Origin of the sequence: Clostridium senegalense JC122, from assembly GCF_000285575.1 — a bacterium.
GTDB classification, from domain to species: Bacteria; Bacillota; Clostridia; order Clostridiales; family Clostridiaceae; genus Clostridium_J; species Clostridium_J senegalense.
On sequence record NZ_HE611053.1, the window covers coordinates 87518 to 145188 of the forward strand.

The 57671-nt window shown below is 26.8% G+C and carries 52 protein-coding genes (1 of these 52 cut by a window edge); 46 read left to right on the plus strand and 6 right to left on the minus strand.

All coding sequences use genetic code 11. The annotated features are described in order from the left end of the window. Nucleotides 1-312 precede the first annotated feature (312 nt). The 4 genes from CSGHG_RS14465 (at nt 313) to CSGHG_RS14480 (ending at nt 3630) form a co-directional block, all read left to right on the plus strand. Nucleotides 313-870 (plus strand): UBA domain-containing protein, encoded by a 558-nt coding sequence (locus CSGHG_RS14465; protein ID WP_010296745.1) that lies wholly within the window; start codon nt 313-315, stop codon nt 868-870. A 307-nt stretch (nt 871-1177) separates the two neighbouring features. Further along, nucleotides 1178-1717, plus strand: a complete 540-nt coding sequence (locus CSGHG_RS14470; protein ID WP_010296747.1) for a UBA domain-containing protein — start codon at nt 1178-1180, stop codon at nt 1715-1717. Then, nucleotides 1710-2390, plus strand: a complete 681-nt coding sequence (locus CSGHG_RS14475) for a response regulator transcription factor (RefSeq protein WP_010296748.1) — start codon at nt 1710-1712, stop codon at nt 2388-2390. The genes CSGHG_RS14470 and CSGHG_RS14475 overlap by 8 nt, the downstream gene beginning before the upstream one ends. Beyond that, on the plus strand, nt 2383-3630 hold the full coding sequence (locus tag CSGHG_RS14480) for a sensor histidine kinase (protein ID WP_010296750.1): 1248 nt from the start codon (nt 2383-2385) through the stop codon (nt 3628-3630). Before CSGHG_RS14475 ends, CSGHG_RS14480 begins: the two co-directional genes overlap by 8 nt. Nucleotides 3631-3775: 145 nt before the next feature. Here the strand turns inward: CSGHG_RS14480 and CSGHG_RS14485 are convergent, their stop codons facing one another. Continuing rightward, nucleotides 3776-3970, minus strand: a complete 195-nt coding sequence (locus CSGHG_RS14485) for a DUF4177 domain-containing protein (RefSeq protein WP_010296755.1) — start codon at nt 3968-3970, stop codon at nt 3776-3778. Between the two features lie 271 nt (nt 3971-4241). Continuing rightward, nucleotides 4242-4793, minus strand: a complete 552-nt coding sequence (locus CSGHG_RS14490) for a helix-turn-helix domain-containing protein (protein WP_010296757.1) — start codon at nt 4791-4793, stop codon at nt 4242-4244. Nucleotides 4794-4954: 161 nt separating this feature from the next. On the opposite strand from CSGHG_RS14490, the gene CSGHG_RS14495 reads away from it, so the two are divergent. After that, nucleotides 4955-5545, plus strand: a complete 591-nt coding sequence (locus CSGHG_RS14495) for an HDIG domain-containing metalloprotein (protein WP_010296759.1) — start codon at nt 4955-4957, stop codon at nt 5543-5545. 635 nt (nt 5546-6180) lie between these two features. After that, a complete protein-coding gene (locus CSGHG_RS14500; protein ID WP_010296761.1) occupies nt 6181-7797 on the plus strand; it encodes a beta-N-acetylhexosaminidase in 1617 nt (538 codons plus the stop codon). 63 nt (nt 7798-7860) lie between these two features. On the opposite strand, the gene CSGHG_RS14505 is transcribed toward CSGHG_RS14500, so the two are convergent. Together CSGHG_RS14505 and CSGHG_RS20980 are read right to left on the minus strand one after the other, a co-directional pair. Beyond that, nucleotides 7861-8424 (minus strand): DUF6143 family protein, encoded by a 564-nt coding sequence (locus CSGHG_RS14505; protein ID WP_010296763.1) that lies wholly within the window; start codon nt 8422-8424, stop codon nt 7861-7863. A 217-nt stretch (nt 8425-8641) separates the two neighbouring features. Next, a complete protein-coding gene (locus tag CSGHG_RS20980) occupies nt 8642-12073 on the minus strand; it encodes a putative mucin/carbohydrate-binding domain-containing protein (protein ID WP_010296765.1) in 3432 nt (1143 codons plus the stop codon). A 468-nt stretch (nt 12074-12541) separates the two neighbouring features. Between CSGHG_RS20980 and CSGHG_RS14515 the strand changes: the two genes are divergently transcribed. The 31 genes from CSGHG_RS14515 to CSGHG_RS14665 all read left to right on the plus strand — a co-directional run bounded on the left by CSGHG_RS14515 (nt 12542) and on the right by CSGHG_RS14665 (nt 43392). Then, entirely contained in the window at nt 12542-13240 is a 699-nt protein-coding gene (locus tag CSGHG_RS14515) for a response regulator transcription factor (RefSeq protein ID WP_026022376.1), read from the plus strand. Beyond that, the gene (locus CSGHG_RS14520) at nt 13230-14345 is read left to right on the plus strand and encodes a sensor histidine kinase (RefSeq protein WP_010296769.1); all 1116 of its coding nucleotides are present in this window, start codon (nt 13230-13232) and stop codon (nt 14343-14345) included. Before CSGHG_RS14515 ends, CSGHG_RS14520 begins: the two co-directional genes overlap by 11 nt. 98 nt (nt 14346-14443) lie before the next feature. Next, complete coding sequence (locus CSGHG_RS14525; protein WP_010296772.1) at nt 14444-15310, plus strand: ATP-binding cassette domain-containing protein; 867 nt, start codon at nt 14444-14446, stop codon at nt 15308-15310. Beyond that, nucleotides 15310-16548 (plus strand): ABC transporter permease subunit, encoded by a 1239-nt coding sequence (locus CSGHG_RS14530; protein ID WP_010296775.1) that lies wholly within the window; start codon nt 15310-15312, stop codon nt 16546-16548. The genes CSGHG_RS14525 and CSGHG_RS14530 overlap by 1 nt, the downstream gene beginning before the upstream one ends. Further along, on the plus strand, nt 16530-17645 hold the full coding sequence (locus CSGHG_RS14535; RefSeq protein ID WP_010296779.1) for a hypothetical protein: 1116 nt from the start codon (nt 16530-16532) through the stop codon (nt 17643-17645). Before CSGHG_RS14530 ends, CSGHG_RS14535 begins: the two co-directional genes overlap by 19 nt. 2 nt (nt 17646-17647) lie before the next feature. After that, nucleotides 17648-18088, plus strand: a complete 441-nt coding sequence (locus CSGHG_RS20985) for a VanZ family protein (RefSeq protein WP_010296781.1) — start codon at nt 17648-17650, stop codon at nt 18086-18088. Nucleotides 18089-18471: 383 nt separating this feature from the next. Further along, entirely contained in the window at nt 18472-19086 is a 615-nt protein-coding gene (locus CSGHG_RS14545; protein WP_010296783.1) for a DUF3267 domain-containing protein, read from the plus strand. 272 nt (nt 19087-19358) lie between these two features. Further along, nucleotides 19359-19886: a hypothetical protein gene (locus CSGHG_RS14550; protein ID WP_010296785.1), complete on the plus strand. Its 528-nt coding sequence runs from the start codon at nt 19359-19361 to the stop codon at nt 19884-19886. Nucleotides 19887-19960: 74 nt separating this feature from the next. After that, the gene (locus CSGHG_RS14555; protein ID WP_010296789.1) at nt 19961-20551 is read left to right on the plus strand and encodes a zeta toxin family protein; all 591 of its coding nucleotides are present in this window, start codon (nt 19961-19963) and stop codon (nt 20549-20551) included. 167 nt (nt 20552-20718) lie between these two features. Then, complete coding sequence (locus tag CSGHG_RS14560; protein WP_010296792.1) at nt 20719-21411, plus strand: response regulator transcription factor; 693 nt, start codon at nt 20719-20721, stop codon at nt 21409-21411. 1 nt (nt 21412) lies between these two features. Then, nucleotides 21413-22348 (plus strand): sensor histidine kinase, encoded by a 936-nt coding sequence (locus CSGHG_RS14565; RefSeq protein ID WP_010296795.1) that lies wholly within the window; start codon nt 21413-21415, stop codon nt 22346-22348. 209 nt (nt 22349-22557) lie between these two features. After that, nucleotides 22558-23481 carry an ABC transporter ATP-binding protein gene (locus CSGHG_RS14570; RefSeq protein WP_010296797.1) on the plus strand — a complete coding sequence of 308 codons (924 nt, stop codon included), beginning with the start codon at nt 22558-22560 and terminating at the stop codon, nt 23479-23481. Further along, nucleotides 23474-23650, plus strand: a complete 177-nt coding sequence (locus CSGHG_RS24375) for a hypothetical protein (protein WP_235700158.1) — start codon at nt 23474-23476, stop codon at nt 23648-23650. The genes CSGHG_RS14570 and CSGHG_RS24375 overlap by 8 nt, the downstream gene beginning before the upstream one ends. After that, nucleotides 23647-24165 (plus strand): ABC transporter permease, encoded by a 519-nt coding sequence (locus CSGHG_RS20990; RefSeq protein ID WP_235700159.1) that lies wholly within the window; start codon nt 23647-23649, stop codon nt 24163-24165. Before CSGHG_RS24375 ends, CSGHG_RS20990 begins: the two co-directional genes overlap by 4 nt. A 182-nt stretch (nt 24166-24347) precedes the next feature. Then, complete coding sequence (locus CSGHG_RS14580; RefSeq protein ID WP_010296801.1) at nt 24348-26066, plus strand: oleate hydratase; 1719 nt, start codon at nt 24348-24350, stop codon at nt 26064-26066. A gap of 308 nt (nt 26067-26374) precedes the next feature. Then, nucleotides 26375-27181, plus strand: a complete 807-nt coding sequence (locus CSGHG_RS14585; RefSeq protein WP_010296803.1) for a flavodoxin family protein — start codon at nt 26375-26377, stop codon at nt 27179-27181. Between the two features lie 192 nt (nt 27182-27373). Then, nucleotides 27374-28120: an alpha/beta family hydrolase gene (locus CSGHG_RS14590; protein WP_010296805.1), complete on the plus strand. Its 747-nt coding sequence runs from the start codon at nt 27374-27376 to the stop codon at nt 28118-28120. 161 nt (nt 28121-28281) lie between these two features. Further along, nucleotides 28282-28806, plus strand: a complete 525-nt coding sequence (locus CSGHG_RS14595) for a dihydrofolate reductase family protein (protein WP_010296807.1) — start codon at nt 28282-28284, stop codon at nt 28804-28806. Between the two features lie 308 nt (nt 28807-29114). Beyond that, nucleotides 29115-30347 carry a sodium/glutamate symporter gene (gene gltS, locus CSGHG_RS14600; protein ID WP_010296809.1) on the plus strand — a complete coding sequence of 411 codons (1233 nt, stop codon included), beginning with the start codon at nt 29115-29117 and terminating at the stop codon, nt 30345-30347. Nucleotides 30348-30619: 272 nt separating this feature from the next. Next, entirely contained in the window at nt 30620-31291 is a 672-nt protein-coding gene (locus tag CSGHG_RS14605) for a hypothetical protein (RefSeq protein WP_010296811.1), read from the plus strand. A 329-nt stretch (nt 31292-31620) separates the two neighbouring features. Further along, on the plus strand, nt 31621-32508 hold the full coding sequence (locus CSGHG_RS14610) for an AraC family transcriptional regulator (RefSeq protein ID WP_010296814.1): 888 nt from the start codon (nt 31621-31623) through the stop codon (nt 32506-32508). A 255-nt stretch (nt 32509-32763) separates the two neighbouring features. Then, the gene (locus CSGHG_RS20995; protein WP_010296817.1) at nt 32764-34026 is read left to right on the plus strand and encodes an MATE family efflux transporter; all 1263 of its coding nucleotides are present in this window, start codon (nt 32764-32766) and stop codon (nt 34024-34026) included. A 32-nt stretch (nt 34027-34058) separates the two neighbouring features. Then, nucleotides 34059-34346 carry a metal-sensing transcriptional repressor gene (locus CSGHG_RS14620; protein WP_026022378.1) on the plus strand — a complete coding sequence of 96 codons (288 nt, stop codon included), beginning with the start codon at nt 34059-34061 and terminating at the stop codon, nt 34344-34346. 491 nt (nt 34347-34837) lie between these two features. Then, complete coding sequence (locus tag CSGHG_RS14625; RefSeq protein WP_010296821.1) at nt 34838-35575, plus strand: D-Ala-D-Ala carboxypeptidase VanY; 738 nt, start codon at nt 34838-34840, stop codon at nt 35573-35575. After that, the gene (locus tag CSGHG_RS14630; RefSeq protein ID WP_010296823.1) at nt 35568-36260 is read left to right on the plus strand and encodes a response regulator transcription factor; all 693 of its coding nucleotides are present in this window, start codon (nt 35568-35570) and stop codon (nt 36258-36260) included. Before CSGHG_RS14625 ends, CSGHG_RS14630 begins: the two co-directional genes overlap by 8 nt. Then, the gene (locus CSGHG_RS14635) at nt 36250-37368 is read left to right on the plus strand and encodes a sensor histidine kinase (protein WP_010296825.1); all 1119 of its coding nucleotides are present in this window, start codon (nt 36250-36252) and stop codon (nt 37366-37368) included. The genes CSGHG_RS14630 and CSGHG_RS14635 overlap by 11 nt, the downstream gene beginning before the upstream one ends. 760 nt (nt 37369-38128) lie before the next feature. Next, entirely contained in the window at nt 38129-39199 is a 1071-nt protein-coding gene (locus tag CSGHG_RS14645; RefSeq protein ID WP_010296829.1) for an NAD(P)H-dependent flavin oxidoreductase, read from the plus strand. Nucleotides 39200-39448: 249 nt separating this feature from the next. Then, nucleotides 39449-40162 carry an ABC transporter ATP-binding protein gene (locus CSGHG_RS14650; RefSeq protein ID WP_010296831.1) on the plus strand — a complete coding sequence of 238 codons (714 nt, stop codon included), beginning with the start codon at nt 39449-39451 and terminating at the stop codon, nt 40160-40162. Further along, complete coding sequence (locus CSGHG_RS14655; protein WP_026022379.1) at nt 40155-40508, plus strand: hypothetical protein; 354 nt, start codon at nt 40155-40157, stop codon at nt 40506-40508. Before CSGHG_RS14650 ends, CSGHG_RS14655 begins: the two co-directional genes overlap by 8 nt. Continuing rightward, a complete protein-coding gene (locus CSGHG_RS14660) occupies nt 40456-41754 on the plus strand; it encodes an ABC transporter permease (protein WP_147582249.1) in 1299 nt (432 codons plus the stop codon). Before CSGHG_RS14655 ends, CSGHG_RS14660 begins: the two co-directional genes overlap by 53 nt. A gap of 204 nt (nt 41755-41958) precedes the next feature. Next, the gene (locus tag CSGHG_RS14665; RefSeq protein ID WP_026022381.1) at nt 41959-43392 is read left to right on the plus strand and encodes a DEAD/DEAH box helicase; all 1434 of its coding nucleotides are present in this window, start codon (nt 41959-41961) and stop codon (nt 43390-43392) included. A 102-nt stretch (nt 43393-43494) separates the two neighbouring features. Here CSGHG_RS14665 and CSGHG_RS14670 read toward each other — a convergent pair whose 3' ends face one another. Both CSGHG_RS14670 and CSGHG_RS14675 read right to left on the minus strand, forming a co-directional pair. After that, nucleotides 43495-43725, minus strand: coding sequence for a hypothetical protein (locus CSGHG_RS14670; protein ID WP_010296834.1), 231 nt, complete (start codon nt 43723-43725; stop codon nt 43495-43497). 205 nt (nt 43726-43930) lie between these two features. After that, a complete protein-coding gene (locus CSGHG_RS14675; protein WP_010296835.1) occupies nt 43931-44485 on the minus strand; it encodes a hypothetical protein in 555 nt (184 codons plus the stop codon). A gap of 688 nt (nt 44486-45173) precedes the next feature. On the opposite strand from CSGHG_RS14675, the gene CSGHG_RS14680 reads away from it, so the two are divergent. The 9 genes from CSGHG_RS14680 to allD all read left to right on the plus strand — a co-directional run. Further along, complete coding sequence (locus CSGHG_RS14680) at nt 45174-47375, plus strand: DNA topoisomerase III (protein ID WP_010296837.1); 2202 nt, start codon at nt 45174-45176, stop codon at nt 47373-47375. A 229-nt stretch (nt 47376-47604) separates the two neighbouring features. Continuing rightward, entirely contained in the window at nt 47605-48831 is a 1227-nt protein-coding gene (locus CSGHG_RS14685) for an MFS transporter (RefSeq protein ID WP_010296839.1), read from the plus strand. Nucleotides 48832-49443: 612 nt separating this feature from the next. Beyond that, on the plus strand, nt 49444-50703 hold the full coding sequence (locus CSGHG_RS14690; protein WP_010296840.1) for an MFS transporter: 1260 nt from the start codon (nt 49444-49446) through the stop codon (nt 50701-50703). Nucleotides 50704-50805: 102 nt separating this feature from the next. Continuing rightward, on the plus strand, nt 50806-52038 hold the full coding sequence (gene allC / locus CSGHG_RS14695) for an allantoate deiminase (protein ID WP_010296841.1): 1233 nt from the start codon (nt 50806-50808) through the stop codon (nt 52036-52038). A 105-nt stretch (nt 52039-52143) separates the two neighbouring features. Beyond that, nucleotides 52144-53868: an acyl-CoA synthetase FdrA gene (fdrA, locus tag CSGHG_RS24380; RefSeq protein ID WP_026022383.1), complete on the plus strand. Its 1725-nt coding sequence runs from the start codon at nt 52144-52146 to the stop codon at nt 53866-53868. A 20-nt stretch (nt 53869-53888) separates the two neighbouring features. Then, the gene (locus CSGHG_RS24385) at nt 53889-55151 is read left to right on the plus strand and encodes a YlbE family protein (RefSeq protein ID WP_026022384.1); all 1263 of its coding nucleotides are present in this window, start codon (nt 53889-53891) and stop codon (nt 55149-55151) included. Nucleotides 55152-55159: 8 nt separating this feature from the next. Continuing rightward, on the plus strand, nt 55160-56092 hold the full coding sequence (locus tag CSGHG_RS14710; protein WP_010296844.1) for an oxamate carbamoyltransferase subunit AllH family protein: 933 nt from the start codon (nt 55160-55162) through the stop codon (nt 56090-56092). A gap of 1 nt (nt 56093) precedes the next feature. After that, a complete protein-coding gene (gene allE / locus CSGHG_RS14715) occupies nt 56094-56855 on the plus strand; it encodes a (S)-ureidoglycine aminohydrolase (protein WP_010296845.1) in 762 nt (253 codons plus the stop codon). A 41-nt stretch (nt 56856-56896) separates the two neighbouring features. Then, on the plus strand, nt 56897-57671 hold the 5' portion of the coding sequence (allD, locus tag CSGHG_RS14720; protein WP_010296847.1) for an ureidoglycolate dehydrogenase. It continues 278 nt past the right edge of the window; only the first 775 of its 1053 coding nucleotides appear in the window; it begins with the start codon at nt 56897-56899; the stop codon falls past the right edge of the window.

The following is a 57671-nucleotide window of genomic DNA, read 5'->3' on the forward strand; positions in this document are numbered from 1 at the left end:
TACCGTACCATATGATTAATTTTAATAAGTATTATATTCACCCCTGAGATTTACAATATAGCAGGTAAAGTTATACCTACTTATGTATTAGTCATTTTGATATCTTTGTTAGTTTTTATAATATCAACTATTTATACAATGGCTATATCAAATATGAAGCTATCAAGTAAGTTAAAGTAGTAACAAAACTACTAAATTATAATTAATTTTAATTTTTAATCTAATTTTAATCTTTCTTATATTTTAGATTAATCTTCTAAACGTATTATATAACCATGATGAATGATTAATAAATACACGGAGGTAAGTCAAATGGAAAAAAACGAAATGATTGAAATTATAATTAAAAAGGCTAATGTAACTCGTGAAGAGGCGACAGAAGCATTAGAAAAATGTAACTGGGATGTTATAGATTCTATTATATATTTAGAGAAAAACGGAAAAATAAAAAGCAATACAATTGAAAATGCTACAATAATTGAAGTTAAGGAAGAAGAGCAAGAAGATCACAGAGAAGATAAAAAGAAAAATAGAAAAAAACATGAAGAAAGATATGGTGGAATTGGAGAGGTTGTTGGTAGAGTGTTTAAGTTTATAAGTAAATTTATAAAAAAAGGAAATGAGAACTGTTTTGAGGTAAAAAAAGAAAATGAAAAACCAATAAGAATATCATTAACAATATCAATACTTTTACTAATATTCTTATCTGTACCAACTATAATATTATTACTAATCGGATTGTTCTGTGGATATAAATATTCATTGTCTGGTGCTCATAATAATTATAATAGTGTAAATAATGTTTTTGAAAAAGCATCAGAGTCAGCAGATAATATTAAAAATGACTTTAAAAAAGGTTATGCAAAATAATATATTATAGTAAAGAGATTTTGAATATTTTCAAAGTCTCTTTATTTTTAGGATTATATAAAATTAAATGGTATAATTTAATATCTAAGGATATAATTATATAGGGAAACAATCTCTAACTTAAATTTATACATCAAATTTTTGTTATCAGTAACTGTTCACTCTTAACTTTTAACTAAAATAATCTGTTAGTTATTGATAAAATATTAATTTGAGTTTTATAATTTGATAAATGAATAAGTTGAAAATTTAATTTGGAACCCTATAATAAACAATTGTATTTGTGCCATAGATATGGAGGTTATTTATGGATAAACTTAAATTAATAGATAAATTGAGGGAAAAAACAAATGTAAGCTATGAAGAAGCTAAAATAGCTTTAGAAAATAGTGGTTGGGATATTTTAGACGCATTATTATATTTGGAAGAGAAGGGAAGGGTAAAAAGACCTTCTGTAAATATATTTTATACTAATGAAACAAGGTATAGTGAAAAAAAGGAAGAGAATAAGAAAAACAAAGAAAATAGATATGAATCAAATAATAATTTCCAAGGAATTTTTGAAGCTATATGTAAGTGTATAGATACATGCAATAATATTTTTTTACAAATAAAAAAGAAAGATAGGATATTTTTAAAGATACCACTTACTGTAATTATTATTCTTTTATTTTTTGCTTTTTGGATGATTATACCTTTAACAATTATTTTATTATTTTTAGACATAGAGTTATATATATATTCAAAAACTATTAATGCAGATAAAGCTAATAGAATATTAAAGAATATTTCAGATAATGTAAAAATTATAAAAGAAAAATTTAAAAAGGCGGATAGAAATGGTTAAGATTTTAATAGTTGAAGATGAAGAGAAATTATCAAGGTTTATTGAGCTTGAGTTAAGACACGAAGGTTATGAAGTAATAAAAGCTAATAATGGCAGAACAGGTCTTGAAATTGCAGAAAAAGGTGAAGTGGATTTAATTCTCCTTGATATAATGCTTCCAGAAATAAATGGTCTTGAAGTATTAAGAAGGATTAGAAGAACTTCTGATATTCCCATTATAATGCTTACTGCAAGAGATGCAGTTATGGATAAAGTATCAGGGCTTGATGCAGGAGCAGATGATTATATAACTAAACCATTTGCAATAGAAGAATTACTTGCGAGGATAAGAACAGCACTTAAAAAAAGAATAGTAACAGTGAAAAAGGATGAAGATATAATAAGCTGTGGTCTACTATCATTAGATAAAATGAGACATAAAGTAATGTATGATGAAAATGAGATAGAACTAACCAATAGAGAGTTTAATTTATTACAAATATTATTGGAAAACAAGAATATAGTGTTAACTAGAAATATACTTATGGAAAAGTTATGTGGTTATGATTATCTTGGAGAAACTAATGTTATTGATGTTTATATAAGATTTTTGAGAACAAAAATAGATGATGCTTTTAACATTAAAATAATAACTACAGTTCGTGGTGTGGGATACGTAATTAAAGATGAGTAGAAAAAATAAAACAAAAAATGTTATATCTATTGCAATAAAATTAAACTCTGTTTTTGTAAGAAATTTATTTTTAAAGTTTCTTATTATTGATATATGTATAATCGCTGGATTTATTGGAGTTTGGTGCATTGAAAATGAAATTAATTTTTATGGCGAGATTGTAAGAAATGCTCAAAGATCATTTGAATTTTATCCTATAGAAACAGCAACTTATAAAGTTATTTGGGATAATGGAAAAGTAATGATAAAAGAGGCTAGTACTTTTTTAAACCTTCTTATAAGAGTAATTAGTACTATTGGGATTGTAGAAGGAATTATGTTATTAACACAAATGATATTTGGTACTGCAAAAAATAGAAGGATTTTAAAACCACTTAATGAAATAGCAGAAGCTGCGAGCAGACTTAGTGATATGGCTTTTGATGAGCAAAAATTTCATAGTCTTGAGGATGCTATATCTAAGATAAGCCCTACCATATCTGATGAAAGAATTCATATTGGCGATAGTGAACTTCAAGGGTTAGAAGAAGCAATCAATAATTTATTAGATAGAATGAGGGATTCTTATAGGCAACAAGCACGATTTGTTTCAGATGCATCTCATGAACTTAGAACTCCTATATCTGTAATTCAAGGGTATGCTAATATGTTAGATCGTTGGGGAAAAGATGATGAAGAAGTATTAGAAGAATCTATTGTAGCTATAAAAAGTGAATCGGAAAATATGAAAAACTTAATAGAACAGCTATTATTTTTAGCAAGAGGTATTAACGGTAAAACACAGCTTAATATTATAGAATTTTCACTTAATGATATGATGAAAGAGGTTTTAGAAGAATCTAAGATGATAGATAAAGAACATGCATATGAATATATATATTCAGATAATGTAAGTGTTTATGGTGATATATCATTACTTAAACAAACAGCTAGGATATTAATAGAAAATGCAGCAAAGTATACAGATAAAGGTGAAGATATAATATTAAGAACGGGAAAAAATAATAAAGATGAACCGTATTTTTCTATTCAAGATAATGGAATAGGTATGGATGAAAATGATGTATTACACATGTTTGAACGTTTTTTCAGAGCTGATACTGCAAGAGTTAGAAAAGGTGGTACAGGGCTAGGACTTTCAATTGCTAAATGGATTATTGATAGTCACAAAGGATACTTTAGTGTTTTAAGCAGGAAAGATATAGGTACAAGAATAACTGTATTTTTACCTAAAAGATAGTAAAATATATTAAGAAATTAGAAGTAAAGAGCTATAGTTGAAACTAAACAGTTAGTTTTAAAAAAATATGTTTTAATATAATTGATATTTTTAATAATTTTAAGGGAAGTCTATTTGACTTCCCTTAAAATTATTAAAAATAATGTTAGTTACTTTTTTCAAGAATAATTGTTGCTTCATTACCATCTACAGAAGTAAATAATACTCCACCGTTTCCTTTTATATTAGATATGATATTGAATATTTTCCAACCTTCTTTACCATAATCATTTAAAGTTTTTTCCAAATCTTCTGCACTATTTAAATCAAATCTCCATTTAAAAACTTTATATTCGTACATTATTGTGCCTCCCCTTTAATTGTCATTCATTACAATATATTTACAGAATAATTATAACATTGAATCATATTAAATGTATACAATTAAAGAAATATTTGCATGTATACGTTAAAAATGTATTATCTTTTAGAGCGTATTATATATTATATTAATTATAAAGTTTTTTAGCTTTAATTTGAGATTATATCTTATATTATTAATTTAAAATATTGTTTCACTTGTATTTAAATTATATTTAAGTAATAAATTAAATGATAATATAATTATAATATTAAACAGGATAAAAATTTGTTATTGTAGCTTTTAAAGTTCCTTTTCCACTGTTAATATATACATGCTCATGTGATGCTAAAAAACTTATTGAATCATTAGGAGTTAGTTTATAAGTAGCACTATTTACTTCTAAAGTTAATTCACCTTCTAACACCATAATATATTCCTCTGATTTTTCAGAGTGACCTACAGATTTATAAGTACAATTTTCATCTAGTTCAATTTGAAAAAGTTCAAAATTACGATAAGGTGTATTAGTATAGTAACAATATACTCTGTAATGTCCTTCCTCGCTAAGTTGAATATCAGTATCATTCTTTTTTATAATTTGAGTATCATGTTCTTTTTGCTCAAGTAATGAAGTATAAGGAACTTTTAATCCATTAGCTATTTTCCATAAAGTATTTATAGTGGGATTAGTATCTCCTTTTTCTATTTGAGATAACATAACTTTGCTTACATTGCATAAGCCAGCAAGTTGACTTAAACTTAAATTTCGCTCAGTTCTAAGATTTTTTAAGTTTTCTGCAATAATAAAATTTATATTCATTAAAGAAACCTCCAATAATCGTATTGACAATTATAATTAACATAAGTAAAATAGAATAAATGTTAAATATATTTAACATTCGTAAAGTATTATATATCAAAGAGTTAAAAGAATCAACAAAAATTAAATATTATATTTTAAATTTAAGAGGAGGAGTTATTATGATAACAAGAGAAGAATCATGGGAACTACTTACTAAATACAATAAAGAGGTATTTCATATTCAACATGCTTTAACAGTTGAAGGAACTATGAAATATTTTGCAAAAGAATTAGGGTATGAAGAAGAAGCGGACTTTTGGTCAATAGTTGGTTTACTTCATGATTTAGATTTTGAAATGTATCCAGAAAATCATTGTAGTAAAACACAAGAGATTATGAGAGATTATGGTCTTGATGAAAAACTAATAAGAGCTGTAGCAAGTCACGGTTACGGTCTTTGTGCAGAAGAACAACCAAAACCAGAGCATGAGATGGAAAAAGTATTGTTTGCAGTAGATGAACTTACAGGATTAATAGGTGCAGCAGCAAGAATGCGTCCATCAAAAAGTGTTATGGATATGGAACTTTCAAGTCTTAAGAAAAAATTTAAGGATAAAAAATTTGCAGCAGGATGTTCACGTGATGTAATTAAACAAGGTGCAGAAATGCTTGGATGGGAACTAAATAAACTGCTTGAAGAAACAATTATGGCTATGCGCTTTTGTGAAGCTGATATTAATAAAAAAATGGAAGAATATATGAATAATTAATATATAATATATAGTTATTAAAAGGGGCTGTTGCAAAACTAACTAGAGGTTAGAGGAGTGATATGGCCCCATTTTGCTTGTAATTGCTAACTAGTAACCATTTTAGGGACTGGCTAGCTTTTCTTACTTATGGTAGCTAGAGTTAAATAGTTGGTTTTTATTTTATAGAGCTACACTATTCGTGCCTGTCCCATTTGTTACGGTGCCACACATTGAACATATTACATATCTTTGATTAAAAGTTAAAAGTGACTAGTTATTACTAGTAACTTTTTTACTAGTAATGATGAACATGCTTTTCTAGGACCGGCTTTGTTTTATATAGATTTTATTACTGAACTTACGATTTAACTGAAAAATAATTTATGGAGAATATATTTTGTATAGAAATTCAGTTAATTTTATATGTGAAACTTAAGGTTTAATGTTTTTAGCTAAAAGAAACTGACTATTCGGTTTCATCAATTTGATATATAACTAAAAATCAAAATATTATATACATATTATTTTATTAGTAAATTATAGTATATACTATGATATTTAGGTGCAAAATAAGAGAGAAGGTTTCAAAATAATTAATGAATAATACATTATAAATTAAACATTGATTTTTAAAATGTAAGGACGGTGAGCTAATGAAGAATATATATACAAAGCACTTAAAAACTGTATATATACTAATAGTATTTTTAGTGTTAGTAGCAGTTTCTTCTATAATAATTTTAGATAAAAACAATAAAGTGGAGCCAACTTTTGCTGTGCAAAGTAATATTGTAAATAATATTATTCCTAAGCCTTTAAACTATGAAAGTGGTGAAGGAGCATTTACTCTTACAAAAAATAGTTCCATATATGTAAAAGGAAATACTGAAGAAGAAACAGAAGAAATTGTTAAAATCGCAGAGTTTTTAAAAGAAAAATTAAAACCTTCAACAGGTTTTGATTTGAAAATTGTTAAGGGCAATAATGTTCCATCAGGAAGTATATATTTAACCACTGTAGGTGCAAATAAAGATAAGGGAAATGAAGGTTATGAAGTAATAACTACCCCTGAAAACGTTAAAATTATAGGATACAAGCCAGAAGGTATTTTTAGAGGAGTTCAAACTCTAAGACAATTATTACCGGCAGATATTGAAAAAAATACTGTGGCTGCTGATGTAAAGTGGACTATTCCAGTTTCAACTATAAAGGATAAACCAGAGTATGAATATAGAGGTGTAATGATTGATGTAGCTAGACATTTTTTTACTGTTGATGAAATTAAGCGTCAAATAGATCTTGCAGCTCAATATAAAATAAATAAGATACATTTACATCTTAGTGATGACCAAGGATGGCGTTTAGAAATTAAAAAATGGCCAGATTTGACTAATATAGGTGGAAGTACACAAGTAGGAGGAGGACCAGGAGGATATTACACTCAAGAACAATTTAAAGATTTAGTTAAGTATGCAGCAGAAAGATATATAGAAATAGTTCCTGAATTTGATATGCCAGGTCATACTAATGCAGCACTAGCTTCTTATGGATTTTTAAATAAAGATGGGAAAAAGAAACCTTTATATACAGATACAAAAGTAGGATTTAGTTCGTTAATGACTGATGATGAAAAAACATATGAGTTTATTGAAGATATAATAAGAGAAGTTTCTGAAATATCACCTTCTAAGTATATACATATAGGAGGAGATGAAGCAGATAGTACTAAAAAAGAAGATTATGATTATTTTGTAGGAAGAGTATCTAAAATAGTTGAAAAGTATGGGAGAACCGCAATAGGCTGGGATCCAATTGATACATCATCAAAGATAAACTCAAGTGTGATATTACAAAATTGGAAAGATTCTAATGAAGCAGCTAGAGCAAAAAATATGAAAATGATTATTTCAATTGCAGAAAAAGCATATTTAGATATGAAGTATAACGAAAATACTCCATATGGATTAGATTGGGCAGGATATATTCCAGTTGAAACTGCATATAAATGGGATCCTACAGATTATGCTCCAAAAGAATTAGTTTTAGGTGTGGAAGCACCATTGTGGACAGAAACAATCTTAAATACAGAAGCTATGGATTATATGATATATCCAAGATTATTAGGTTATTCTGAAATAGGGTGGACACCTAAAAGTGCTAGAAATTGGGATGAGTATAAAAATCGATTGAAAAGTCAAGGAGAAAGAATGAATAATCAAGGAATAAATTATTATAAAGATGAGAATATATGGACAGTAGAGAAAAAGTAAATAAAATTTTTTATATAAAAAAGACAGGTTTTTATGGCCTGTCTTTTAATATTAAAAACACTATTAGATTTTTTCTTCCCACCATCCAAAGGAAACCGTCCCTTTAGCAGGTTCATTTGGGTTTTCTAGATTTGATAGAAACACAATAAATGAGCCGCCAGGTGGGAAAATAAATTTTCCATCTTCTTCAGCTACGATTGTAGTATCAGGCGGTGCTGTTCTAATATAGGCATTAACACCTTCAATAGGTTTGTCTATAACATCAGTTGCTTGAAGCAGATCTACTCTTGGACTAGGCAATGGACAAAGAGCTGTATTTGATGGGGTAACAAACTCTGATACATATGGTGAACCAGGTAGATTTGAATTAAACCATATTTGTACATTTATTGGATATTTACCTGAATTAGTAACTGTCCATACATAAACATGAAGATTAACTCCTGAACAACTAGGATTTATTAAACCTGCCCATGCACTAGTATTATTGCCAAAATCTAGTTCATCTGAATGTCCTACAAAATACTTACCTTGAAGGGAAAGATATAAAGGATAAGGCATACTAGCAACTTGAGTTATTGGATTAGGCAGTAAAATAGAATTATTACAATTATTTATATATTTCATCACGTTTATAACTCCTATTAAAATATTACAAGTAAATAGATTTTAAAAGTTATTAAATAAACTTAAATTGGAGCTTGTTTCTCTATATATACCTGTATATTTAGTATATGGAATCAAATTTGTAAGGGTTACCACGAAAAACTTTAATTTAAATAATTTTAAGCTAGATAAAAGCCTAGTAAATACAACTTACTAAGCTTTTATCTAAAATTTTTTATTAATTAATTTTTTTCAATCCACCATCTACAACCTGGTAAGTAACAGAGTTACTTTTTGGAAGAGAAAACTGGGTTTCTTTATTAATTATTTCTAGTCTATTAGATGATTCTAAATGTGTAAGAGTGATTAAAGATCCTTCTTCAAGATTTACTGTTTCACTATTTTTAGAATAGTTATTAGTTCCAATAAAGTTCTTAGAATATACAGTTTCTTTTTTGCTGTTTTGAATCAAAATTGAAGTATAAATGTCTGAAAAATAGCTATGAACAATACCATCTGATATGTTTATTGTTGCTTGATTTTCAGTTAAATTCATGTTCATTTCAGCAAAAGCTCTATCAGCATATCCTTTAAAAACTGTATTAAACTCATTACCATAATATATTGGATTAGATGGGATTGGAATTTCATCTTCTGAAGATTTAACTAATCCAGTATCAGTTATTTTATAAGTTATAATTGTATCTTTATCTAATTCTAGCTTATTAATTGTATTAGTAATTATTAAGCGGTTATTTGGCTCTTTATGCTTTATTGCTAAATAATAGCCTGTTTTTAGAGGAATATCTTTTACAAGAGCATCATTTCCCTTATTACCAATAAAGTCTTTTGTATAAACATCATTTCCTTCAGCATCTTTAATTGCAACTGAAGTATAACTATCTGTAAAATAAACATGTGGTTCACCTTTTTTTATATCAATATTAGCTTGTTTAGATGCTAAATCTAAATTTAATTCTGCAAAAATCCAATCGCCTAAGCCTTTAAAAGTAATATTAAATTTTTCACCTAAGTAAGGATTTTTACTAGGATTTGGTATATCACTTTCATTAATTGATTCTAATTTATTTTTCATAATTTTATATGAATTAACAGCATTTTTATTAAGTGATATATTTTTGGTATCATTATTTACAAAAAGTCTATTTGAATGTTCTCTATGTTTTATAGTGATATAATATCCTTCTTGTAAAGGTATATCTTCAACTGAGTTATTATTTGTTTCGCTTCCTATAAAATCTCTAGAGAAAATAGTTGAACCATTTTTGTCTTGAATTAATATAGATGCATAACTATCTTTAAAGTAATAGTGTGGCATTATATTTTCCACTGTAAGTTTACCATTTAGATTTTCTAAATCTAAATTAAGCTTGGCAAACAATCTATCACTATAACCTTTAAAATCAAATGAGAATGCAGAGCCTTCGCTTTCGTCTTCATTAGTTGTTGGATTCTCTTTTAAAAGCTCTTTATATTTAGTTAACATTTGTGTTTTTAGAGGTTCTGTTAAAGAGTTAATAGTTAGTTTTAATTCTACTTTTGATTCTGCACAATTACTTTGGCTCAGTAGTTTATTTTCATAAATTTTAGAAGCAAAAGTATCTATTGATGTAGCAAGTTCTTGATTTAGATTTTGACTTAAATTTTCATTTTTAAGTCCTTGGGAAGTAACTACTAAAGTATTAGTTTTATTATTAGTAAGTGTAGTTTTATTATTTTTAATTTTTAACCTTGAAGGTTCAGCATGATATAATCTTATTTTATAACCTTCTTTTAAAATTTGACTACTATGCTCTAAAGTTGTGTTTGTACCGTTCATTACTTTTGAGTAAGTAATATTTCCATTAGTATCTAAAATTTCGATTTTACCATATTGTTCATTAGGAAAATAGCTATGAGGGTCCTTAGAAGTTACCTCAATGTTTAAGTGTTGATTTTCTAAATCAACATGAGCACTGGCAAATTTATCATCGCCTAATCCTAAAAATTCAATTTCCTGATTAAGTAATACGCTCTTTGTACGTAATTTATAATTTAAAGTTACGTTATTATTAGATTCCTTAACTTTTAAATAATGGGTATCAAGTGTATAACATTTATTATTAGTATTTGTTGAATAAATTGTATAAATACCAATTGGAAGTTGACCTAATGAAATACTAGGTGATGTAATAGAAACTTTCTTTACTTCTTTTTCTCCATTCATTAAATAAATAGTTTGATTTTTTATTTGATTAAAATCATCAATTTTAATGTTTAAAGTTACGTTTCCAGTTAAGCCAGTTCTAGCTAAATCATCTGTAGTCACTAATGATAAAGGAGTTTCTAAATTTAATGTTTTTTGAATTTCAGAAACTTTGCTAGTAGGAACAACTTCATTTAAAATTGCAACAGGCTTATAATTTTGATAACGATTTAATTCTTTTTGCCAATCACTCATTTTACCCTTAAATGACTCAATAACTGGTGTAAAATCAAGTTTACTTATTTCTCCATAAGCTTTGCTAAGTAAATCAAATTGATTATAATCACTAATGTTAAATCCATTAGAGTTAGCTAATTTACGGTATTCTTGATTAAAATGAGTAAAACTATCATCTCCGGCTTTATTTTTTAAAAGTATAAAACCATAAAGTTGTTCTCTTAGGCCCCAAGTGTTAAAGGCTGATTGGTTTTTGTGCAACAAATTATCTATATTGCTATCAACAATGTTTTTTCTTCCATAATCATATAACCAACCGTTACTATATATTCCTGAACCTAAATTTTTTTGCTGAAAACTATGAGCATAAATATTATTCCATACTTCTCCTCTTGTAAAGTTATCTTGGTATCCATGACCAATCTCATGTAATGCCCCCCAACCTTTTGATAACCAAAAACTAGCTACAGAATCTGATGTTTCAGCTGTATGGTTACCACCATAATAACCACCACCAGGTCCACTTATATCAGCTTTTATAAAGTATTTGTTAGGAATATTTTTATTAGTTTTAATATTAGTATCAAAACTAATTCCAGATAATTTATTATAATATGTGAAAATATCACGATAATAAAGGATTAATTCATCTATAGAAGAAAAGTCTCTCATTCTCTTCATAAATGCTTTATCCTTTTGAGGTACTAGTAATTGAAAATAATCGTCTACTACTAAAGCAAAGGGAGCTGAAGTTCTATCCCATTGAGAAAAAAAGTCTTGTTGATTTTGACCTTTTTTATAGATAGGTAACGTTTGCATATTGTTACTTATTGTATATTCTATTTTAGGTTTTTCAGTTCCGTTATATATAGTATCTACAAAAGGTACAGAACTGTAAGGAACTGATACGGTAATTTGTGTTTGATTAAAATTACGGGATGTTTCATGCTTATTGTTATCATTTAACAACCGTAAAGTTAAATTTCCTTTAAAATTAGGATTTACTTGTTTAATAGTTAATTGGACATTTGCAGGTAAAATAATTCCTAAGTCTTGACGGTCATGGCCTAGTCCTTTAGAAAAACCAGTTTGTCTAAGCCAAGTAGGATCTTCTAATATATAAAGTTCCTTTTGTTTTACTTCATTAGCATAAACATTTATTGAATTTCCTAAAGTAAAGCCAATGAATAATAATTGAATAATTAAAAATTTCACAAAACTCTTCATTTAATATCATCTCCTTATAATAAAATAATTTCCCTAATATTCTTGGATGAGTATAACATAAAAATACATAATTTAAATATAAAGGGAATGAATAGGTTTAATTTTAGAATAAATAGATTAAAAAAATATCCAGAAATATAGGTAAATAAGCTCAGATTTAAATTTAAATAAACTTACATTTGTTTCGGGGGAGTAACAAATAATCCATAAATAAATTTAAATTAAAACTTAGAATCCTACATTACAATAATATTTTCGAATAGTATTTTAAAACATTTAGTTTACATAATTAAAATTAAGTTATTTAAAATATTGTAAACTAAAAAATAAATGAAATTAGTAAAGAATAACATAAATATTAGCATATTATTTTAAGTTATATTTAACAATTATGTTTATTATTAATTTTTTTGTAAAAATATATTTAAATTATGTATAATAAATATATGAATTAATAAAGGTGGTGATATTATGGAGAAAATATTAATTGTTGAAGATGATGAAGACATTAGAAAAATTTTAAAGATTTATTTAGAAGGTCAGTCTTATGAGATTTTAGAAGCTGAAAATGGATATGAAGCTATGAAACAAATAGATAATAAACTAGATTTAATTATCTTAGATTTAATGCTTCCTGATATAGATGGACTTACTATTTGCAAAAATATAAGAAAAAAATATCGTTTTCCTATTATAATGATTACAGCTAAAAATGCAGATCAAGATAAAATATTAGGATTAAGTTATGGTGCTGATGATTATATTACAAAACCATTTAATCCATTAGAAGTTATTGCTAGGGTAAAAGCACAACTTAGGCGTTATAATCAATATGGAGATAATGAATTTGATATTGATAACTCAGATAAAATCTATTATAAGGGTCTTATATTAAACAAGAAAAGCAAAAATGTAAATGTCAATGGAGAAGATGTCAAGCTTACACCAACTGAGTTTAAGATTTTAGAGGTTTTATTAGATAGAAAAGGACAAGTTTTAAATGGAGAGGAATTATTTCATTTAATTTGGGATGATGAGTATTTCTCAAAATCAACTAATACTATTACAGTACATGTTAGAAATTTAAGAGAAAAAATAGGTGATTCTTCTGAAAAACCGCAATATATTAAAACTGTATGGGGGGTAGGTTACATAATTGAAGCGTAAGAAGTGGAACTGGAATTTTTATATTATTGCATTTATAGCATATATATTTGTACTTATATTTATTGATGCTTATTTAGAAGGAAGTGTAGCAGAGTATTTTGTAAGAACAATTCTTGATGATAGAGAAGAAGCATTAAGTATACGCGGATTTCATATTATAAGGGGGAGTTTTAGATGGGACAGATTAAGAGATATATTAATATTTCTTGCTGTTGGAGGATTTTTAATTTTAGAAATATGTGTTCATTTTGCTTCTAAAATATCAAAGAATAAACAAAATAAAAAAATTTTAGAGCAAGTTGAAGAAAGAATAAGTTTATTTCAAAATGGAGAAAATCCAAGTGAAGTTCAAGAGTTTAAGGTGATTGATATGGAAATTAAATCAATTTTAAATGAGAAAGAAAAGATAAGACAACGTATAGAAATGGAAATACAAAAGAAAAATGATTTAGTTACATATCTTGCCCATGATTTAAAAACACCATTAACTAGTATTATTGGCTATCTTAATATTTTAGAAGAATCGGAAGTAGCTGAAAATATACGTAAAGAATATTTAAAAAGAGTGCTGGACAAGGCATATCATTTGGAGGATTTAACTAATCAATTTTTTGATATTACAAGATTTAATCTTCAAGATATCCCTTTAAATAAAACAGAAATTAATGGAGAGTTTTTTCTTGAACAAATAACTGATGAATTATATCCGTTACTATTACCAAAACAATTGAAATTAGATTTGAATGTTTCATCAAATCTTAGAATTTATGGTGATGGAACACTTTTAGCGAGAGTTTTAAATAACTTATTAAAAAATGCAATTAGTTATAGTAATAATGATTCAATTATTAAGGTAACTGGTAAAGAGGAAAATAATTCAGTAATTATAATTGTTGAAAATGATGGAGATATAATATCTAAGCAAGAACTCGAGCTTATATTTGAAAAATTTTATCGTCGAGATAAGGCTAGAAGTCAATCATCTGGTTCAGGTTTAGGGCTTGCTATTGCAAAAGAAATTGTTGAACGACATGATGGAATATTAAAAGCACAAAGTTTAAAAGGACATACTAAATTTATTATTCATTTACCAAAATCTTTATAAAATCTTTATAAAATCTAAATAGATTATAAATAAACCTTTGTTCAATCATTGATAAACTAATGTTAGAACAAAGGTTTATTTATTTTAGGAGGAATAACATGGAATTAAGAATTGATAAAGTGACAAAAGAATTTAAAGATTTAAAGGCTGTAAAGGATGTTGATTTAAATTTTACACCTGGGATATGGGGGCTTTTAGGACATAATGGAGCTGGAAAAACAACACTTATGAAAATGATGGTAGGAAATCTAAGACCTAGTAAAGGAGAAATACTTTTTGATGGTCATTCAATCTCTAGTTTAGGTGGAAAGTATTTAGATAAAATAGGTTATCTGCCTCAACATTTTGGTTATGATAAAAATCAAACCGTAGAGGATTTTCTAAAATATATAGCTTCTTTAAAAGGAATTGATAAAGAATTAAGAAATAAAAGGATTATAGATTTGTTACAACAGTTTAACCTATCTGACGTAAGACGTAAAAAAGTAGATAAGCTTTCTGGAGGTATGAAAAGAAGGGTCGGCATATGTCAAGCAATGTTAAATGATCCGGATATTTTAATTGTTGATGAACCAACAGCTGGTTTAGATATTGAAGAAAGAAAAAACTTTCGTCAATATTTAACAACAATTAGTAAGGAAAAGATTATTATTTTATCTACTCATATTGTTTCTGACATAGAATTTATTGCAAACTATCTTATACTTATGGAAAAAGGAGCAATTATTGAATATGGAGAAAGTAATGCTTTAATTAATTCTATTGATGGTATGGTTTTTGAAGCATTGGTAAGAGAAGAAGAGGTTCATATGTTAGAAAAGAAGTATAAAGTAATGAATTTTAGAAATGAAGGAGATGGATTAGTAGCAATTAGATATATTGCAAAAGAACCATTAGAAAATAGTGAAAAAGTGAAACCTAATCTTAATGACTTTTATCTTTCAAAAGTAAAGGAGGTTAAATAATGGATTTGTTTATTTCTGAATTTAAACGTCAAATAAGTGCAAAAAGATTTATATTATATGTTTTAATTCCTATAATTTTTGCTGTTTTATGGGCTTGGTTTATTATAGGAGGAGCTACAGCAGATTTTATGCAAACAGGGTGTTATAAAGAATATAAAGGCAAAGCAGCAATAGAAATTGCAGCTAAGGATAGAAATGTTACTGCCGGAAAAATGACTGAAGGTAAATTTCAAAAAGGGCGTGATACATTTGTTAATGCATTAAGAAGTGATGATGAAAGTGATGTAAAAATTACTAAAGATTTATTACAATATGCTGTTTATGCTGATAGTTTAGTAATGCAGAATATTCAATTGAAAAACATTAGGGGAGAATCTATAAATGGATATGCAAAACTTCCTGAGAATGCAGGAAAAAGTTTTTATGAAAATGAAGATATATGCTATGAGTATATGATGAATTTAAAGTTGAAAAATGAAGCTGAAAAAGAATTAGCTTTAAAAATGTGGAATGAAGTAGAAAAACCATACACTTACTATGGAGGTTCTGAGGTTTGGAGTGAGGGTATTGAACATATACAAATTTTTACTTTTGTTCTTTTAATAATAGCTGGATTCTTTTCAAGTGGTATTATTGCAAGGGATAAGGAAAGTGGTTTAGATGAAATTATATCCACAACTAAAAAAGGAAGAAAAAATTTATTATGTCCCAAACTTTTGTTACCACTAATTATGGCAGTTCTAATATATACTGTGGGAATGGGAACATATGTAGTAATTTTAAAGCATTATCTACCAGCAGATGCCCTTCAAACATCAGCTCAAGTATTTATGAAAACAGTGTTGCCTTATAATTTAGGGGAACTTATGAAAAATATAATTATTTTTGGATTAATAGGAACAATTACTATTTCTGCATTTACCACTTTCATTTCATCTATAAGTAAGAAAACTTCAATAGTAATGAGTATTATAGTGCTAGTGATTATTAGTGGATTTATATTATCTGTATCCATGGGTTTAAGCAATCCAATACTAAACTTTATTAATTTTATTTTACCAGGTAATGTAATATTTTCTTTTTTAAATATTGGGGTGCCTGTGGTTTCTATTTTTGGCAAAGCAATATTATCTTTTAAACTAAACTTAATAATAAGTTTATTACTAATTTTAATTAGTTTCATGTTGACTTCATGGACTTACGTTAGGAGGGGAATAAAATGTTGTTTCAAGAAATAAAACGCCGCTTATTTACAAAATATGTTTTATTCTCTGTGATTGGAATTTTAATTATTACATTAGGTTTAAATTTTATGTTAATACATGATGAAAGAGAGATTAATTATAATTTTCAACAAGAGGCTTTTTATGAAGGTGATATTAAAGAAGATGAGGTTTTAGTTGCACTTAAAAAAGTTCGTGATGAAAAATCTGAAGAATCACGATATACATCTCAACTATATATTATTAATAGTCTTGTTAATACTTATCCAGGTATTTTATATACTGAGAATAAAGTTAAGGATTTTCCAGATAAATTTGCAAAAGATTTTTATCAATGTTGGAAATATAAGTTTGAGGCATTAATTAAGAAACTTCCTTCTTCACAACAAGAAATAGCTAAGGAGAAATTAAATCAAGTTAAGATTCCATTTAAGCAATATTATGGGCATCAAATATATCCTTTTGTACTAGGAAACATTCAAATCATTTATATGATAATTGCATTTCTAGTAACATTTTTTGCAGCAAGTACTTATTCAGAGAGTTTTGAAGATGGTAGTATGGATATTATTATTACAACAAAATTTTATAAAAAAAATATGTTCCTAAGAGCTTTACCAGCAATTATTTATGGAGTTTTATTGACTATAATAACTACCCTAGGAACAGTATTTATAATAAGTTCTAAGTTTGGATTTAAAGGATTAAAAAGTAGTTTTAAAATGATTTCATTATTTTCTTATGGTAATTTTACAATAGGACAAACTATATTAATTATGGCAATAGCAGAAGTTATAGGGGTTTTTGCGTTATCTACGGTAATGGGATATTTATCTTTAAAATTAAAGAAAACCACTGCAGTTATAGCTATAGGTGTTGGTTTAAATATGTTTTATATAATTGTAAGTAAGTTTATGTCATTTTCAACAAATTTAATAAAATATTTACTAAATGCAATTCCTATATCTACTCATCAGGTATTTATCAGTATGAATGAATTTTCTTTAGGTTTCAGAATTTGGGAACCATATGAAATTATGATTGAAGTATTAATAGTATTTATAATCTCTTTTATAGCATTAACTTTTGCCATCAATAGAAAGGAAGTTTAAAAATGAAGAAAAAATGGAAATTTATATATGGTTTTATTATAATAGTTTACACTCTTATCTTACTTGATATTTTAATATTTAAGTACTTAGATAATCCATTGCAGCTAATTACAGGGAATCATCCAGATTATCGAGGAATGAATCTTATTTTATTTAAAGATATTTGGGATGCTAAGTGTTCTGTAGGTTATAATAAAAATTCAATAATAGGAAATATTTTGTTATTTGTGCCACTTCCTATACTTTATAATATAGTTATAAAAGATAATTGGAAAAAATCTTTACTGTTATCTTTTGAAATTAGTGTAATTGTGGAATTAACTCAATATATATTTAGAATAGGGGCATTAGATATAAATGATGTTTTTCTAAATACATTAGGTGGTCTTTTAGGAATTATTATTTATAAGTTTGCAAAAAAGTATTTCCTGAGAAGTGTGTAGTAAAAATAATAGGAATTTTAGGTGGATTAGCAGGGATTTTAGTTGTTGCATTAGATACTCTTATATATATTTATAATTAATAAGTTTTATAAAGTTAATAAGATAGGACTTAAACGTTCTATCTTATTTTGTTTTATATGGAAAATAAGGATAAAATTATACGTATTAAAAAGTGAAAAAATTTACTTTATAAAAACATAAGTTGAAATTTTATAATAAAGTAAAATTTTTGTAAATATAAGTCTAATATATGTGATATTTTGTAAATTATGTTACAATAAATATTATATAAAATACAATTCAATGAAAAATAGTAGCACGTATAGTATTTGCAGTATGTTATATAGGTAATATATCATATATTAAAGGAAGGATTGTGATTAATGAAATATATAAAAAAAATACCCAATTCCGATAAAGAGTTAAGTAACAAATTAATAAATGAAGGATGGAAAAAACTAAAGGAACCATCTAATTTAGCTATGGCAACTTTACTCTCAGTGCCTTTCATGTTTATAAATGGAATCATTTCTGTTGCTATTGCATTTTATTTGTATCCACCGTTAAAAGAGTTTTTTAGTAGTACCCATAGTTTTAGTATTGAATTCAAATTAGATTCATTTTCGCTAATATATATTGGTGTGATTTTATTGTTTATGACAATACATGAATTTCTACATGCTTGTTTCATACCTAATGTATTAAAGTCAGATAAAACATATTGGGGTATTAATGGAATTTGTGGATTTGTTTTTACTACTGAAAAAATAAAAAAGAACAGGTTTTTAATTATTTCTATTATGCCATTCATTTTATTATCAATTCTATTACCTTTCATTCTTAATATTTTTGGATTATTAAATTGGTTTACTATATTTTTATGTTTAATAAATGCAATGGGATCATGTGTAGATTGTTTAAACATATGTATTGTAGCAATTCAAGTTCCAAAGGGTTCATATATTGTGAACAATGGGTTTGAAACATATTTTAAGTAAGTTTTAATTATAAGAATTATAGGGAAACAAGCTCCAATTTAAATTTATTCAATAACTTTAAAATATTTTCATACAAGATATAGTGTTGAATTCTAATCGATTCAGAGCATGTCTCACTATTTGGGGTATCCAAGTTTTGGAATGGATAATTTTAAGAGTCATATTATTATGTTGACATAAGAAAATAAAATAATAAAAGAGTTTAAATAAGGATTATATTTGTCTAAAATGAATATTTCAAGTCAGATTTTAATCCTTTTAAGGAGCATGAAATGAAAATCGATATATTTACAATTTTACAAATCCCATCAAATAGTAGTTTTAGCGAAGTGAAAATGCGCTATAATAACATGAATAAAATGGGGTTTCACACTCAAAATACAATAAAAGCTAGTTATAAAGAGTATTGCAAAAATCATAAAAGAGATATTTTCCTTTTTTATATTAAAGAAATAAAACTTATGATAAAAGTTTTATTTGGTATAGGAATTGCCACTGTTCCTATGTATATGACATATATGGAAGGGTTTAAAGGGCAACGCCAATTTGTATTGATTTTATTTTGCAGTATTTATTTATTTTTTGCTGGTTGGGGAGTAGAAGCTCTTTCATGTGTTCAATATGAAAAAATTAAAACAATCCCATTAATAGGTACTAAACTTTACATTATTTTAAAATTAGGTATAGGTATTGCTATTGGTGGTTTAGTTGCATTATTTCAGCTTTTTTTCACGTATTTTTGCAAGATAGACTCTATTAAGTTAGAAAATTATATATGTAAAAATATATTCTGGAATTAGAAAAAAGTTTTGACAACTAAATTATAGTTAGATATATAATACTGTATAAATAGTTTTTCAGGAGGTTTATAAGTATGAAAGATAAGTTGAAACATTATACTATTTTTGCAGGTGTAAATGGTGCAGGAAAAACATCAATGTATAAGTGTATGTATTTAAGTGAAAATAGAGATGAAAAAAGAATAAACACTGATGAAATGGTGGAAAAAATCGGCTCATGGAAAGATAATAAGCTTCAAATAAGATGTGCAAGAGAAGCTGTTAAATTAATAAAGACTTATATTTTGGAAGGAACATCATTTAATCAAGAAACAACTTTATCAGGTAAAAGTATTATTAATAATATAAAGAAAGCAAAAAATAATAATTTTTATATTGTAATGAATTATATAGGTGTAGAAAGTCCTGAGGTTGCTAAAGAAAGAGTTAAAATAAGAGTTAGTAAAGGTGGACATGGAATACCAGATGAGGCTATTGAAAGAAGATATTATGATTCGCTAGAAAATTTAATAGGTTTAATTGAGTTATGTGATGAAATAAATATTTATGATAATACATATAAACTTAATGAAATAATGAAATTTCAACATGGAAAACTTATATGGAGTAATAAAGAGATGCCAAAATGGTCAAGAAAAATATTAAGAATAGCTAGTAAAATGTAGTCAATTTGCTAGCTATTTTTATGTAAAATATTATAGATATATTTCAATATAATGAAGCCTGTATCTCTATATAATAATATATAAACTTAGGAACAAACATATATTTACAATAATCAATAAGCTATAATAAAATTATATATTAGATATTAAAAAGAGGTGAAATATTTATGAAAAATAAAATTCTACTTATTGAAGATGATATAGCTATTAGTGAAATGGTTGAAAATTATCTAAGAAAAGAAGGGTTTAATATAACTACTGCTTTTGATGGTGAAGAGGGATTAGTTAAATTTTTGAATAATTCTTTTGATTTAATTATTCTTGATATAATGATGCCTAAACTAGATGGAATGGAAGTTATGAAAATTATTAGAGAAAAAAGCGTAATACCTATCTTAATTATGTCAGCAAAGGATAGTGATGTTGATAAGGCTATAGGGTTAGGATTAGGTGCTGATGATTATATTGCAAAACCATTTTCTATGGTAGAACTTTCTGCAAGGATTAAGGCGATGATAAGACGTGCAACCCAATATGATAAAAATGATGAAAAGGAAGATATTATTAATGTTAATGATATAACTATTGATTTAAATAGTTATGTAGTTACTAAAAAAGGTGTAATTATACAGCTAACTTCAAAAGAATTTAATATTTTAAAGTTGTTTATATCTAATCCTAATAGAGTTTTTACTAAGGCACAAGTCTATAATTTTATTTGGAATGATGATTATTTTGGAGATGATAATGTAATAAATGTACATATGAGAAGATTAAGAGAAAAAATAGAGGACAATCCTTCAGAGCCTAAATATATTAAAACACTATGGGGAATAGGCTACAAATTAGGAGAATTTTAATATGATTATTTTTTTATTAGTAGTAATAATTATTTTATTATATATAATTTATTTTCAATATAAATCAAAAAAACATAGGAGTATAAATCTAAAGTATATACATGAAAAATTAAATAGTGTTATAGCTAATAATACCAGTGAAAAACTTTTGACTTTTACTGATGATAAAGAATTAATACATATATTAATAGAAATTAATAAGCTTTTAGAACATAATCAAAAAATACAGGCAGATTACTCAAAGGTCGAAATAGCAATGAGAAAAATGCTTTCAAATATTTCTCATGATTTAAAAACCCCCCTTACAGTGGTTCTTGGATATATTGAAACAATAAATCTAGACAAGAACATAAGTAATGAAGAGAGGGAGATTTTATTAGTAAAGGTAGAAAATAAAACAAAAGAGGTAATGGAGCTTATTAATAAGTTTTTTGATTTAGCTAAGCTAGAATCAGGAGATAAAGATATTCCTCTTACAAGAATTAATATGAATGAAGTTTGTAGAAAAAATATATTAAATTTTTATGATATATTAATAAACAAAGGTATTGAGGTTATTATTGATATTCCAGAAAAGAATATGTATTCTTTAGGAAACGAAGAGGCATTAGATAGAATTATAAATAATTTAATATCAAATGCTATCAAATATGGTAGTGAAGGAGGAGTTTTAGGACTATCCTTAAAAAGTGATGAAAAGTATGTATATGTAGAAGTTTGGGATAAAGGTAAAGGAATTAATGAAGTACATAAAGATAGGGTTTTTGAAAGAATGTATACTCTTGAAGATTCAAGAAATAAATTGTATCAAGGTGGAGGTCTTGGACTTACAATAACTAAAAGACTTGTAGAAAAATTAGAAGGGGAGATTTTTTTAGATAGCAAACCTTTTGATAGGACAAGCTTTACAGTAAGATTAAAGAGAATAAATTATTAACCAATATATACAGAAGTTAATAACAAATTGTTCCATTTGTGATAGATGCAAAATATTCATTGGTCAGGAGAATTAGACAGTTAAAAGTAATAAATGAAAAGAAAAATAAAAATACAACTTAAGAATTTTGTAAGATTTAAGTAATAAAAAAGAGAAGTTCAATTACTAAAATATAAGTATAGGAACAGTAATTGAAAGGAGAATTTATCATGTCTTATATATTAAAAACTAATAATTTAATAAAAACATATAATGGCAAAGAGGTTATATCCAATGTAAGTATGAATATAAAAAAAGGTGAGATTTATGGTTTTTTAGGTCCAAATGGTGCAGGTAAAACCACTATTATGAAGATGATAACAAATTTGATTAAACCTACAAGTGGTGAAATTGAGATTTTTGGTGAAAAATTAACTAATACCTCTTATGAGATTTTGAAAAGGTTAGGTACTATAATTGAGTATCCTGTATTTTATGAGAAACTTACAGCAAGAGAAAATTTAGATCTTCATTGTGAGTATATGGGTTATTACGATAAGAAAGCAATTGATAAAGCATTAGAACTTGTAAATTTAAAAAATATTAATAATAAACCAGTTAAGGACTTTTCACTAGGTATGAAGCAAAGACTGGGAATAGCAAGGGCTATAACTACAAAGCCAGAACTATTAATATTAGATGAACCTATCAATGGACTAGATCCCATAGGTATTAAAGAATTAAGAAATCTATTCAAAATGTTAAGTAAGGAGTATGGTATAACAATATTAATTTCTAGCCACATATTAGGTGAGATTGAACAAATGGCAGATACCATAGGAGTTATAAATAATGGAAAATTAATAAAAGAAGTTTCTATGGATAGCATTAGGAAAAATAATACAGAGTACATAGAACTAGTTACAAATGACTGTAAAAAAGCAACTTATGTTTTATCAAATACTCTTAATATATCTAATTTTAAGGTTGTAGATAATAACTTAATAAGAATATATGAAGATAATATATCTCAAAGTGTTATATTAAAAACTTTGATTATAAATGATATAGTTATTAAAGAGATAACTACTAGAAATATTTCTTTAGAAGATTACTTTTTAAGCTTGCTGAATGGAGGTACTATTAGTGCTTAAATTAATAAAATTAGAAATGAAAAAAACTAAAGTTAGATACGTTAAAGGAGTTTTAATTTCAAATTTAGTTATAATGGCTTTATTAGCAATAACAATTTTTGGAGCAATAGGTGAAGGAAATTTAGAATTTACTAGATATACTTTTGTTTTTCAATGGTTGACTCCATGATAAGAGCTACTTTTATAATATTTGCTTCAGTGCTTCTTGCAAAGCTTATTATTGAAGAATATAAAAATAATACAATTACAATTCTATTTATGTATCCTATAAATAGAAAAAAACTGATTATGGCAAAGCTAATTATTGTAGCATCATTTACTTTTGTAACTACAGTTTTATCAAATATATTTATAGATTCTGCTTTATGTATAATTAATAATTTTTATAACTTTACTACAGATAAAATAACAGTTTCTTTAATAATAAACAGTTTTAGAAATATTTTCATTAGTGGATTACTTTCTGCTGGTATATCTCTAATACCTTTATACTTTGGTATGAAAAAGAAATCTGTACCTACTACAATAATATCTGCAATTATAATAGTATCTATTGTATGTTCAAATGGTAATGGTATTTCATTAAATTCCATTATTGCAGTACCAATAACTCTTGCTCTTATAGGGGTATTTATTGCATATTTATCTATAAAAAACATAGAACATGTAGATATTAATAAATAAGATATTAGTTTATATTTATAGATAAGTTTTAGCCGTATTACTAAGTAAGTAATACGGTTTTTAGTATTATAAAAAGGGTATAAGTTTAAGATAAAATGTACAATTTGAATAATTATAACTAATCTGTTTTAAACTAATATAGAAAATAAGATATTAATAAAGTGAAAGTTGAGGATAGTTATATGAGTAAAAAAAATAGTATAAATCCCTTGATAATATTAGGAGCTTTAGCTGGTGCAGTAACTATAGCATCTGTAGGAGCGAAAAAGATTAAAAATAACTCAAAAACATTTGAAATATCAATTACATATGGTGATAATGAAGATAAGCAAGTATATTTTATTGGTGGTGGATTAGCTTCTTTAGCTGGTGCAGCCTACCTTATAAGAGATTGTAATTTTAAAGGCGAAAACATTCATATTATAGAAGGCATGAAAGTCCTTGGTGGTAGTAATGATGGTGCAGGTAATGAAGAATATGGCTTTGTATGTCGTGGTGGTAGAATGTTAAATGAAGAAACCTATGAAAATTTCTGGGAACTATTTTCAAGTATTCCATCTCTAGAGTTGCCAGGCAAAAGCGTTACTGAAGAAATTCTTAATTTTGACCACTTACATCCAACCCATGCACAAGCACGATTAATAGACAAATATGGATTTATTCAAGATGTTACTACCATGGGATTTAATAATTCTGATAGGATTGCTCTTGGTAAATTAATGATTACTCCAGAAGAGAGTTTAGATGATATGACTATTGAGGAATGGTTTGAAAATACCCCTCATTTTTTTGAAACTAACTTTTGGTACATGTGGCAAACAACCTTTGCGTTCCAAAAATGGTCTAGTCTATTTGAATTTAAACGTTATATGGAACGTATGATTTTTGAATTTTCCCGTATTGAAACTTTAGAAGGTGTTACACGTACAGCATACAATCAATATGAATCGGTTATTCTTCCATTAAGGGCTTATCTAGATGAATTTGGAGTTGATTTTAGTATTAATTCAAATGTAACAGATTTAGATTTTAAACAGGGAGAAGGTATTACAGTAACTGCTATACATATAGAAAATGATAATGGCAAAGAAATCATAAAATTAAATCCTGGAGATGTTTGTATTATGACAAATGGATGTATGACTGATTGTGCAACTTTAGGTGATATGTACACACCTGCTGAGTATAAACCGGAAAATCCAATATCCGGAGAACTTTGGAGGAAAGTAGCTGATAAGAAGGATGGATTAGGTAATCCAGAACCTTTCTTCGGACATCCAGAAGAAACTAATTGGGAGAGTTTTACTGTAACTTGTAAAGGGAATAAGCTTTTAAAATTAATTGAAAAATATTCTTCTAATATTCCTGGTAGTGGAGCGTTGATGACATTTAAAGATTCTAGTTGGTTAATGAGTATTGTTGTTGCAGCACAACCACATTTTAAGAATCAACCAATGGATACAACTATCTTTTGGGGATATGGTCTATATACAGATAAAATTGGTGATTATGTGAAAAAGCCTATGCGCGATTGTACCGGTGAAGAGATATTAATAGAACTTTTACATCATCTACATATGGAAGATGAACTTGAGGAGATAATAGAAACGGTAGTAAATGTTATTCCATGTATGATGCCATATATAGATTCACAGTTTCAACCACGTAAGATGACAGATCGTCCAAAGGTTGTGCCAAAGGGTTCAACAAATTTTGCTATGATTAGTCAATTTGTTGAAATACCAGAAGATATGGTATTTACAGAAGAATATTCTGTACGTGCAGCAAGAACTGCCATATATACATTATTTAATGTTAAAAATAAAAAAGTACGTCCTGTGACTCCTTATAAAAAACATCCAAAGGTTTTAAAAGATGCATTAAAAACAGCTTACAGATAAAAAATATCTATAATATTACTTAGTAAGTGCAATGTTTACTATCTTATAACTTGATTTTCTAGAGAAATTTGAACTTTAAAATAGTAGCTACAAATCTATGAAATTAATTCAATTATAAATTTCTATAAAAATTTATAAAATACATATAAAAGCGTGTGAATGCACGCTTTTGTTGTATTTAATATAAATGTATTGCAAAAAATAAAAAATGTATAAAATAATTTTAATTGATACGTGATATTAACCAATATTGGATATATAATACAAATATAACATGATTGATGTGTTAAAAAGAAAGGGTCAATTAAATGAAAGTTGTTGTATTGATGGGGAGTCCTAGAAAAAGAGATAGTTATAACATATGTAAATTAATTGAAAAGAATTTTAAAAAAAATTATACTGTAGATTTTGAATATATATTTTTAAATGATTATATAATTGAGGAATGCAAAGGCTGTGATATGTGTTTTCAAAAGGGTGAAAAGTTTTGTCCATGTAAAGATGATTTATATAAGATTAAGGATAAGTTTTTAAATGCTGATGGTATTATTTTTGCTTCACCAGTATATGCGTATCAAGTGCCTGCACCATTAAAACGAATATTTGATAGATTATCGTATATGTTTCACCGCCAGGAGTTAATAGGAAAACCAGTATTAACAGTTGTGACCACAGGTGGTGGTGGACATAGGCAAGTAAATAAATATCTCAAAATGACTGTATGTGGTTGGGGATGTAATTTAGTGGGGACAATTGGCATTATATCTCCTATGTTTTTTGAAAATAAAAATTCAGCATGGGGATATGATAAAAATTACCATAAAAGAAAGGTTGAAAAGGTTGAAAGGTTATCGGAAATATTTATAAAAATCATAACAGATAATATACCACATATTCCTACGTTTTATGATATTTTTATGTTTAACTGTTTAAGAAGCAAGACATTTACTTCTCAAGCAGACTATGATTTTTGGAAAGAAAAAGGTTGGCTTAATTCAAACTATTTTTATGATGTAAATGTTAATTTGTTTAAAAAAGGGTTTGGAAATATATTAAAAATAATTATCAATTCAAGTGGTAAGAAGTTAAAAGATAAATCAATTTGTAATAAATAGCGTAATAATAATTTATTTTAAGAAATGAGTTATATAATAATTATATATATATTTAAAAGTATGTATAAGTGGGATGAATATAATATAAATCTTATATTATAAAAAATAAAAAAGTGGTTATGATATAAGATTTTAAACATGGCAAAATATTTATTTAAAATAGATAAATTGATTAAGTAAAGGAGGTTTAATATGAAAGGAAAAAAATCTTTAAAATTTAAGATTGTTACAGCAATGACTATTTTATTAGTAATATTAGTTTCAACATTTTTTATTTATGTAAATTCTTATTATAGAGCTAGTTCTTTAGCATTGGATAACTTAAAATCTGATTCAGTAGTTCAAGTAGAAAAAGATGGAGATATTTTATTTAAACCAGTAGATAATGGTAAAGATATAGGATTTATTTTTTATCCAGGTGCTAAGGTAGAAATGTCAGCATATGCACCTATAGCTAAAGAAATAGCTTCTAATGGATATACCGTTATTATTGCTAAAATGAGATTTAATTTAGCAATTTTATCTCCAAATAGAGCAGATGATATAATAAATAAGTATAATCATATCCAGAGTTGGGTTATAGGAGGACACTCTTTAGGTGGAGTTATGGCATCGGATTATGCACTTGAAAATGATAGCATAAAGGGGTTAGTATTGTTAGCATCATATCCTCAAGATAAAAGAGATTTTAAAAATAGTAACATAAAAACTTTATCTTTATGGGGAAGCAATGATAAGGTAGCAAATTTAAATAAAGTAAAAGAAGCTGAAAATGTTATGCCAAGTAACTCAGAATTCATTGAAATAAAAGGTGGAAATCATGGAGGCTTTGGGGATTATGGACATCAAAGTGGCGATGGAGAAGCTACTATAACAAATAAAGAGCAGATGAATTACACATCCAAATGCATTATAAAACTTTTGGATAGTATGAATTAAGGGTACATCAGTATATAAGATGTAATAACTTGTTATTATAATGTCCAATATTGAATGTATATTAAATAAAAAAGTATAGACTACATTATTTATGTGTAGTCTATGTATGAAACATTATAAATACAAGTATTAGTAGGGCAATATAAAGTGAGGAGAATAGTATGGGTAGAAAAATAATATTAAATTTAGCAATAAGTATTGATGGATATATTGCATCAGAAACAGGAGGATTTGATTGGATAGTTGGAGATGGCTATAATAAATTAAATACAGAAAAGAAATGGGATTATGATGAGTTTTTAAATAATATAGATATTGTAGTTATGGGTAAAAATTGTTATGAGCAAAACTTTTTAAGTGATTTTAAAGATAAAAAGGTGTATGTAGCAACATCCCAAAACATACAAGACTATGACAATATACATTTTATTAATGGTGACATATGTAATAAAATATTAGAAGAAAGAAAAAAAGAAGGTAAAGACATATTTTTATTTGGTGGTGGAGTTCTTATTGACAACTTTATAAAGGCTAATATTATAGATGAATATATAATTGGTATAATACCTACCATATTAGGAAGTGGAAGACCACTATTTTTAGAAAATAACCCTAAAATAGATTTACACCTACAAGAATGTATTATTGAGAATGGAATTACAATATTAAAATATATAAAAAGATAAATTCCTTTTGTTTCAACTCAATAATTATAAATTTAGTTACAAATATATATAAGCGCTTGTAAGTAGTTCTCTATTTTCATAAGCTATTATTTATATATTAGCAGTTGATTATAACATTAATTTTAAGATAATATATATTATGGATTTTCAATAGTTTAAGTCATTTAAACCAATAGGCAAAAACAATGTAAACCTTTTATTAATAGTTATTATATATGTAGATAATATATGGAAATAATATTAAAATACTAGTAAGATATAAAGCCATTTTATTATCTATTTTTATATGACTTATAGGGGGTAGAATCATGAAAACAGAAATAATAGAAGGTTTACTTGTTCTTAAAGTTGATATGGTGGCGACCTTAGCCATTGCAATTTTGTTATTATTATTAGGCTATTGGATTATAAAAAAAGTATCTTTTTTAAGAAAATTCTGTATTCCGGCACCTGTAATTGGCGGTTTACTATTTTCAATACTTACTTTAATTTTAAAACAAAGCAATTTAGTAACAATTGATATGGATACAACTTTTCAGTCACCTTTTATGATAGCTTTCTTTACAACTATTGGACTTGGTGCAAGTTTTAAACTACTTAAAAAGGGTGGAAAGTGCTTAGTTATATATTGGATTCTTTGTGGGGTTCTTGCTATTTCTCAAAATGTTATTGGCGTTGTATTTGCAAAAATTACTGGCATTCATCCTATGTTTGGAATTATGGCAGGTTCCGTATCTATGGAAGGTGGACATGCAGCTGCAGCTGCCTTTGGAAAAACTGCTGAGACTATGGGCGTTAGTGGGGCAAAAACAGTTGCTATAGCAGCAGCTACATTTGGGCTCATATGTGGAGGTCTTATAGGAGGACCTATTGCAAAGGGACTAATAGATAAATACAAATTGAAACCGTCTACAATTAGTGAGTATGATACAACATCCTATGATGAAGTAGTAAATGATGAAAATAGCTCAAAAGTTACAACTAAGAACATTATGATTCATCTAGCTGTAATAACAGTGTGTATGACAATAGGGTCAATTGTAAGTGAGTGGTTTTCAAATGTTACAGGGCTTTCTTTACCAGGCTATGTAGGTGCTATGTTTATAGCAGTAATCTTTAGAAATATAAATGATAAAAAACACATTGTAAAATTAAATTTTAATTTAATAGATCTTATGGGAAATACATGTCTTGGAATTTTCTTATCAATGGCATTAATGACATTAAAACTATGGGAGTTATCAGGACTTGCTGGACCATTATTAATAATAGTTATTGCACAAGTAGTATTTATGATACTATACACTACATTTGTTGTATTTAAGTTAGTCGGAAAAGATTTTGATGCAGCAGTTATGGCAGCTGGAATGGCTGGGCATGGACTTGGGGCAACTCCTAATGCTATAGCTAATATGAGTGCAGTCACTGAAAAATATGGACAATCTGCAAAAGCTTTTCTAATAGTTCCATTGGTAGGGGCATTTTTAATTGATGTTATAGGTATTCCAACTATTGTACTTTTTATGAACTTATTTAAATAATTTTTTGAAAATTTAAAATATTTTCAAAAGAATAAAAAGAAATAGTAATATAAATTTGTTTACTTTAAAAAGTTTTACAATTAATTATAAAAAAATAAAATACTGTTAAAACCACATAGTTAGTGGCTTTCAATTATAATACAGAAAAGTAATAATGAGTATTCGTAATTATAAAAATTTAATTTAAAAGGAAACTTATATGCATAACTTAAATATAATATAGTATAGGTCCAAGTTTACCTATAAATTATAGTTATGAGGAGTGTTTTTATATGGGTGAATATTCAGAAAAATATTATTGCAATAATAATAAACCAGAACACAATAATTTATGTCCAAAAAACAGTTTATGTCTAAAAGATAGTTTAATAAAAGCTTTAGAACTAGTATTAAATTTTGATTATTTAGATTTAACTATAGATGTTCCTGCTCAACATTATGGTTTGAGATTTTATACTTTATTTAATAGACTTGATGCAGTTGGAGGAATTACTCCTTCATTGACTTATGATGATTTTATATCTTTACAAGCAGATATAAGTGTACCAGCTGGCTATAATCCAGCATTTGATAATACAGATAGAAATACAATAATACCAGTATGCGCTTTAAGAGCTGTAGCATTTGTAGTTCAACCACGAGGCGTTGACATTTTATTAAGAGAGTTAAAAAGATTATATAGAGGCACAAAAATTTATAATACTGATTGTTCATGTAATAAAGATATACTAGATGCACTAGTTAATTGCAAGTGTAATCCATTTAATAGTACTGCTATATATGAAATAGGCATAGATGCTATTGATCGTTCTTTTAATCCTGCAAGAGGTAAAATAGTAGCTTATGATTCTCAATTGGTATGGGTTCAAAGTGTAGAATTTGGTTTTCCACCAACTTTCTATATAGTTCCTTTAAAATATATATCTTTTATTACCATTATGTAAATTAAATACTTTGAATTTTAGAATTTAAGTTAAATGAGCTATTGTAAAGTTAATTAAAATTAATAGAGCAATAGCTCTATTTTCTTTATAAAAATGTGTACAAATCTCAAAATAAAAAAATTAAAAAGTATTTATAAAAGTATAATTTATTCAATGGATATATTAACGGATAGGAGATTAATTTTAATAATAGGTTAAACTTATTTTGTTGGAAAGAAAATAGTAGAGGGGTTATTAGTACTAACATTTTTTTAGCAATTTAGGAACAGTAGAGTTTAAGTTTTATTGATAAAATATAATTAACAAGTGAGAAAAGGAAAGGTGATACATTGAATTACAGCAAGTCTATATCAAAGTGCATTGAATTTATTGAAAAAAATATAAAGATGGATTTGACACCAGAAATAATAGCTAGAGAATGTGGATATTCTACTTTTCATTTTTCTAGAGTATTTAATATTAATCAAGGAATGACTTTAATGGATTATGTAAAAAAAAGAAGACTTGCATTAGCAGCAATAGACCTATTTAGTGGAAAGAAAATAATTGATATTGCACTTGAGTATGGTTTTGATACACATAATGGATTTTCAAAGGCATTTAAAAAAGAATATGGATTTAGTCCTACAGAATATTTAAAACGTATGGATGGATATTTTGGTGAAGAATCAATTTTAAAAATTGGAGGGTATATTATGAATCCTATTATATCAAAAAAACCAGGATTTAAAGTTGCTGGATATGGTATTAAAACAAATGTTACTAATGGAAACTATACAAAGGATATTGCTTCATTTTGGAGTAATTATGATGGTGAAAATTTAGAAAGTAAAATGTATGAAATTTTAAATCCACCCAAACATGGAGAGGTAGGATTGTGTGTGTCATCAAATGATGAGAGTGGAGATGCAATATATCTTCTTGGGGTTATAGTTGATGATTTTACAAAGGTTACAAATGATATGATATCAGTAGATGTACCAGAAGCAACATATGCTATATTTACAACTCCACCAATAGACACAAGTAGTGATATAGAACAGATAGAATTTGCTAATGCAATAAAAGAAACCTGGAAATATATATTTGAAGATTGGTTTAAAGATAGTAAATATATATTTGATGAAAGTAAATTGGATTTTGAGTTTTATGATGAGAGATGTCATGGAAGAAAAGATACTGTAATGAATATTTATATACCTATAGTAGAAAAATAATTATTATAATTAATATTAGAATAAAGGAGATGGAGTACCTTAAAAAAGGAATCCATCTCTTTATTTTTTAGTTATTATTCTATTAAAATATTTCTAATAACTTTAAATGAGGATTAAGTATTGTAAAATTTACAAATAAATGATATTCTTTTCATATCCCCCGTAGGGGGATGTGAAAGGGTGAGAGAATGTCATATTTAAGGAAAAATAAAAATAATATTGTTTCTATTTGTGTTTTAGCTATACCTGTAATTATTGAAAATATTCTTCAAACTTTTTTTAGGAACTGTTGACACATATTTTGCAGGTAAAATTAATGATAGCGCAATTGCAGCAATTGGAGTTACCAATTTAATAGTTAATGTGTTTATTACATTTTTTACAGCTATTAGTATAGGAACAAGTGCTATTGTAGCTAGAAACTTTGGAAAAAAAGATATTGATAAAGTAAATTCAGTTATAAAACAATCTATTATATTAGGTTCAATAATTGGGTTAATAGTTGGTTTAATTAATTTAATATTCTATAAACAAATATTAATGATATCAGGTGTTTCTGATAAAGTATTATCTTATGCAACACCTTATTACATAATTGTGGTAGTTCCATCAGTAGTTCTTTCTTTATCACTTATTTTATCTAGTTGTTTAAGAGCAACAAAGGACACTAATACACCAATGATAGCTACTGGAATTGCAAATATATTAAATATATTATTAAATTTTATTTTTATAAATATAGGAATGGGTATTGTTGGAATAGCATTAGCTACAACAGTTTCACGTATAATGAACGTTGTAATTCTTATAATAAAACTGAAAAAGAATAAAAATGAAATTAATCTTCAATTAAAAAAATGGAGTATTGAAAAAGAAACTATTAAGTCTATTGTAAAAATAGGAATACCAGCAGGAATTGAAAAATTAATTATGAGATTAGGTCAAATAGTTTATAATGGTATGATTATTTCTATTGGTATATCTGCATATGTAGCTCATAATGTAGCTGGAAATATTGAAAGTTATTCTTATATACCAGCAATGGGGTTTGGTGTTGCCACAACAACCTTTATTGGAATAACCCTTGGAGAGAATAATGTTAAAAAATCTAATGAAATGGTTTTTGTATCTTATGTTATGACAACCATTTTGATGGTTAGTATTGGAATTATATTTTTTATTTTTGCACCACAACTTGCAAGCATTTTTACAAATACAAAAGAGGTTCAAGAAATGGTGATAAGGGTTTTAAGATTGATAGCTCTATTTCAACCTTTTGCTGCTATAACACAAATATTTACTAGTGCATTACAAGGAGCTGGAGATACTAAGTTTCCTATGTATTCCACTTTGATAGGTATTTGGGGAATTAGAGTAGGGATAGGTTATTTATTTGGTGTTTTATTAGGGTTTGGTTTGATAGGTGTATGGATGGCTTATGTTATTGATATTACAATTAGAGGGATTCTTTTATTAAAGCGCTTCTTAAATGGAAAATGGAAGAAGATAGTTATATAATTAGTATAATGAATAAAAAGGAGAATAGTTATATGGATGAGAATAATGAACATAAGCATACACATAAGAATACAAAGGCTGTAGTAAATAGACTTTCACGAGCAATAGGACATTTAGAATCTGTAAAAAGAATGGTTGAAGAAGGTAGAGAGTGTAGTGAAGTATTAATACAGGTTTCTGCGGTAAAATCAGCAATAAATAATATTGGTAAAATTATTTTACAAGATCATATTGAAAATTGTGTTGTTGATGCCATAGAAACAGGTGATGATAAGGTACTTAAAGATTTAAATAATGCAATTGATAAGTTTATGAAATAATATACAAAGGTGAAGATATAAACTTAAGGAATAGTAAATGAAAATTTATTAAATTTACTTATAATAAAAATAGAGTAGAACTTAATTTATTATATAGAGAAGCAAGCTCCAATTTAAATTTATTCAATAATCTTAAAATGTTTTTATACAAGATATAGTGTTAAATTTGAAGTCATTCTGAGCATGTCTCACTATTTTAGGTATCCAAGTTTTGGAATGAGTAATTTTAAAACTTGGAACCTTATATTAAGTTCTATTTTTTCGCAAAAAATTATGTAAGATATTTAATATAGTCTTTAAATTATTATTAAATTTTATAGGTATTGGAAGTTTTATTCAGAATCTAATGGGATATAACTAAAGGAAAGGAACTTTATATTTGAAAATACTATATATATTTTAAAACTTAAGATTTCTTAAGAAATTTTTAAAAATACTGTAAACTCTATTTCCTAAAATATATTTATCACATAGAAAAAGGGGTAAGTTTCATGGAAAATATATTTAAAAATATCTTAAGAATTACTATAATAATTTGTGGACTTTTTTATATAGTTATTTATTTATCTGTAGGATTATATAATTTCAATTTAGAAGGAATTAATCTGAACTTAAAAACTAACCATTTGTCAGAGCAAAAAAAGATTATTAATAAAGATACAGAGTTAATGTTAGTAAATTATGAGTATGGTTTAGATGAAGAGTATCAACCTAAAGATTTAACAATACCTAATATAGAGTTTACAGGTGAAGCTACAGATGAGGAGCAACATGTATCAGGAATTATTGTAAAACCATTAGAAGAATTAATAAATGAAGCCAAATTAGAGGGAGTAACATTACTTGCAAACTCGGGATATAGGTCTTATAAATTACAAAAAAAGACTTACAGAAGTAGGGTAATGTCGGAGGGAAAAGAAAGTGCAGATGATTATGTAGCTAAACCAGGATTTAGTGAACATCAAACAGGTTTATGTATAGACATTACTAATGAAGATAGATATTTTGTAAAAGGAACAAAAGAAGCTGATTGGCTTGAAAAAAATTGTTATAAATTTGGATTTATTATAAGATATCCTTATGGAAAAAAACATATAACAGGAGTAGAATATGAACCTTGGCATATTAGATATGTGGGTAAAGAAAATGCTAAATCTATTTATAATAATGAAATTACTTTAGAAGAATACTTAAAAAATAATTATATATATGGAGGGTTAAATGAATAATAATATTCTTGTAGTAGATGATGAGAAGGAAATAAGAGATTTATTAGAAATAAATCTTAAAAATGAAGGGTATACTGTATTTAAAGCAAGTTGTGGAAATGAGGCCTTAAAAATATTGAATAAAGAATATATTAGTCTAATAGTTCTAGATATAATGATGCCAGGAATGGATGGGATGGAAACTTGCAAAAAAATAAGAGAAAAATATAATATGCCAATTCTTATGTTAAGTGCAAAATCAGAAGATATAGATAAAATACAAGGTATTATGACTGGTGCCGATGATTATTTATGCAAACCATTTAATCAGTTAGAGCTTACTGTAAGAATAAGAGCTTTACTTAGAAGAGCATACTTTTTAAATACTAAATTACAAAATGTAGAAAATATAATAAGAATAGAATCTATGATCATAGATAAAAATAAACATAAAGTAACTATAAACGATAAAGAAATAAGTTTAACAGCAAGGGAATTTGAAATTTTATATTTGTTAGCTAATAACAGAGGAAGAGTTTTTAGTGCGGAAGAAATTTTTGAGAAAGTTTGGAAAGAAAGATATTATCAGTCAAACAATACGGTTATGGTACATATGAGTAGAATAAGAGATAAAATAGAAGAATATATGGAAGGCAATAAGATAATTCATACAGTATGGGGAGTTGGTTATAAAATTGAAAAATAAAAGAATATATAAATATCAATTATCTTCATTAGCAGATATGTTAATGTCGTTAATATTAACTTTAATAACGGCATATATTATAAAGATTTTATTAAATTATTTATATGTGGAATTTGATAATAATTTTGCTTATTATTTTTGGTTCTTTTGGAGAGTACTTAAGTATGAAATTGTAGGAGAATATATTAATTTTATAGTAGGATTAATTTTATTTTTAATTTTTTATTTAATTATAACTTATAAAAAGTATAAAAATTTTGTAGCTGTTATAGAAGAAACTGAAACAATGGCTAATGGAAATTTAGATAAAGAAATACATATTGATGGAAAAGGCGATATTAAAAATTTAGCAGACAATATAAATGATATATCAAAACAACTTAAAAATATAACAGTAGCAGAAAGAAATGCACAAAAGACTAAGAATGATTTAATAACTAATGTTTCTCACGATTTAAGAACTCCGCTAACCTCAATAATGGGATATTTAGAACTTATTGATAATGATCAATATAAGGATGAAGTGGCACTTAGGTATTATGTTAATATAGCATATGAAAAGTCGAAGAGTTTAAATGTACTTATAAATGACTTATTTGAACTTACTAAAATGCAAAATAATACTATTAATATACATAAGCAAGATATAAATTTAGTTGATTTGTTAGGACAGGTAGTAGCTTATTTTGAGTACCAATTTAAGAGTGCAGAGATGGAATCAAGGGTTGATTTTTCAGAAGATAAGTTGGTAGTAAGTGCAGATGGAGATAAATTAGTAAGAGCATTTGAAAACTTATTGTCTAATGCTATAAAGTATGGGAAAGATGGCTATTACATTGATATAACAACAAAAGCTGAAGAAGATATGGCTGTAATTCAAATTATAAATTATGGTCAATCAATATCATCAATAGATCTCCCTCATATATTTGATAGATTTTATAGGGTAGAAAAGTCAAGAAATAGCAATATAGGCGGATCTGGATTAGGCTTAGCTATAACTAAAAATATCATTGAATTACATGATGGAATGATATGTGCATATAGCGATGATGAAAAAACTATATTTGAAATTAAATTACCAATAAAAAAACTCTACGATAATTAATGTAGAGTTTTTATTTTTTATTTAAAACTTTAAATTAATATAAATTTAATATGGTAGGTAAATTTATTTTGATACAGCTGATTTTATATAGAAAATTGCAATACTTAAGATAATTGGAATTAAGAAAAATTCAAGTAAATAAATGGAAGTTATGTGATATAATCAATTCAAGTAAAAGATTAGAAAGGTAATGTAAATAATGAGAAATAGGATTTATACTATGCTAAGAATATTAAATTTTATTTTGCTTATTACGTTTTTATTTTTATTTAGAAATGAGAAAATAATGAGTAACTATTATATAAAGTTAGTCTTTTATTTAACAATTGCTATAGCGGGAATTTATGCAATTAAAGATATTTTATTAAAAGTTAAAGAGATATTAAAAGAGTGTTCTAAATATATGTTTTTTAGAATTATATTTTATATATTGCTTATAATATTATTTATTTATTTTCTATTTAGTAATCTAATAAATATGATATATCATGTTTATTAGCATTAAATATTATATGGTAAAATTAACATTAAAATAAAAGTTTTTTTAACTAGGTATTAATTATAAAGAAATTTAATAAAGAACTCTGCAATATAAAATGTAGAGTTCTCTATTTTTTATTTAAAATTTTAAAATTAATATAAATTCAACTCAAAACCATTTTATGGAATAAAAGTTGACAAATTTTAAGATGTATAATATTATTTTGATTATAAAATATTTTGATTATCAAAATAATTTTTGTAAAAGGAGATTATAATTATGCTTTTTAAAGGATTAAAAATAGGTGATTTAGTAGCGAAGCTACCAATTATACAAGGTGGAATGGGAGTTGGAATTTCATCATCGTCTTTAGCAGCAGCAGTTGCAAAGTGTGGAGGAGTTGGAATTATTTCTACGGCCCAAATTGGATATGACGAAGATGATTTTGAAAAAAAACCAATAGAGGCTAATTTAAGAGCTTTAAAAAAACATATTTTAAAAGCTAAAGAAGAGTGTAAAAATGGAATAATAGGAATTAATATAATGGTGGCAACAAGATATTATGAGGAACATGTAAAAGTAGCATTAGAAGCTGGAGTTGATCTTATAATTTCTGGTGCAGGAATACCAAGAAATTTACCTAAACTAGTGGAAGGATATAATGTAAAAATAGCGCCTATTGTATCAAGTGTAAAAGCTGCAGAATTGATATTAAGAGTTTGGGATAAAAAATATAATAGGATTCCAGATGTTATTGTTGTAGAAGGTCCTAGAGCAGGTGGACACTTAGGATTTAATAATGAAGAGCTTGAAAATATAGAAAGCTTAGATTTTAATAAAACAGTTAAAGATATTTTAGAGTTAAAAAGAACTTATGAAGAAAAATATAAAAAACATATATCTATAGTGCCAGCTGGAGGAATCTATAGTGGGGAAGATATTGCAAATTATCTTAAATTAGGTGCAGATGGTGTACAAATGGCAACAAGGTTTGTTGCTACAAAGGAATGTGATGCCCATATAAATTTTAAAATGGCTTATGTAAATGCAAGAAAAGAAGATATAGGAATTGTTAAAAGTCCTGTAGGTATGCCTGGTAGAGCAGTTAAAAATGATTTTATTTTAAAAGTTTCAAAGGAAAAAGAAAAAATAACAAGATGTTATAATTGTTTAATACCATGTGATCCAACTAAAACCCCATATTGTATATCAAAAGCCCTTATAAGTTCAGTAAAAGGGAATATAGATGACGGATTAATATTTATAGGAGATAATGGATATAAAATAGATAAAATAACTACAGTTAAAGAGTTAATGGATGAATTAGTTGAAGGAATAGAAAGAGCATAAAGTATTTTAAAAATTAATTTAATATGTAATAAAAGCTTGTAAAATTAAATTTTACAAGCTTTTATTAAGTTAATGGTATAAATCTTAATTCACTATGGAAAGTGATTTTCTATAGGGTTCTAAGTTGGTGTTTAAAATCATGTTTAATATAGACAAAACAAAATAAAAGTAATATAATCGTATTAGATATTTAGATAATTGTCTAAATATCTAATACGAAATAAAGAATAAATAACAGGGGGATTAACAATGTTAAAGATAAATAATTTATCTAAAGCTTATATTGGTGGAAAAAAAGCAGTTGATAATGTTTCAATTCAAGTTGAAAATGGCGAAATATTTGGATTTATAGGTCATAATGGTGCAGGAAAAACAACAACTATAAAATCTATAGTAGGAATATTAGATTTTGAGGAAGGGGATATCCTAATAGATAATATTTCTATTAAAGAAAAGTCTTTAGAATGCAAAAAAATTATGGCATACATACCAGATAATCCAGATTTATATGATGCTTTAACAGGAATTCAATATTTAAATTTTATAGCTGATATATATGGAGTAAGTAAAAAGGAAAGAGAAGAAAGAATAAAGGAATATAGTGAAAAATTTGAAATAACAGCTTCATTAGGGGATTTAATAGCATCTTATTCACATGGAATGAAGCAGAAACTTGCTATAATATCTGCATTAATTCATGAGCCTAAACTTTTAGTATTAGATGAACCTTTTGTTGGTTTAGACCCAAAAGCTGCTCATACATTAAAAGGGATAATGAAAGAGCTTTGTTTAAATGGACATTCTATTTTCTTTTCAACTCATGTTTTAGAAGTAGCAGAAAAACTTTGTGATAAAATTGCAATCATAAAAGGTGGAAAAATTGTAGCTAATGGACCTGTAAATGAAGTTAAAGGAGATAGTTCATTAGAAGATTTATTTATGGAGTTGGTTGATAATGAGTAATTTAATTGCACTTATAAAAGTAGATTTTTTAAATTTAACAGGTATAAATAAGCTACTAAAAGAAACTTCAAAAAAAGAGAAAAGTAGAATAATACTTATGTTTTTAACTGTTGCTATAAGTATTGGAATGTTAGTTTTGATTGCCTGTAAATATTTTATGGAAATAGGAAAGCTATTAAGTACTGTTGGAGGATTAGAAATTTTATTATATTTTGGAGTTATTGGAAGTACTGCTCTTATATTTTTCACATCATTGTATAAAGCGCAAGGATTTCTTTTTGGTCAAAAGGATTTTGATTTTTTTAATGGCATTGCCATTAAAATCATATACAATACTTTTAAGTAAACTTCTTAACTTAATAATTATAAATTATCTAGTAGAGATTATAATAATGGTTCCACCAACTATAATTTATTTTATAAATAGTAATACAAGCTTTTTAAATGTTGTAAATTTCATTATACTTTTTATATTTGTACCATTTATACCAATAGTGGTTGCATCTGTAGTAGCTTTTATAATAAGTTATGTTTCATCAAGAATGAAATATAAAAATTTAGTAACAATAATAATGAGCTTTATAGCAGTAATATTGTTTATGGCAATATCTATGAATTTAGATAATAGTATTAGTCCAGAAGCATTAGATGTGAATGGTATTTGTAATATCCTTAAAAAAGTATATATACCATCTTACTACTTTACTTTAGCAATAAAAGATTTAAATTTTTTATATGCTTCTAAATTTATACTACTTTCTATAGCAGTATTTAGCTTATTTATATATGTATTTAACAAAAGCTTTAAAGTTATAAATTCTAAACTTATGGAAACTTATAAAAAAGATAACTATAAAATGAAGGACTTATCTGAGTCATCTCAATTAAAAGCATTAATTAAAAAGGAAATGAAAAGATACTTTTCAAGTAGTGTATATGTTTTAAATACTTTTTTTGGTATAGTTCTTTTAACAATAGTGTCAATAATAGCTTTGTTTTTCGGACAGGATCAATTAATGAAAATTTTAGACATTCCAGTAGCTAAGGAGTTTATTGGAAATTTTGTAATAGTAATCATGTCATTTTGTGTAGTAATGACATGCACAACTTCATCTTCAATATCTTTAGAAAGTAATAATTTGTGGATATTAAAGTCATCTCCTATAAAAACAATAGATATATTTAAAAGTAAAATTATCTTTAACTTAATTCTAATTGTACCAGCTGTAATGATAAATTCAGTATTATTAATAATAGCATTTAAAGCAACATTAATTCAATTATTATGGTATTTAATAATACCTACGTTATATGGAATTACAGTAGCTATAGGAGGACTTATTATAAATTTATATTTTCCAAAGCTTGTTTGGACATCAGAAACAGTAGTAGTAAAGCAAAGTTTAAGTTCTTTTTTAGGAGTAATGTTTGGTATGGTTATTGTAGTTATACCTGTTATTAGCTTTATATTTTTAAAAATTAAAAATATAAATATATTTATTAGCATTTTAGCTTTAGTTTTGATATGTATTATATTTATCTTATGTAATATATTAAAAAATAAAGGTGTTGAATTATTTAATAAATTATAATACTATATATAGAGACTTTAAAGGTGGAATTTTATGCAAGACATATAGAAAAAATAATATATAAGTGTATTAATTTATTATTTTTCTATATGTCAAGTGTATAGTGGGTTTAAAGGAGGATAATGTGCCTCCTTTAATTTGTTTTATAACACTATATTTACATTTATAAATAATTATATAATAAGGAGAGTTTTAATGGAAAATATATTATTTGAAGATTTAAATCTAGATGAACATATATTAAAAGCTTTAAAAAATTTAGGTTTTAATAAACCGTCACAAGTACAAGAAAAAGCAATACCATATCTTTTAAGAGGGGAAGATATTATAGTTAAATCCCAAACTGGAAGTGGAAAAACTGCAAGTTTTGGTATACCTTTATGTGAGAAAACACAGGTGGAAAATTCAGTAGTACAATCATTAGTATTAGTTCCAACAAGGGAATTAGCTATGCAAGTTAAAGAGGACATATCTAACATAGGAAGATTAAAAAAGGTTAGAGCAGCAGCTATTTTTGGTAAACAACCTTTTAACGATCAAATAAGAGAATTAAAACAAAGAGTACATATTGTTATAGGAACTCCAGGAAGAGTAATAGATCATATTAATAGAGGAACATTAAAAATAGATAACATAAACTTTGTTGTAATAGATGAAGCAGATAAAATGCTTAATATGGGTTTTATAGATCAAATAAAAGAAATTTTAAATGAGCTACCTAAAGAAAGGGTTACTTCATTATTTTCTGCAACTATTGAAAAGGAAATTGAAAATTTAAGTAAGAATTATATGAAATCTCCAGAAGTTTTAAATGTTGAATCTAAAGTATTAAATAAGGCTAAAATAGAGGAAAGCTATTTACACGTTGAAGACAAACAAAAATTTAAAGCTTTATGGACTAATATCTACAGTGAAATACCGGATAGTGCAATAGTATTTTGTAATACTAAGGACAAAGTTAAGTATGTGTATGGACTTATGAAAAGAGAAGGATTTTTAGTTGAAGAGCTTCATGGTGATATGCTACAAAATGAACGTATGCAAGTTATGGAAAAATTCAAAAATAGAGAGTTTAAAATTCTTGTTGCAACAGATATAGCAGCAAGAGGTATACATGTAGATAGTATAACCCACGTGTTTAATTATGAAGTGCCAATGGAAAAAGAAAGTTATGTGCATAGGATAGGAAGAACTGGTAGAGCTGGTAAGGAAGGAAAGGCAATAACTTTTGTTGATAATTATGAAAAAAGATTTTTAAAACAAATAGAAGAATATGTAGGCTATGAAATAAAAGAGGGAGAATTCCCAACTGATGAAAAAGTTAGAGAAGGAAAGAAAAAGTTTAAGGAAAGCCAAAATGATTTAAAAGATAACAAAAAGAAAATTAGTAAAGAAACTATACATAGTGATGTTGTAAAACTTTATATAAATGGTGGAAAGAAGAAAAAGATAAGAGTAATAGATATAGTTGGAGCTATAAGCAATCTTGAAGGAATTACTGGTGATGACATTGGTATAATAGATGTTCAAGATGGATGTTCTTTTGTTGATATATTAAACGGAAAAGGAAAAAAACTTTTAAGCAGTTATAAAGAAATATCTGTAAAGGGAAAAAAGGTTAAAATTCAAAAAAGCTAAAAAATAATTAAATTAAAAAGAAAACTTTGATAAACTGGTATCTATAGATAAGACACTTTTAGTATTGTGTACAGTCTATAGGTACCAGTTTATTAAGTTAGATTATTTGTCAATTCCTTTAAATAGGTTTACACCAGATAATACACATAATATTGCTGAAAATCCTAATCTTGCCCAATCCATAGACAGCCATAAATCTCCACCTAAGACTACATCAAGTGAAGTATCAAATTCATCAACATAAATTCCCATATTCCAAAATAATTTAAGTGATATTAATAAGCAAATAAGACTTAATATAAATATACTTATGTTCAAAATTTTATCTTTCATAATTATCCTCGCTTTATTCTTAGTTTAATAAAAGTTACGCAAAATTCAATATTAAAATTCAATAATTATACTAGAAACTCCTTTTAAAAAATAATTTAGTACTTTTCTGTATTACAATTGTCTAGGATAAATAATTTTAATATAAAAAAGCAAGGGAGCTTTTAAATTCTAAGAAAGGGTTAATTTTAAATAGCTCCCGTTGCTACTATAAGAATTTATTGTTAAAGAAAATATTTTTATTACTTACAAAACTAACTTTTATATCAGGGTTATAATATAAAATGAAAACTTCATTTAAAATGGTTTCTATAGGAAAAGAAAGTTTATTTATATCTTTAGAGAAAAGAACTTCACTGTAAATCACAATGACAACTTGTCCTATAAAATCTAATATCTCTATAGGCAAGTAGTATTTTGTAAGCAAACAGCCTTTAAAATATATATTATTATAAAGTGCAATATAAAATAAATGTGCAACATCTTCTTCGGTAAAAGAAGAAATTTCAAAATTAATTTCTGTATTAGAAGAATTGAACACTTTAACATATACTGTTGTATTTTTTAGATTATAAAACTTTGGAAGTATTGCTCTAATACACTTTGCTATATTGTCATTACAATTTACAAATATATTTATAAGATATATATTATTTTCCAAGAACATAGGTTCTTCTATTTTAATATATGAGTAGTTACCAATTGCAAAAGTAAGTTTTTGTTTAAGAATATTTAACTCTTTTTGAAAAGTATTTTCTAGCATACAAACACCTCTATGGTATGAAGTTACTAAGGGATAAAACTTAGTATATTATAAAATACTTCTACAAAACTACTCTGTAAATTAATTATATAATAGTTTATTATGGTATTTAAAATTGTTATCAAATTTATTTGATGCAGAACTTTAACATATAAAACAGTGATTCAAACATGTAATGATTTTAATTTAAATTAGAGTTTGTTTCACTATAAAATAATGTAATTTAAATATAGTTCTGTACTTTAATATATGTGAAAAATGTGTAAGTGGGTACTAAAATTTAAAAAATATATTTACATAAAATAAAATAAAAATAAAATATTATAACAAAGTATTGAAATTGAACTATATATTGAAAAATAATACATTAAAGTAAAATATATAAATTACTTTAATTATAAAAAGTTAATATTATTTGCAATAGAAAAATAATTATTTAATCAGTTATTGTTGATAATTTAAATTTTATAGTATAACATTTATGTAGTAACTACCAAAATGTTCAATTAGTAAATTAAAAGTAGGTAAATAGATTTGAAATTTAACTTTTAATAATTTTATTTATCTGTATCAAAAGGTTGGTTTAAGGTGAAAAATTATTTTGTTATTTAACAATGTAATAAGTTTACAGACCTATATTTTGTTAATATTACTAAAATTAAATATAGAAATATAGTGAGGTATTAAAATGTCAAAAATATTAGTATTAGCGGAAAAACCTAGTGTAGGAAGAGATTTAGCTAGGGTTTTAAAATGTAATTCAAATAAAAGATCATATATAGAAGGAAATAAATATATAGTTACTTGGGCTTTAGGTCATTTAGTAACATTAGCATCACCAGAAAGCTATGATGATAAATATAAAAGCTGGAACATGGAAAACTTACCTATGCTTCCAAATAAAATGAAACTTGAAGTTATTAAGAAAAGTTCGAAACAGTTTTATGAAATAAAAAAACTTTTAGGAAGGAATGATATAGAGTCTGTAGTAATTGCAACAGATGCAGGTCGTGAAGGTGAACTTGTTGCAAGATGGATACTTGATAAATGTCACTATAGAGGATCCCTTTCAAGACTTTGGATAAGTTCTCAAACGGATAAAGCTATTTTAGATGGTTTTAAAAATTTAAAAAATGGAAAAGAATATGAAAATCTTTATAAGGCAGCAACAGCTAGAGCAGAGGCTGACTGGGTTGTAGGATTAAATGTTACAAGAGCATTAACTTGTAGATATAATGCATCTCTTTCAGCAGGAAGAGTTCAAACTCCTACACTTGCAATGATTGTAAATAGAGAAAATGAAATTAAGCATTTTAAACCAAAAGCATACTATACTATAAATGGAAAATGCAATGGGTTTAATTTAACACATGTAGATAACAAGAATAATTCTAGAATATTTGATGTTAAAGTGGCAGAAAGTATAGTTGCTAAAACAAATAAAGAAGAAGGAACTGTAGTAGAAGTTAAGGAAAGTGCTAAAAAGAATTATGCACCTATGCTTTATGATTTAACAGAACTTCAAAGGGATTGTAATAAAATATTTGGATATTCGGCAAAACAGACTTTGTCTATAATGCAAAGACTTTATGAAAATCATAAAATATTAACATATCCAAGAACAGACTCAAGACATATAACAACAGATATAGTTCCAACATTAAAAGATAGATTAAAATCTATTTCTTTTGGGAATTATAGAATGTTTTGTGATGATATAATAAGAAAAGGTATTAAAGCTAATAAATCTTTTGTAGATAATAATAGAGTAAGTGACCACCATGCTATAATTCCAACAGAAGAAAGAGTAATTATATCACATTTAAGTAGTGAAGAACGCAATGTGTATGATTTAGTTATAAAAAGATTCTTATCTGTAATGTTGCCGCCGTTTGAATACATTCAAACAACAGTTGATGTAAATGTAAAAGGCGAAAGGTTCTTAGCTAAAGGTAAAGTTGTACAGTCTAAGGGATGGAAAGCTGTATATGATAGAGAAATGGATGATGACAAAGAGGATATAGATGATTTAAGAGAGCAAATGCTACCTAAATTTGAAAAGGGTGAAAAAGTTAAAATTTTATCTGTGGATATGAAAAAAGGAGAGACTAAACCACCTGCAAGATTTAATGAAGGTACATTGCTATCTGCTATGGAAAACCCACAAAAATATGTTCATGTAGATAAAAACGCTGCTAAGACTTTAGGTGAAACAGGTGGAATTGGTACTGTTGCTACAAGAGCTGATATAATAGAAAAATTATATAATATGTTTTATATTGAGAAAAAAGGTAAAGATATAATTCCTACATCAAAAGGAATACAACTAATAGATTTAGTTCCTGAAGATTTAAAATCACCACTTTTAACTGCGCAATGGGAAAGTGATCTAGAACTTATAAGCAAGGGTAAAGCTAATGATAAAAAATTTATAACTTCTATGAGAGATTATGCAACTAAACTTGTTGGAGATGTAAAATCAAGTAGTGATAAATTTGTACATGACAATGTTACTGGAAGTAAATGTCCAAAATGTGGAAAATATATGTTGGAAGTAAAAACTAAAACTGGTGTTATGAATGTATGCCAAGATAGAGAATGTGGACATAGAGAATCTATAAGTAGAACAACAAATGCAAGATGTCCAGAGTGTAAGAAAAAGCTTATTTTGAAAGGACATGGAGAAGGACAAATTTATGTATGTTCTGGTGCAAACTGTAACTTTAGAGAAAAAGCTTCATCATTTAATAAAAGATTTGATAAAAAAAGTGATAAAGTTAATAAAAGAGATGTAAATAATTATATGAAGAAGATGAAAAAAGAAGCTGACGCACCAATAAATGATGCTTTTGCAGGATTAATGGATTTATTTAAAGAATCAAATAAATAGGATTAGAATAAAAAACAAATGAAATAAAAGGTATGAAATAGTGTAAAGAAGACTAGAGCTTTAACTATTTCATACCTTTTCTATGTAATTATAGTGGATTTGTTTACTATATTATATAGATTATGTAAAATATAAGAAGGTTTAATGTTATTATTCTTATTTATAATGTTGTGATATGTTTGAATGTTTTGTAAAATATCATAAATTTATTATTTTAGGGGGAAATTTAATGGAAAATAATTCAGAAGTAGTTTCTTGGAAGAAGATTATAACCATATTATTTTTAGGATGGACTATTATTTGGATTAGTAGAACAGTTTTAAATCCTGTTTTACCCAACATTAAAGAGGGGTTAAATGTTCAATCTGATTCAAGATTAGCATTAGTATTTAGTTCTTATTTTTTAGCTTACACTTTAATACAAATACCAGCAGGTATAATGTCAGACAAATATGGAGAAAAGAGAATTTTAATACCAAGTTTTATTATTTTTGCAATAGCTAGCTTTTGTATGGGATTAGCACCTTCAATAGAAGTTATGTATATTGCTAATTTCTTTTGTGGATTAGCTAGTGGTGTATTTTTTGCTTGTTCCTACTCTCTTTCAATAAAAAATATTCCGTTAAATAAAAGAACTTTTTCAAATGCAGTGATTAATAGTGGTACGGCTATTGGTATGGGAATGGGGATGATAGGATCTACATTTTTAAGTATCTTAGGTTTTAAGTGGAGAACACTACTATTTATTACTAGCGCAATTATTGTAATAGTACTATTAAATTTTATAAAATTTTTACCAAACAATACACCAATAGTGAAAAAATCAAAAAGTGAAGGAACTTCAAAAACTTCATTAAAAACTATTTTAAATTTAAGATTAATAGCTGTTTCATTTGTTTACTTTTCAATTTGTTATGGATATTACATGATGGCTACTTGGTTACCTAATTTTCTACAAGCTGAACGTGGATTTGAAGGGATGATGGTGGGGTACATTTCTGCTGTAAGTGCATTTTCGGCATTACCAAGTGCAATATTTTTTGGAAAAATTTCTGATAAATTTAATAAATATAAATTAAAAATAATAGTTTATCTTATTATACTTTCGGCAATCGCACTTTATGTCAGTGCGCAGGCTACTTCAAAAGTAATATTATTGATTGGATTAATTTGTTATGGCTTCTTTGGAAAACTTGCAATAGATCCAATTATTGTTTCTTATGTTGCAGAGATTACAGAACCAAAGAATTACGGATTAACTTTAGGGATATTTAATTTCTTTGGAATGTCCGGTTCAGTACTATCCCCTTATATAACAGCAGTAGTTTGTGATTTAACAGGTTCAAAAGTAATAGGTTTTTATCTATCTACAATATTAATGATGTTAGGAGCTCTAATTTTATGGATTAGTAGTAGAAAAAGAAAAAGTAATGAGTTGAAAAATGTATCTATTTAAAATTAGATAATAATTACTTATTGTGAACAATGGATTTATAAAATCGTATTTAAATACAAGTTAGCATAGAAAAATAAAGAAGGTGAGTATTTCATTAAAAGGTGAGATGCTCACTTTTTATTTCTGATAATAATATAGGTAAACAGGCTCTAATTTAAAATTATTGGTAAATCTAAAAAATTTTATCGAATTTAAAGCGATTGGGAGTGTGTCTTACTATTTTGCGTATCAAAGCTCAAAAGTTAATTTATATATGAAAATTTTTATTTTAATTTAGAACATCAACATCTTAAAAAATATATGTATATTAAGTAATTATATTGTTATAAATACTATAAATTATGCATTTACTTTTTATAAAATCAATTTGAAGGTAAATGTATGTTACATGATTTTAATAATTACGAAAGGATTATGATGTTTTGCCTTTGATTTTAAATAAGTAAATGCTTACCAAAATCGTTTTAAATAATTTGTTGTTTAAAAATTGTAACAATTGTATAAAAAAAGATGTAAATTTTATCGCTATTGAACAATGACTAAATATTCAAAATTTTATATATTTATTTCAAGGGGGTTGTCAGAATAAATAATAAAATGGGGGCGAAGATTATGGATACTTTGGAGGCAAAGATAGAAAGAAAAGAGAAAATTCAATATTGGCAAAGGTTAGTAATACTATTTTGTTTAGGCTGGACAGTCATATGGATTAATAGAACTGTACTAAATCCAGTTTTACCTGAGATTATGTCAGAACTTAATATTAAATCTGAAGCTAGTGCAGGTTTAATAAGTAGCTTATTCTTTTTACCATATACAGTTTTGCAGGTTCCATCTGGTTATTTGGGAGATAAGTTTGGAAGAAAGTTAATTTTAGTTCCAGGGCTTATACTTTTTGGATGTGGAGCTATACTATCTGGATTAGCAGTAACTTTTACAATGTTTTTAGCAGCTAGAGTTTTAACAGGAATAGGTCAGGGGTCATATTTTGGTCCAGTATATTCATTAACTGCAGAAACAATTCCAAAAGAAAAAAGAGGATTATCAACAGCAATAATAAATAGCGGATCAGCTTTAGGTATGGCAATAGGACTAATTGGTTCTAGCTATTTAGTAAAAGAAGTTCAAATAGATTGGAGAATATTACTATTTATAAGTGGAGCTTTAGGAATAGTAACAGCGTTATTGTTTAAAAAATACATAAAATCCACACCTCCTATAGCTAAAAATAATTCTAATAAAACAAATGTAGGAGAAGATGAAAAAGTATCTATATTAACTATACTTAAAAATCCTAAAATGATTGGAACATGTGTATTATATTTTGCAACATGCTATGGATACTACATGATAGTCACATGGCTTCCAGCATTCTTAGAACAAGAAAGAGGGTTTCAAGGTGCTGCAATTGGTATAGTATCATCACTAGTAGCATTTACTTCAGTACCAGGGGCATTAATATTTAGTAGAGTGTCAGATAAATTTATGAATAAGAAAGTAGCATTAATAATATTTTTAGAGGTAATAGGAGCTATTACACTTTATGCAACGGTTGTGGTTAATAGCAATGAACTTTTAATAGTGTGTCTTGTTTTATATGGATTGTTTGGAAAACTTGCAGTAGATCCTATATTAGTTTCTTATGTAGCTGATATAGCGGATCCAAAAGTGCTTACAACAACATTTGGATTATTCAATTTCTTTGGAATGTCAGCATCAGTAGCAGCGCCTTATATTACAGGTATGATATCAGATGCAACAGGAACTAAAATATCTGGTTTTTACTTATCAGCGATTATTATATTAGTGGGTATAGTTACTATGCTAATTTGCAACATGAATTGGAAAAATAGAAAAATTGAAACATCTTAATATATAAACGGTTCTTTAGTTATAAAGCTTTTAGTTTATATCTAAAGAGCTACATTAAAGATGAACACAGTAAATAATAGTTAATTCTTAGGGGGAAAATATATGGGTAATTTGGGACAAGAAGTAGAAATTATGTTAGATTGGATAGCGAATTTTGCAAAAGATTCAACTGGTGGAGTTACACGTTTGTTATATTCAAAAGAATGGTTAAATACTCAGCAAGGATTAGAAAGCAAGATGAAAGAACTTGAATTTGATAAAGTTTACTACGATGAAGTAGGAAATGTATTTGGACGATTAGAAGGAAGTAGCTTTAAAAATGAAACTATATTAACAGGATCACATGTTGATACAGTTAAAAATGGTGGAATATATGATGGACAATATGGAATTGTAGCAGGAATATTAGCACTGAAGTATTTGAAAGAAAAATACGGACAACCATTAAGAAATATTGAAGTTGTTTCAATGGCAGAAGAAGAAGGAAGTAGATTTCCTTATGTGTTCTTAGGGGTAAAAAATATATTTAATATGATTGAAAAAGAAGATTTAATAGGGAAAACTGATACAGAAGGTATTAAATTTGAGTGTGCTATGAGAAAATCAGGTTTTAGATTTAAGACAGATGATGATCCTAAAAGACAAGATATAAAGGCTTTTATAGAAGCTCATATAGAACAAGGAAATGTTTTAGAACTTGAGAAAAAAGACATTGGAGTAGTATCTAGTATAGTTGGACAAAGAAGATTTATATTTGAACTTTCAGGACAATCGAATCATGCTGGAACAACTCCTATGAAATATAGAAAAGATACACTTTATACAACTTCTCTTATTATAAGTAATATTGTGGGAAAAGCTAGAAAGTATTCCGATCCTCTTGTTGCAACAGTTGGAAAAATAGATATTACACCTAACACCTCTAATGTTGTTCCGGGAAAGACTATATTTACACTTGATGTAAGACATACCAATAAGGGAATTCTTAAAGAATTTACAGATATGATTTGTGAAGATTCTAAAAAAATTGCAAAAGAGAATGATGTTGAAATTGATATCAATATGTGGATGGATGAAGATCCAGTTCCGATGGATGAAAAAATAGTGAATGTACTTAAAGAGCAATGTAATAAAGAAAATGTAAATTATAAGATAATGCATAGTGGTGCAGGACATGATTCGCAAATAATGGCACAATTTGTACCAACAGCAATGATTTTTGTTCCAAGCAAAGATGGAATTAGTCATTCACCATTAGAATATACAGAGACTAAACATTTAGAAGAAGGTGTTAATTTGCTAATAAATAGCCTTTATGAACTTGCTTATAAATAAAAGATATTAATAAGAAGTAAAGAAGATTCTGATAAAATGCAATCTATAAATACTATATATTTAAAAAATTTAAAAGAATCTTATAGAAATAGAGGAGGAAAGAATATGTTGTTTACAGTAATAAAAAAGAACTCTTATCAGGATTCTGTAAATTTGATGTTGCTTACAAAAAGTTTATCTTCAATGGAAGGTATATCACAAATTTCAGTAATGATGGGAACACCTGCAAATAAAGATATCTTTAAAAATTCTGGATTATATACAGAAGAATTGGAAGATGCTTGTCCAAATGATATTTGTATAGTAGTTGATACAGAAGATAAATCAAAAATTGATGAAGTTATGATGGAGATAGAAGATTTTATAAAAAATCAAAGCTCTAAATCAAAGGGTAGCAAAATTCCAAGTGCTAGAACTTTTGACACAGCTATATCAAAGGTTAATGATGCTAATTTAGCGCTTATTTCAATAGCTGGGGAATATGCAACAGATGAAGTTGAGAGGGCATTAGATAGGAATTTAAACGTATTTTTATTTAGTGATAATGTAAACATAGAAGATGAGAAAAGATTAAAAGAAAAAGCAGATGAAAAAGGTTTAATACTAATGGGACCAGATTGTGGTACTTCAATTTTAGGTGGAGTTCCCTTAGCTTTTGCTAATGTCATTGAAAAAGGAAATATAGGTGTTGTTGGTGCTTCAGGTACAGGAATACAAGAAATAACAACTATAATTTCGAGATATAAAAAAGGAATAACTCATGCAATAGGTACTGGAGGAAGAGATTTATCTTCACAAGTAGGAGCTATAACTGCAATAAGGGCATTAAGAGCACTGGCGAAAGATGAAGAAACAGATGTAATAGTTTTTGTGTCTAAGCCACCATCACCGGAAATTATGAATAAAGTTATTAAAGTCTTTACACAACTAGAAAAACCAGTAGTAGCAATATTTTTAGGAGAAAAACCTAGAAAAAATCATGATAATGTACATTATGCATGGACTTTAGATGAAGCGGCATTAAAAGCAGTTGAATTATCTAATATGAATACTATTTCTTATAAGAAAATAGAAAGTACGATTCCAGAAATAAAAACTATAAAAGAAAATAAAAATAAAAGATTTATAAAAGGTCTTTATTGTGGAGGAACATTAGCATTAGAAGCGGCAATGATTATAAGGGATTATCTTAAAATAGAAGATGATAAAAATCACGATAATGGTATTATGCTTCATTATGAAAATCATGAAATTATAGATTTAGGTGATGATAAATATACAAAGGGAAGACCACATCCAATGATAGAACCATCACTTCGTGTTGATGAGCTTAAAAAAGTTATAGAAATGAAAGAAACTGCAATTATATTAATGGATAATGTAATTGGATATGGTGGACATAATGATGTAGCATCAGTATTTGCACCGGTTATAAAAGAAGCTAGAGAAAAAGCTAAGAAAAATGGAAATGAAATAATATTTATAGGATCTGTAACAGGAACTAGTAATGACCCAAAAACATATGAGGATCAAGTAGAAATCCTTAGAGAATCAGGAGCTATTATCTGTGAAAGCAATGCGTTAGCTGTAAAATTAGCAATAAAAATCATTGATTACTTAAATTGTGAAAAAACTGTAGAAGAAGAAAAAAAAGAAATTAATGATAGAGTTATAAAGCTTATTTCAGATAAACCTAAGGTTATAAATATAGGTCTTAAACATTTTGCAGAAACAGTTAAAAAATATGAAAGTGATGTGGTACAGTACAATTGGTCACCAATTGCTGGTGGGGATAAAAGATTGGCTAAAATATTAGAAAAATTGAAATAGACTTTAAGGGGGAATTAGTTATGATGTTTAATACAATTGACGAGGCTAATACAGCAGTTATTGAAAAAATAAAAGAAGGTCAACCATTTTTAATAGATGTTGTTCCAGCAAAAACAGTTATTAAAGAATTAAATGAAAGGGTGTTATTACATGCAGGACCACCAATAGTGTGGGAGAGAATGACAGAACCAATGCAAGGATCTTGTATTGGAGCAGCTCTTTTTGAAAAGTGGGCAAGTAATGAAGATGAGGCCAGAAAAATGCTAGAAAATGGTGAGATTAAATTTATACCTTGTCATCATGTTGACGCTGTTGGACCAATGGGCGGTATTACTTCTGGAAACATGCCTGTATTAGTTGTTGAGAATAAAGTAAATGAAAAAAGAGCTTATTGCACTATGAATGAAGGAATTGGTAAAGTTTTAAGATTTGGAGCTTATGGTGAGGAAGTTATAAATAGATTACATTGGATGAAAGATGTACTAGCTCCAGCACTATCAAAAGCTTTAGGACAAATAGATGGTGGATTGAATGTAAATGTAATAATTGCAAAAGCAATAACGATGGGTGATGAATTCCATCAACGTAATATAGCAGCTTCAGTATTATTTTTAAAAGAAATCATGCCATATTTATTAACAGCAGATATATGTGAGAAAGAATTAAGACAGGTAACAAAATTTTTAGCAGATACAGACCAATTCTTCTTAAATATAATGATGGCTACATGTAAAGTAATTATGGATTCTGCTAGAACTATTAAAGAAGGAACAATTGTAACTGCATTAACTCGTAATGGAGATAACTTTGCAATACGTGTTAGTGGGTTAGGTGATGAGTGGTTTACCGCTCCAGTTAATACTCCAGAGGGATTGTTCTTTAGTGGATTTAGCCAAGAGGAAGCTAATCCGGATATGGGAGATAGCGCGATTACAGAATCTTTTGGTGTTGGTGGAATGGCTATGATAGCAGCTCCAGGAGTAACACGTTTTATAGGAGCTGGTGGATTTGAAGATGCTTCAGCTATAAGTGAGGAAATGAGTGAAATATGTATAGCAAGAAACCCTAATTATAGTATACCTACTTGGGACTTTCAAGGAACTTGCTTAGGAATTGATGTAAGAAAAGTTGTTGAAACAGGAATAACGCCACTTATAAATACAGGAATTGCACATAAAAAAGCAGGAATAGGACAAATTGGGGCAGGTACAGTGAGGGTGCCACTTGGATGTTTTACTAAAGCCTTAGAAGCATTAGCTAAAAAATATGGAGTAGAAGTTTAATAAATAATATGTATACTGTAAAAGCAAATCAGTATAGTAAAGATATTTTAAGTGAAAATAATTTTTTAAAAAATGGCGAATTTCATAAGGAATATGGAAAAATTCATAGTATATTTAAAAAAAGCTTAAATATAAAGATAAGTTCAAAATTAATTAATATAATTGGAAATGTTAATATGAAGTTGCCATTTAGTATTGAAGTAAATGATAGTATAATAGAATATTTAACTTATAATTTATCTGTAGGAGATAATGTATCAATAAATTATAAAAATAAAAAAGTTATTTTTAATAATATAGGGTTAGAACTAAGTATTTTAGATGGAGAATATGAATACACCATAAAAAATAAAAATTTTAATATCAATACAGTTAAAACAAATTTAAAAATAATAGGTGACTTTATAAAAGATTCTAATATACAAAATGGATTTTCTAAATCAAATAAAGAGTTTTTAGAAAGATTATCGTATAATGAAAATACTCAAATTGATGAGTTTTATAATAATATTATCAGACTTAAAAATGTTGTAGTGTTTAATAGAGAAAAAGAAGATTTGTTTAGCTATTTCATTGGTAGAGGAAAGGGATTAACACCTAGTGGTGATGATTTAATTCTTGGGTTAATCTCATTTCTAAAAATATCAGGAGAGGATAATATGTCTAAGGAGCTTTATAAATATTTACAAAATAAAGGTAGGAAAAGAACTACAGATATTTCTTTAGAATATCTAATGTATGGATGTAAAGGTAAAGTGGGTCATATGATTAATGACTTATGTGAAGCTATGTTAGATGATGACTTAGATATAATAGAAGAAAAATTAATTAATGTAAGTAAAAAAGGGCATACATCAGGTATAGATACTATACTTGGAATATTTTTAGGTATGGTAGCCATAATAGAAAAAAATAAATTAAATAAAATAGGAGTGAATTAAAATGGGATATCCAAATGACTTATTAGCATCAAGATCAATAATTAAACACGGAAGTTTTGCGTTAATAGCGCCTGAAGGACTAGTAAATAATGTAGTTCCAGGATTTGAAGATTGTAGAGTTTCAATACTTGCTTCACCAAAATTAGGTTCAAGTTTTGTAGATTATATAATAACAATGAGTAAAACAGGAAGAACAACTAAAGGATTTGGTGGATATGGAATAGAAACTTTTGTTTATTGTATTGAAGGTAAAATCAAAGTTACTGTAAAAGATAAAGAACATATAATTGAAGGCGGAGGATATGTATATTGTCCTCCAAAGGAAAGTATGAATTTAGAAAATATAAATGAAAATGATTCTAAAATATTCTTATATAAACAAAAATATCAACCATTAGAAGGACACGAACCTTGGCTTGTAGTTTCTAGTATAAAAGAGCAACCGGAATTAGATTATGATGATATGACTAATGTAAAAATAATAGATTTTCTGCCAAAAGATATTGCTTTTGATATGAATTTCCATATATTAACTTTCTATCCGGGAGCATGTCATCCATTTGTTGAAACACATGTACAAGAACATGGAGCGTATTTATTACAAGGAGAAGGTGTTTATAACCTAGATAATCAATGGATACCAGTAAAGAAAAATGATTATATATGGTTTGGACCGTATGTACCACAATGTTGTTATGGAGTAGGAAGAGAAAACTTATCATATATTTACTCAAAAGATTGTAATAGGGATGTCCTATTATAAAATCATTAAATTTAAATCCATATTATAAGGGGGACTATAAAATGAGATTAACAAAAGCAGAATTGCACAAACTTATGAAAAATAAATTACACAAAGCTGGGTTAAAAGAAGAGCATGCAGACATTGTTGCTGATGTATTAGCACATGCTGACGCAAGAGGTATACACTCACATGGAGCTATGAGAGTTGAATATTATGCTGAAAGAATATCTAAGGGTGGAACTAATAAAAATCCTAACTTTACTTTTGAAAAAACTGGTCCATGTAGTGCAATATTTGATGGGGACAATGGAGCAGGACATGTAGCAGCAAAACTTGCTATGGATGGAACTATAAAAATAGCTAAAGAAAATGGTGTTGCAATAGTTGGAGTTAAAAGAGTTGGACATACTGGAGCTCTTTCATATTTTGTTCAACAAGCAGCAAGTGAAGGATTAATAGGAATTGCTTTATGTCAATCAGATCCAATGTGCGTTCCTTATGGAGGAACTGAACCTTATTATGGAACAAATCCAATAGCTTTTGCAACTCCAAGTAAAAGCGGAAAATATTTAATGATGGATATGGCTACAACTATTCAAGCTTGGGGAAAAATATTACATGCAAGATCTAAGGGTACACCAATTGACCCTACATGGGCTGTTGATAAAGATGGAAATCCAACAGGAGATCCATTAAAAGTTAATGCTCTTACACCGATAGCAGGTCCTAAAGGATATGCACTACAAATGATGGTAGATGTTTTATCAGGGGTATTACTTGGATTACCTTTCGGAAAAAGGGTTACTTCTATGTATAGTGATTTAACAGAGGATA

Excerpts from the sequence above, each read along its gene's own strand:
- gltS (WP_010296809.1), top strand. The coding sequence starts at position 29,115 with ATGAAAACAGAAATAATAGAAGGTTTACTTGTTCTTAAAGTTGATATG.
- CSGHG_RS14480 (WP_010296750.1), top strand. The coding sequence starts at position 2,383 with ATGAGTAGAAAAAATAAAACAAAAAATGTTATATCTATTGCAATAAAA.
- allC (WP_010296841.1), top strand. The coding sequence starts at position 50,806 with ATGGGTAATTTGGGACAAGAAGTAGAAATTATGTTAGATTGGATAGCG.
- CSGHG_RS14680 (WP_010296837.1), top strand. The coding sequence starts at position 45,174 with ATGTCAAAAATATTAGTATTAGCGGAAAAACCTAGTGTAGGAAGAGAT.
- CSGHG_RS14655 (WP_026022379.1), top strand. The coding sequence starts at position 40,155 with ATGAGTAATTTAATTGCACTTATAAAAGTAGATTTTTTAAATTTAACA.
- CSGHG_RS14555 (WP_010296789.1), top strand. The coding sequence starts at position 19,961 with ATGAAAGATAAGTTGAAACATTATACTATTTTTGCAGGTGTAAATGGT.
- fdrA (WP_026022383.1), top strand. The coding sequence starts at position 52,144 with ATGTTGTTTACAGTAATAAAAAAGAACTCTTATCAGGATTCTGTAAAT.
- CSGHG_RS14505 (WP_010296763.1), bottom strand. The coding sequence starts at position 8,424 with ATGAAATATATAAATAATTGTAATAATTCTATTTTACTGCCTAATCCA.
- CSGHG_RS14495 (WP_010296759.1), top strand. The coding sequence starts at position 4,955 with ATGATAACAAGAGAAGAATCATGGGAACTACTTACTAAATACAATAAA.
- CSGHG_RS14590 (WP_010296805.1), top strand. The coding sequence starts at position 27,374 with ATGAAAGGAAAAAAATCTTTAAAATTTAAGATTGTTACAGCAATGACT.
- CSGHG_RS14595 (WP_010296807.1), top strand. The coding sequence starts at position 28,282 with ATGGGTAGAAAAATAATATTAAATTTAGCAATAAGTATTGATGGATAT.
- CSGHG_RS14645 (WP_010296829.1), top strand. The coding sequence starts at position 38,129 with ATGCTTTTTAAAGGATTAAAAATAGGTGATTTAGTAGCGAAGCTACCA.
- CSGHG_RS20985 (WP_010296781.1), top strand. The coding sequence starts at position 17,648 with ATGAAGAAAAAATGGAAATTTATATATGGTTTTATTATAATAGTTTAC.
- allE (WP_010296845.1), top strand. The coding sequence starts at position 56,094 with ATGGGATATCCAAATGACTTATTAGCATCAAGATCAATAATTAAACAC.
- CSGHG_RS14620 (WP_026022378.1), top strand. The coding sequence starts at position 34,059 with ATGGATGAGAATAATGAACATAAGCATACACATAAGAATACAAAGGCT.
- CSGHG_RS14710 (WP_010296844.1), top strand. The coding sequence starts at position 55,160 with ATGTATACTGTAAAAGCAAATCAGTATAGTAAAGATATTTTAAGTGAA.
- CSGHG_RS14465 (WP_010296745.1), top strand. The coding sequence starts at position 313 with ATGGAAAAAAACGAAATGATTGAAATTATAATTAAAAAGGCTAATGTA.
- CSGHG_RS14625 (WP_010296821.1), top strand. The coding sequence starts at position 34,838 with ATGGAAAATATATTTAAAAATATCTTAAGAATTACTATAATAATTTGT.
- CSGHG_RS14650 (WP_010296831.1), top strand. The coding sequence starts at position 39,449 with ATGTTAAAGATAAATAATTTATCTAAAGCTTATATTGGTGGAAAAAAA.
- CSGHG_RS14675 (WP_010296835.1), bottom strand. The coding sequence starts at position 44,485 with ATGCTAGAAAATACTTTTCAAAAAGAGTTAAATATTCTTAAACAAAAA.
- CSGHG_RS20980 (WP_010296765.1), bottom strand. The coding sequence starts at position 12,073 with ATGAAGAGTTTTGTGAAATTTTTAATTATTCAATTATTATTCATTGGC.
- CSGHG_RS14535 (WP_010296779.1), top strand. The coding sequence starts at position 16,530 with ATGTTGTTTCAAGAAATAAAACGCCGCTTATTTACAAAATATGTTTTA.
- CSGHG_RS14525 (WP_010296772.1), top strand. The coding sequence starts at position 14,444 with ATGGAATTAAGAATTGATAAAGTGACAAAAGAATTTAAAGATTTAAAG.
- CSGHG_RS14605 (WP_010296811.1), top strand. The coding sequence starts at position 30,620 with ATGGGTGAATATTCAGAAAAATATTATTGCAATAATAATAAACCAGAA.
- CSGHG_RS14530 (WP_010296775.1), top strand. The coding sequence starts at position 15,310 with ATGGATTTGTTTATTTCTGAATTTAAACGTCAAATAAGTGCAAAAAGA.
- CSGHG_RS14545 (WP_010296783.1), top strand. The coding sequence starts at position 18,472 with ATGAAATATATAAAAAAAATACCCAATTCCGATAAAGAGTTAAGTAAC.
- CSGHG_RS20990 (WP_235700159.1), top strand. The coding sequence starts at position 23,647 with ATGATAAGAGCTACTTTTATAATATTTGCTTCAGTGCTTCTTGCAAAG.
- CSGHG_RS14550 (WP_010296785.1), top strand. The coding sequence starts at position 19,359 with ATGAAAATCGATATATTTACAATTTTACAAATCCCATCAAATAGTAGT.
- CSGHG_RS14685 (WP_010296839.1), top strand. The coding sequence starts at position 47,605 with ATGGAAAATAATTCAGAAGTAGTTTCTTGGAAGAAGATTATAACCATA.
- CSGHG_RS14500 (WP_010296761.1), top strand. The coding sequence starts at position 6,181 with ATGAAGAATATATATACAAAGCACTTAAAAACTGTATATATACTAATA.
- CSGHG_RS14670 (WP_010296834.1), bottom strand. The coding sequence starts at position 43,725 with ATGAAAGATAAAATTTTGAACATAAGTATATTTATATTAAGTCTTATT.
- CSGHG_RS14560 (WP_010296792.1), top strand. The coding sequence starts at position 20,719 with ATGAAAAATAAAATTCTACTTATTGAAGATGATATAGCTATTAGTGAA.
- CSGHG_RS24385 (WP_026022384.1), top strand. The coding sequence starts at position 53,889 with ATGATGTTTAATACAATTGACGAGGCTAATACAGCAGTTATTGAAAAA.
- CSGHG_RS14565 (WP_010296795.1), top strand. The coding sequence starts at position 21,413 with ATGATTATTTTTTTATTAGTAGTAATAATTATTTTATTATATATAATT.
- CSGHG_RS14470 (WP_010296747.1), top strand. The coding sequence starts at position 1,178 with ATGGATAAACTTAAATTAATAGATAAATTGAGGGAAAAAACAAATGTA.
- CSGHG_RS14490 (WP_010296757.1), bottom strand. The coding sequence starts at position 4,793 with ATGAATATAAATTTTATTATTGCAGAAAACTTAAAAAATCTTAGAACT.
- CSGHG_RS14475 (WP_010296748.1), top strand. The coding sequence starts at position 1,710 with ATGGTTAAGATTTTAATAGTTGAAGATGAAGAGAAATTATCAAGGTTT.
- CSGHG_RS14485 (WP_010296755.1), bottom strand. The coding sequence starts at position 3,970 with ATGTACGAATATAAAGTTTTTAAATGGAGATTTGATTTAAATAGTGCA.
- CSGHG_RS14580 (WP_010296801.1), top strand. The coding sequence starts at position 24,348 with ATGAGTAAAAAAAATAGTATAAATCCCTTGATAATATTAGGAGCTTTA.
- CSGHG_RS14585 (WP_010296803.1), top strand. The coding sequence starts at position 26,375 with ATGAAAGTTGTTGTATTGATGGGGAGTCCTAGAAAAAGAGATAGTTAT.
- CSGHG_RS14570 (WP_010296797.1), top strand. The coding sequence starts at position 22,558 with ATGTCTTATATATTAAAAACTAATAATTTAATAAAAACATATAATGGC.
- CSGHG_RS14630 (WP_010296823.1), top strand. The coding sequence starts at position 35,568 with ATGAATAATAATATTCTTGTAGTAGATGATGAGAAGGAAATAAGAGAT.
- CSGHG_RS14690 (WP_010296840.1), top strand. The coding sequence starts at position 49,444 with ATGGATACTTTGGAGGCAAAGATAGAAAGAAAAGAGAAAATTCAATAT.